The sequence below is a fragment of the Mycobacterium attenuatum genome (assembly GCF_900566085.1).
GTDB lineage: Bacteria > Actinomycetota > Actinomycetes > Mycobacteriales > Mycobacteriaceae > Mycobacterium > Mycobacterium attenuatum.
The window spans coordinates 1-57,010 of record NZ_UPHT01000047.1; the positions used below are offsets into that span (position 1 = coordinate 1).

The 57,010-nt window shown below is 66.0% G+C and carries 53 protein-coding genes, 1 tRNA gene and 4 pseudogenes (1 of these 58 cut by a window edge); 40 read left to right on the forward strand and 18 right to left on the reverse strand.

What is annotated here, in order from left to right:
* Positions 1-198 precede the first annotated feature (198 nt).
* Entirely contained in the window at positions 199-801 is a 603-nt protein-coding gene (locus tag EET13_RS07880) for a TetR/AcrR family transcriptional regulator (protein WP_122441755.1), read from the forward strand.
* 87 nt (positions 802-888) lie between these two features.
* Positions 889-1,806 carry an HpcH/HpaI aldolase/citrate lyase family protein gene (locus tag EET13_RS07885; RefSeq protein WP_425293648.1) on the forward strand — a complete coding sequence of 306 codons (918 nt, stop codon included), beginning with the start codon at positions 889-891 and terminating at the stop codon, positions 1,804-1,806.
* Here EET13_RS07885 and EET13_RS07890 read toward each other — a convergent pair.
* A pseudogene (locus EET13_RS07890) lies at positions 1,803-1,979 on the reverse strand (HNH endonuclease); the annotation flags it as partial. The gene EET13_RS07885 and the pseudogene EET13_RS07890 sit on opposite strands and share 4 nt — an antisense overlap.
* A 234-nt stretch (positions 1,980-2,213) precedes the next feature.
* Between EET13_RS07890 and EET13_RS07895 the strand changes: the two are divergent.
* Genes EET13_RS07895 through EET13_RS07910 form a run of 4 tightly spaced genes read left to right on the forward strand, consistent with a single transcriptional unit; the run spans position 2,214 to position 4,423 of the window.
* Positions 2,214-2,522: a DUF732 domain-containing protein gene (locus EET13_RS07895; protein ID WP_168991248.1), complete on the forward strand. Its 309-nt coding sequence runs from the start codon at positions 2,214-2,216 to the stop codon at positions 2,520-2,522.
* 4 nt (positions 2,523-2,526) lie between these two features.
* Entirely contained in the window at positions 2,527-2,883 is a 357-nt protein-coding gene (locus EET13_RS07900; RefSeq protein ID WP_122441757.1) for a DUF488 domain-containing protein, read from the forward strand.
* A gap of 21 nt (positions 2,884-2,904) precedes the next feature.
* Entirely contained in the window at positions 2,905-3,798 is an 894-nt protein-coding gene (locus tag EET13_RS07905; protein WP_122441758.1) for an LLM class F420-dependent oxidoreductase, read from the forward strand.
* A gap of 1 nt (position 3,799) precedes the next feature.
* Positions 3,800-4,423 (forward strand): GNAT family N-acetyltransferase, encoded by a 624-nt coding sequence (locus EET13_RS07910; protein ID WP_122441759.1) that lies wholly within the window; start codon positions 3,800-3,802, stop codon positions 4,421-4,423.
* Between the two features lie 5 nt (positions 4,424-4,428).
* On the opposite strand, the gene EET13_RS07915 is transcribed toward EET13_RS07910, so the two are convergent.
* Genes EET13_RS07915 through crcB (EET13_RS07925) form a run of 3 tightly spaced genes read right to left on the reverse strand, consistent with a single transcriptional unit; the run spans position 4,429 to position 6,283 of the window.
* The gene (locus EET13_RS07915; RefSeq protein ID WP_122441760.1) at positions 4,429-5,523 is read right to left on the reverse strand and encodes a DUF190 domain-containing protein; all 1,095 of its coding nucleotides are present in this window, start codon (positions 5,521-5,523) and stop codon (positions 4,429-4,431) included.
* Positions 5,520-5,888 carry a fluoride efflux transporter CrcB gene (gene crcB, locus EET13_RS07920; protein ID WP_122441761.1) on the reverse strand — a complete coding sequence of 123 codons (369 nt, stop codon included), beginning with the start codon at positions 5,886-5,888 and terminating at the stop codon, positions 5,520-5,522. The genes EET13_RS07915 and crcB (EET13_RS07920) overlap by 4 nt, the downstream gene beginning before the upstream one ends.
* On the reverse strand, positions 5,885-6,283 hold the full coding sequence (gene crcB / locus EET13_RS07925; protein ID WP_122441762.1) for a fluoride efflux transporter CrcB: 399 nt from the start codon (positions 6,281-6,283) through the stop codon (positions 5,885-5,887). The genes crcB (EET13_RS07920) and crcB (EET13_RS07925) overlap by 4 nt, the downstream gene beginning before the upstream one ends.
* Positions 6,284-6,374: 91 nt before the next feature.
* Here crcB (EET13_RS07925) and pgm point away from each other — a divergent pair, with 91 nt between their 5' ends.
* The 6 genes and pseudogenes from pgm (at position 6,375) to EET13_RS07955 (ending at position 12,297) form a co-directional block, all read left to right on the forward strand.
* Positions 6,375-8,021 (forward strand): phosphoglucomutase (alpha-D-glucose-1,6-bisphosphate-dependent), encoded by a 1,647-nt coding sequence (gene pgm, locus EET13_RS07930; protein ID WP_122441763.1) that lies wholly within the window; start codon positions 6,375-6,377, stop codon positions 8,019-8,021.
* 65 nt (positions 8,022-8,086) lie between these two features.
* Positions 8,087-8,159 (forward strand) — tRNA-Ala (locus tag EET13_RS07935).
* Positions 8,160-8,602: 443 nt separating this feature from the next.
* Positions 8,603-9,532, forward strand: coding sequence for a beta-propeller fold lactonase family protein (locus EET13_RS07940; RefSeq protein WP_168991249.1), 930 nt, complete (start codon positions 8,603-8,605; stop codon positions 9,530-9,532).
* A 57-nt stretch (positions 9,533-9,589) separates the two neighbouring features.
* Positions 9,590-9,942: pseudogene (locus EET13_RS07945) on the forward strand (IS110 family transposase); the annotation flags it as partial.
* Positions 9,943-10,332: 390 nt separating this feature from the next.
* Positions 10,333-10,752: a hypothetical protein gene (locus tag EET13_RS30860; RefSeq protein ID WP_122441765.1), complete on the forward strand. Its 420-nt coding sequence runs from the start codon at positions 10,333-10,335 to the stop codon at positions 10,750-10,752.
* Positions 10,753-11,439: 687 nt separating this feature from the next.
* Positions 11,440-12,297: a beta-propeller fold lactonase family protein gene (locus tag EET13_RS07955; RefSeq protein ID WP_244603817.1), complete on the forward strand. Its 858-nt coding sequence runs from the start codon at positions 11,440-11,442 to the stop codon at positions 12,295-12,297.
* A gap of 75 nt (positions 12,298-12,372) precedes the next feature.
* On the opposite strand, the gene EET13_RS07960 is transcribed toward EET13_RS07955, so the two are convergent.
* Positions 12,373-13,305 (reverse strand): 3-hydroxyacyl-CoA dehydrogenase family protein, encoded by a 933-nt coding sequence (locus EET13_RS07960; RefSeq protein ID WP_122441767.1) that lies wholly within the window; start codon positions 13,303-13,305, stop codon positions 12,373-12,375.
* 502 nt (positions 13,306-13,807) lie between these two features.
* On the opposite strand from EET13_RS07960, the gene EET13_RS07970 reads away from it, so the two are divergent.
* The gene (locus tag EET13_RS07970) at positions 13,808-14,239 is read left to right on the forward strand and encodes a DoxX family protein (RefSeq protein WP_122441769.1); all 432 of its coding nucleotides are present in this window, start codon (positions 13,808-13,810) and stop codon (positions 14,237-14,239) included.
* Between the two features lie 61 nt (positions 14,240-14,300).
* On the opposite strand, the gene EET13_RS07975 is transcribed toward EET13_RS07970, so the two are convergent.
* The gene (locus tag EET13_RS07975; protein ID WP_122441770.1) at positions 14,301-14,858 is read right to left on the reverse strand and encodes a TetR/AcrR family transcriptional regulator; all 558 of its coding nucleotides are present in this window, start codon (positions 14,856-14,858) and stop codon (positions 14,301-14,303) included.
* The gene (locus EET13_RS07980) at positions 14,855-15,178 is read right to left on the reverse strand and encodes a DMT family transporter (RefSeq protein WP_122441771.1); all 324 of its coding nucleotides are present in this window, start codon (positions 15,176-15,178) and stop codon (positions 14,855-14,857) included. Before EET13_RS07980 ends, EET13_RS07975 begins: the two co-directional genes overlap by 4 nt.
* 89 nt (positions 15,179-15,267) lie before the next feature.
* Here EET13_RS07980 and EET13_RS07985 point away from each other — a divergent pair, with 89 nt between their 5' ends.
* Positions 15,268-16,536, forward strand: coding sequence for an MFS transporter (locus EET13_RS07985; RefSeq protein WP_122441772.1), 1,269 nt, complete (start codon positions 15,268-15,270; stop codon positions 16,534-16,536).
* Between the two features lie 16 nt (positions 16,537-16,552).
* Here the strand turns inward: EET13_RS07985 and EET13_RS07990 are convergent, their stop codons facing one another.
* The gene (locus EET13_RS07990; RefSeq protein WP_122495436.1) at positions 16,553-17,299 is read right to left on the reverse strand and encodes an LppU/SCO3897 family protein; all 747 of its coding nucleotides are present in this window, start codon (positions 17,297-17,299) and stop codon (positions 16,553-16,555) included.
* Between the two features lie 85 nt (positions 17,300-17,384).
* Entirely contained in the window at positions 17,385-20,018 is a 2,634-nt protein-coding gene (gene adhE, locus EET13_RS07995; RefSeq protein WP_122441774.1) for a bifunctional acetaldehyde-CoA/alcohol dehydrogenase, read from the reverse strand.
* A gap of 117 nt (positions 20,019-20,135) precedes the next feature.
* Here adhE and EET13_RS08000 point away from each other — a divergent pair, with 117 nt between their 5' ends.
* A complete protein-coding gene (locus tag EET13_RS08000; protein ID WP_122441775.1) occupies positions 20,136-21,254 on the forward strand; it encodes an adenylate/guanylate cyclase domain-containing protein in 1,119 nt (372 codons plus the stop codon).
* Positions 21,255-21,266: 12 nt separating this feature from the next.
* On the opposite strand, the gene EET13_RS08005 is transcribed toward EET13_RS08000, so the two are convergent.
* Positions 21,267-22,097: an oxidoreductase gene (locus tag EET13_RS08005; protein ID WP_122441776.1), complete on the reverse strand. Its 831-nt coding sequence runs from the start codon at positions 22,095-22,097 to the stop codon at positions 21,267-21,269.
* 308 nt (positions 22,098-22,405) lie between these two features.
* Here EET13_RS08005 and EET13_RS08010 point away from each other — a divergent pair, with 308 nt between their 5' ends.
* Both EET13_RS08010 and EET13_RS08015 read left to right on the forward strand, forming a co-directional pair.
* On the forward strand, positions 22,406-23,788 hold the full coding sequence (locus EET13_RS08010; protein ID WP_122441809.1) for a WS/DGAT/MGAT family O-acyltransferase: 1,383 nt from the start codon (positions 22,406-22,408) through the stop codon (positions 23,786-23,788).
* Positions 23,789-23,814: 26 nt separating this feature from the next.
* Entirely contained in the window at positions 23,815-24,279 is a 465-nt protein-coding gene (locus EET13_RS08015) for a cyclic nucleotide-binding domain-containing protein (RefSeq protein ID WP_122441777.1), read from the forward strand.
* A 123-nt stretch (positions 24,280-24,402) separates the two neighbouring features.
* Here EET13_RS08015 and EET13_RS08020 read toward each other — a convergent pair whose 3' ends face one another.
* Both EET13_RS08020 and EET13_RS08025 read right to left on the reverse strand, forming a co-directional pair.
* On the reverse strand, positions 24,403-25,068 hold the full coding sequence (locus EET13_RS08020; RefSeq protein WP_122441778.1) for a nitroreductase family protein: 666 nt from the start codon (positions 25,066-25,068) through the stop codon (positions 24,403-24,405).
* A 2-nt stretch (positions 25,069-25,070) separates the two neighbouring features.
* The gene (locus tag EET13_RS08025) at positions 25,071-26,597 is read right to left on the reverse strand and encodes an Hsp70 family protein (RefSeq protein ID WP_122441779.1); all 1,527 of its coding nucleotides are present in this window, start codon (positions 26,595-26,597) and stop codon (positions 25,071-25,073) included.
* Between the two features lie 166 nt (positions 26,598-26,763).
* Here EET13_RS08025 and EET13_RS08030 point away from each other — a divergent pair, with 166 nt between their 5' ends.
* The 13 genes and pseudogenes from EET13_RS08030 to EET13_RS08090 all read left to right on the forward strand — a co-directional run bounded on the left by EET13_RS08030 (position 26,764) and on the right by EET13_RS08090 (position 38,624).
* Positions 26,764-27,147: a SpoIIAA family protein gene (locus EET13_RS08030; RefSeq protein WP_244603818.1), complete on the forward strand. Its 384-nt coding sequence runs from the start codon at positions 26,764-26,766 to the stop codon at positions 27,145-27,147.
* A 46-nt stretch (positions 27,148-27,193) separates the two neighbouring features.
* A pseudogene (locus EET13_RS08035) lies at positions 27,194-27,664 on the forward strand (CAP domain-containing protein); the annotation flags it as partial.
* Between the two features lie 14 nt (positions 27,665-27,678).
* Complete coding sequence (locus EET13_RS08040) at positions 27,679-28,068, forward strand: DUF732 domain-containing protein (RefSeq protein WP_244603819.1); 390 nt, start codon at positions 27,679-27,681, stop codon at positions 28,066-28,068.
* A gap of 154 nt (positions 28,069-28,222) precedes the next feature.
* Complete coding sequence (locus EET13_RS08045; protein WP_122441781.1) at positions 28,223-28,990, forward strand: MlaE family ABC transporter permease; 768 nt, start codon at positions 28,223-28,225, stop codon at positions 28,988-28,990.
* On the forward strand, positions 28,987-29,841 hold the full coding sequence (locus EET13_RS08050) for an ABC transporter permease (RefSeq protein ID WP_122441782.1): 855 nt from the start codon (positions 28,987-28,989) through the stop codon (positions 29,839-29,841). The genes EET13_RS08045 and EET13_RS08050 overlap by 4 nt, the downstream gene beginning before the upstream one ends.
* Positions 29,842-29,864: 23 nt before the next feature.
* Complete coding sequence (locus EET13_RS08055; protein WP_122441783.1) at positions 29,865-31,316, forward strand: MCE family protein; 1,452 nt, start codon at positions 29,865-29,867, stop codon at positions 31,314-31,316.
* Positions 31,317-31,338: 22 nt separating this feature from the next.
* A complete protein-coding gene (locus tag EET13_RS08060; protein ID WP_122441784.1) occupies positions 31,339-32,364 on the forward strand; it encodes an MCE family protein in 1,026 nt (341 codons plus the stop codon).
* A complete protein-coding gene (locus tag EET13_RS08065; RefSeq protein ID WP_122441812.1) occupies positions 32,361-33,686 on the forward strand; it encodes an MCE family protein in 1,326 nt (441 codons plus the stop codon). Before EET13_RS08060 ends, EET13_RS08065 begins: the two co-directional genes overlap by 4 nt.
* The gene (locus EET13_RS08070; RefSeq protein WP_122441785.1) at positions 33,683-34,969 is read left to right on the forward strand and encodes an MCE family protein; all 1,287 of its coding nucleotides are present in this window, start codon (positions 33,683-33,685) and stop codon (positions 34,967-34,969) included. The genes EET13_RS08065 and EET13_RS08070 overlap by 4 nt, the downstream gene beginning before the upstream one ends.
* The gene (locus tag EET13_RS08075) at positions 34,969-36,105 is read left to right on the forward strand and encodes an MCE family protein (protein WP_122441786.1); all 1,137 of its coding nucleotides are present in this window, start codon (positions 34,969-34,971) and stop codon (positions 36,103-36,105) included. Before EET13_RS08070 ends, EET13_RS08075 begins: the two co-directional genes overlap by 1 nt.
* A gap of 1 nt (position 36,106) precedes the next feature.
* A complete protein-coding gene (locus tag EET13_RS08080) occupies positions 36,107-37,579 on the forward strand; it encodes an MCE family protein (RefSeq protein WP_122441787.1) in 1,473 nt (490 codons plus the stop codon).
* Positions 37,549-38,091, forward strand: a complete 543-nt coding sequence (locus EET13_RS08085) for a mammalian cell entry protein (RefSeq protein WP_122441788.1) — start codon at positions 37,549-37,551, stop codon at positions 38,089-38,091. The genes EET13_RS08080 and EET13_RS08085 overlap by 31 nt, the downstream gene beginning before the upstream one ends.
* Positions 38,088-38,624: a hypothetical protein gene (locus tag EET13_RS08090; RefSeq protein WP_168990718.1), complete on the forward strand. Its 537-nt coding sequence runs from the start codon at positions 38,088-38,090 to the stop codon at positions 38,622-38,624. The genes EET13_RS08085 and EET13_RS08090 overlap by 4 nt, the downstream gene beginning before the upstream one ends.
* Before the next feature lie 2 nt (positions 38,625-38,626).
* On the opposite strand, the gene EET13_RS08095 is transcribed toward EET13_RS08090, so the two are convergent.
* Together EET13_RS08095 and EET13_RS29870 are read right to left on the reverse strand one after the other, a co-directional pair.
* A complete protein-coding gene (locus EET13_RS08095) occupies positions 38,627-40,879 on the reverse strand; it encodes a carbon starvation CstA family protein (protein WP_244603820.1) in 2,253 nt (750 codons plus the stop codon).
* Between the two features lie 270 nt (positions 40,880-41,149).
* Positions 41,150-41,800: a hypothetical protein gene (locus tag EET13_RS29870; protein WP_136623134.1), complete on the reverse strand. Its 651-nt coding sequence runs from the start codon at positions 41,798-41,800 to the stop codon at positions 41,150-41,152.
* A gap of 497 nt (positions 41,801-42,297) precedes the next feature.
* Here EET13_RS29870 and EET13_RS08100 point away from each other — a divergent pair.
* Together EET13_RS08100 and EET13_RS08105 are read left to right on the forward strand one after the other, a co-directional pair.
* Positions 42,298-42,458 (forward strand): annotated as a pseudogene (locus EET13_RS08100) (NAD(P)/FAD-dependent oxidoreductase); the annotation flags it as partial.
* Between the two features lie 55 nt (positions 42,459-42,513).
* A complete protein-coding gene (locus tag EET13_RS08105; RefSeq protein WP_122441791.1) occupies positions 42,514-43,791 on the forward strand; it encodes an ATP-binding protein in 1,278 nt (425 codons plus the stop codon).
* A gap of 81 nt (positions 43,792-43,872) precedes the next feature.
* Here the strand turns inward: EET13_RS08105 and EET13_RS08110 are convergent, their stop codons facing one another.
* Entirely contained in the window at positions 43,873-45,396 is a 1,524-nt protein-coding gene (locus EET13_RS08110) for an ATP-dependent DNA ligase (RefSeq protein WP_122441792.1), read from the reverse strand.
* Positions 45,397-45,517: 121 nt separating this feature from the next.
* On the opposite strand from EET13_RS08110, the gene EET13_RS08115 reads away from it, so the two are divergent.
* Positions 45,518-46,285: an SDR family NAD(P)-dependent oxidoreductase gene (locus EET13_RS08115; protein WP_122441793.1), complete on the forward strand. Its 768-nt coding sequence runs from the start codon at positions 45,518-45,520 to the stop codon at positions 46,283-46,285.
* Between the two features lie 100 nt (positions 46,286-46,385).
* Positions 46,386-48,551 (forward strand): acyl-CoA dehydrogenase family protein, encoded by a 2,166-nt coding sequence (locus tag EET13_RS08120; RefSeq protein WP_122441794.1) that lies wholly within the window; start codon positions 46,386-46,388, stop codon positions 48,549-48,551.
* 108 nt (positions 48,552-48,659) lie between these two features.
* Here EET13_RS08120 and EET13_RS08125 read toward each other — a convergent pair whose 3' ends face one another.
* Complete coding sequence (locus EET13_RS08125; RefSeq protein ID WP_244603821.1) at positions 48,660-49,007, reverse strand: Zn-ribbon domain-containing OB-fold protein; 348 nt, start codon at positions 49,005-49,007, stop codon at positions 48,660-48,662.
* A gap of 62 nt (positions 49,008-49,069) precedes the next feature.
* On the opposite strand from EET13_RS08125, the gene EET13_RS08130 reads away from it, so the two are divergent.
* From EET13_RS08130 to EET13_RS08140, 3 genes are all read left to right on the forward strand, one after another.
* Entirely contained in the window at positions 49,070-50,263 is a 1,194-nt protein-coding gene (locus tag EET13_RS08130; RefSeq protein WP_122441796.1) for a thiolase family protein, read from the forward strand.
* A 22-nt stretch (positions 50,264-50,285) separates the two neighbouring features.
* The gene (locus EET13_RS08135; protein ID WP_122441797.1) at positions 50,286-51,749 is read left to right on the forward strand and encodes a FadR/GntR family transcriptional regulator; all 1,464 of its coding nucleotides are present in this window, start codon (positions 50,286-50,288) and stop codon (positions 51,747-51,749) included.
* A 108-nt stretch (positions 51,750-51,857) separates the two neighbouring features.
* Positions 51,858-52,826: a sensor histidine kinase gene (locus tag EET13_RS08140; RefSeq protein WP_122441813.1), complete on the forward strand. Its 969-nt coding sequence runs from the start codon at positions 51,858-51,860 to the stop codon at positions 52,824-52,826.
* Positions 52,827-53,343: 517 nt separating this feature from the next.
* On the opposite strand, the gene EET13_RS30260 is transcribed toward EET13_RS08140, so the two are convergent.
* Positions 53,344-53,490: a hypothetical protein gene (locus tag EET13_RS30260; RefSeq protein ID WP_168990719.1), complete on the reverse strand. Its 147-nt coding sequence runs from the start codon at positions 53,488-53,490 to the stop codon at positions 53,344-53,346.
* 357 nt (positions 53,491-53,847) lie between these two features.
* Between EET13_RS30260 and EET13_RS08145 the strand changes: the two genes are divergently transcribed.
* A complete protein-coding gene (locus EET13_RS08145; RefSeq protein ID WP_244603822.1) occupies positions 53,848-54,420 on the forward strand; it encodes a 2-isopropylmalate synthase in 573 nt (190 codons plus the stop codon).
* On the opposite strand, the gene EET13_RS08150 is transcribed toward EET13_RS08145, so the two are convergent.
* Positions 54,363-55,853, reverse strand: coding sequence for a cytochrome P450 (locus EET13_RS08150; RefSeq protein WP_122441798.1), 1,491 nt, complete (start codon positions 55,851-55,853; stop codon positions 54,363-54,365). The genes EET13_RS08145 and EET13_RS08150 overlap by 58 nt on opposite strands.
* Positions 55,854-55,960: 107 nt before the next feature.
* Here EET13_RS08150 and EET13_RS08155 point away from each other — a divergent pair, with 107 nt between their 5' ends.
* Positions 55,961-56,608, forward strand: coding sequence for a TetR/AcrR family transcriptional regulator (locus tag EET13_RS08155; RefSeq protein WP_425293649.1), 648 nt, complete (start codon positions 55,961-55,963; stop codon positions 56,606-56,608).
* A 21-nt stretch (positions 56,609-56,629) separates the two neighbouring features.
* Positions 56,630-57,010, forward strand: the start of a protein-coding gene (locus EET13_RS08160; protein WP_122441800.1) for an SDR family oxidoreductase. 471 nt of this gene lie beyond the right edge of the window; 381 of the gene's 852 nt are visible here — the first part of the coding sequence; its start codon is at positions 56,630-56,632; its stop codon lies off the right edge, out of view.

Sequence of the window (57,010 nt, forward strand, 5' to 3'; positions counted from 1 at the left end):
CCCACACCCAAGCCGTCCCCGCCGTGGCCCGCCCACGCCCCCACATCCTGTAGGCCATGCTGCGCGACCACCGGGCCTACCAACCCACCGCGCCTAACGCCGCGGCGGCTTGACAACTTCATTGAGAATCTCCTCGTTGAGTAACGCTGTTACAGCCGGTACGGTAACCTTGTTACCGGGCGAGGGCAAGGGTTGCGGATGGCTAGTGCCGAAGTGGTGGCCGGCGTCGCGGAGCGCCGGCCCGACCGCATTCTCGATCCCATCCTGGAAGTGGTCGTCGACATCCTCGAGACCGGGGGTTATGAAGCCGTGCAGCTGCGGGAGGTCGCCCGGCGCGCGCGGACCTCGCTGGCCACCATCTACAAGCGGTATCCCACCCGAGACGCGCTGATCCTGACGGCGCTCGAGCGCTGGATGGACGAGAACCGCTACGCCGGTTTGGCCACGCAGCAACCCGGACCGGACGAATCCATCTACGACGGCCTGATGCGCGTGTTCCGGACAATCTTCGAACCCTGGGAGCATCACCCGGACATGCTGCGGGCCTATTACCGCGCGCGGTCCGCCCCCGGTGGTCAGCGGCTGGTGAGCCGGGGAGTCGACGCCGTCGTGCCCGCCGCGATGGCCGTGCTCGAAGGTGCCGACCCCAACCTCGTCGAAGACCTGCCCTCGATCGTGTCCAACCTGGCCTACGGCCTGGTGGCGCGGTTCACCGCCGGCGAGATCGCGATCACCGAGATCTTGCCGACCCTGGACCGCGCATTGTTCCGTTTGACTGCGGGCCGCGAGCGTCGGCGCTGACGCCGGTCGACAAAGCCGGTGCCGATGCCGCTACGGTTTAGGGAACACGAGCGAACTCACGGAATGAAGATGACGACAGATCACCAAATGTATGACCATGTGGACGGCGCCGAGACCGATCCCGATGACATCGGTTCCCGCATCGATCCCGTTCTAGCCCGAAGCTGGCTGTTGGTCAACGGCGCGCACGTCGAGCGATTCCAGTCCGCGGCGCACTCTCGCGCCGACATCGTCGTCCTCGACATCGAGGATGCCGTGGCGCCCAAAGACAAGCCGACCGCCCGCGACAATGTCGTACGCTGGCTGGGCGCCGGAAACGGCGACTGGGTTCGCATCAACGGCTTCGGCACCCCGTGGTGGGCGGACGACATCGCGGCTTTGGCCGCAACCTCGGTTGGCGGCGTCATGCTGGCGATGGTGGAATCGGTGGACCATGTCACCGAGACGGCGCTGCGACTGCCGAACGTGCCGATCGTGGCGCTGGTCGAAACGGCCCGGGGCCTGGAGCGCATCACCGAAATCGCGGCGGCCAAAGGCGCTTTCAGGCTGGCCTTCGGCATCGGTGATTTTCGCCGCGACACCGGTTTTGGCGAAGAGCCGACCACCCTGGCCTACGCGCGGTCCCGATTCACCATCGCCGCCAAGGCGGCCAACCTGCCCAGCGCCATCGACGGACCGACCATCGGCACCAACCCACTCAAGCTCATCGAGGCCACCGCCGTCTCCGTCGAATTCGGCATGACCGGCAAGATCTGCCTGTCGCCCGAACAATGTGCCGTGGTGAACGAGGGATTGTCCCCGTCGCAGGACGAAATCGGCTGGGCCAAAGAGTTTTTCGTCGAATTCCAGCGCGACGGGGGAGAGATCCGCAACGGCTCCGACCTGCCGCGCATTGCTCGGGCCACCAAGATCCTCGATTTGGCCCGCGCCTACGGCATCGAAGTGTCGGAGTTCGAGGACGAACGGGTGCACATGCCCGCCCCGACAGACACTTATCACTATTAGGCTGCGTGCCGCGCGAGCGCTATTCCGATGCGGACCTCGACGTCGCTGACCGTGATCGGCGCTCTGCGCGGTGGGGCGCCGGACCGGTATCGCTTGCCCGTCGGGGTGGTGAATTCGGCTGTGTGCGTGTGGTTTCCGTCGCTTGTTGTGACCTGCCAAGCGGCCGCCGATTTGACTTTCTCCAGCTCGGCGATGCGCTCGGTCAAGGCCGTTTGGTCGGCACTGGAATCGATTCTCACTACATCGAACATATGTGCGATACCAGCATGGCCGCCCCAACCGTGAGGTTCCGGCGTAGCGTTGGTCCTGCTGACACCGGTGCTGATGACGCTCATAGAGAGGCTGATCATGAGGCTTGCACTCACGGTCGCGGTATCGCTGGCGGCCCTGCCGCTGCTGACCGCCCGGTGGCCAGCCCAGTGGTCGTCTCGATTTCCCATGCCGACCCGCTGAGCACCGAGGATTCCTACTTCACAAAGTGGCTCTCGGAGAACGGGGTCAACTATCAGGGCCGGGTGTCATTGCAGACGATGATCGCCGATGCCCACACCACCTGCGCGATGCTGGACCAAAGCCCCACCCCGCAGACGTACCAGGCCGCAGTCAGCAGACTCGTCGGCGGACCCGGAAACTTCACCCAGCAGGAGGCGAAGTCGACGGTGCTCGCCGCCGTCAACAGCTACTGCAGCCAGCACGGCAATCTGCTCTATCACTGAGTCCATGGTCGCCAAGCGCCAGGTGCGAGTAACGCGGATCTATGACGACCCCGGTCCCGACGACGGCCAACGCATCCTGGTCGACGGCATCTGGCCGCGGGGTATCCGCAAAGACGACCCGCGGGTGGGTATGTGGCGCAAGGACGTCGCTCCGTCGAAGGAATTGCGTGAGTGGTACCACCACCGGCGCGAGCGGTTCGACGAGTTCGAGGCGCGCTACCAAGCGGAGCTGTCGGGCAGCCCGGCACTCGCGGAACTGCGGAAGCTCGCCAAGAGCGGGCACATTACTTTGGTCACCGCGACTCGCGAAGTCGACGGCAGTCACGCAGCTGTCTTGGCGAAGCTGCTCAAGGGCAGCTGAGCCGCATGAGACGATCGTCGGATGCGGCTGGGATTGCACGCGCTGGGAATCGGTTCCGGCGCTGACCGCACGGTGATCGACGCCGTCGCATCGGCGGCCGACAACGCCGGTTTCGCTACCTTGTGGGCCGGCGAACATGTGGTGATGGTGGACCGGCCGCAGTCCCGGTATCCCTACTCCGACGACGGCGTCATCGCGGTTTCGGCCCAGGCCGATTGGCTGGACCCGATGATCGGTCTGTCGTTTGCGGCCGCCGCCTCGTCGCGGATCGCGATCGCGACCGGGGTATTGCTGCTGCCTGAACACAACCCGGTCGTGGTGGCAAAACAGGGGGCGAGCCTGGATCGGCTGAGCGGCGGCCGACTGACACTGGGCGTCGGCGTCGGATGGTTGAAAGAGGAGTTTGAAGCGCTCGGGGTGCCCTTCGAGCGTCGCGCGGCGCGCACCGCCGAATATGTCGCCGCCATCCGCGCGTTGTGGCGCGACGATGTCGCGTCGTTCGACGGAGACTTCGTTGCGTTCGACTGCGTCCGGGTCAACCCCAAGCCGGTGCGCGATCGCCGCATCCCGATAGTGGTCGGAGGCAACAGCGACGCCGCGATGCGGCGAGTCGCGGCCTGGGCGGACGGCTGGTACGGGTTCAATCTTGACGGCATTGACGCGGTGCGCGAACGGGTCGCCGCGCTCGAGCAGTTGTGTGGCGAATCGGGCCGCGACCGCGATGGGCTGTCCCTGGCCGTTGCCCTGCGCTGCCCCCACGTCGACGACGTCGAGGCCCTGGCCGAGCTGGGCGTCGACGAGCTGGTGCTGGTCCAGGCGCCGCCGGCGGATGCAGGTGCGGTAGCCGACTGGGTTTCGGCGCTGGCCGACAAATGGCTGTCCGCAACCGATGCGGTAGGTAGGCTGACACGTTGACATGAGCGAAGCCGACGCGCTTTTCCCGCGCCAACTGAACGATCTCACCGATGAGGTCCGCGACGTCCCACCGCCGCCCACCCCGGCGGTGCCCTCACCCTACGCTTTTCGGCTCGCCGACCCGGATACCGACGCCGAAATGATCGCTGAGTGGATGAGCCGGCCGCACCTGGCCAGAGCGTGGGAATGCGTGTGGCCGGCCTCGAAGTGGCAGCGTTACCTGCGGGCCCAACTCGAAGGCAACTACTCGCGGCCGTTCGTCGGAAGCTTGGATGGGCAATATCATGGGTACCTCGAATTATACCGGGCCGCAAAGGATTTGATCTCGACGCTGTACGAATCAGATCCCTTCGATCTGGGTATCCACGCAGCCACGGCCGATCCGAACATCATCACCCTCGGGGTGGCCCAGCTCTTGCTGCCACACTTCGTGGCCAGCGTGCTCAATGCCGAACCGCAATGTCGCCGAATCATTTTCGACCCAGACTATCGAAGCAAAGGGATACGCCATTTCTGTCACAATGGTGGGTGCGTCTTCCTCGGCGAACACGAGCTGGCGGATCGGCGCGTGGCCCTCTATGTGCTGCCGCGCACGCTCGACGACGTGCCGGCCCTGCGGCAGTGACGACGTCAGTAGTCGTATTGTGCGAGCGGCGTTTCGGCCGGGCGTGCTGACCCGGTCAAAGACATTGCCGCGGGAACCATCTCGCTGGTGACCAGCCCGTGGCGGGCGGTCAGTTCGTCGACGATATCGAAGCCGCGGGCGATGGCCTCCGGAGTATCGACGATTATGGTAGTCGCCGGTACCTTGCGTGTGAGCTGAAAAAGCTTGTCCCCGTGCGGTTTATGGTCTCCGTGAAAACCCCAGACACCACGCAGCGCGGTCGCGCCTCGCGCGGTCTGCGACTGCATCAATCGGTGCACCAGCGCGCGGTGGATCGGCAGGCCCTCATGGTGGGTCGCCTCGGCGGTGTGCACCATCAGCTTCTGCCACAGGTTGCGTCCCTGGTAGTCGGTCGGCGGCAGCTGTTGCGGGCGGGCCAACTGCTCGCCGTCGCGTTTGCACAGCCGTACCCGTTCGACGGTCAGCAGCGGGTTGGGCACGAGGCCGGCGAGGTCGACAGCGGCGGCCGACACCTGTGGAACCGAACCGATGGCGATGATCATCAACGGAACGTTGACGTTGCGGCCGAAGAAGCGCGCCCGGAAACGTTCGCCGTATGCCGTGCCGTCGACACCGAGAAGCACTGTGGCGCCTGCGAATCCGTGCCGATACAGCAGTTCGCAAACGGCGTAGCCGGCAGCGGTTCCGCCGACCCGCACCTGACGGCCTACGTAGACGGTGAGCTTGGCGGCATCGCCGTTGTGGTTTGCCAGCTCACCCAGCGCGTCGGCGCCGCTGTGTCGGGTGACCAACCGGGCGCGTTCCAGCGTCACCAAGCCGCGGTCGGTTATCGCCGTCACCTCGTCGACCACACTGCGGATCTTTGAAGCGATGTCGACGGCGACGATGGTGACCGGAGGATCCTCGGACAGGCTCAGTGTTCGATCGCAGCGCAGCTCGTGCTTGGGTCCAAAGCCCGTGGTACCACGCATCATCACGCTCGTCGCGACGCCGTGCTCGCCGAACAGATCCAGCATCGCGTCGGCCAGAAACCGCTTGGTGCCGACCGCGCGCTGCCGCTCGCCGAAATAAGCGGTCAACTTCAGGCTTTGCGCACTCATATCTGCTCCGCAATCCATTGGCCCAGCAGCGCTGCGGTCAGGCCGAGTATGACGCTGACGGCGATATTGGCCAATGCCGCCCGCAGCTGGCGGTCCTCACTGAGCCGTTGAGTTTCCAGCATCCAGGTGGAGAAGGTGGTGTAGGCGCCGACGAACGCCGTTCCGGCAAGCAGCGCAACGTCTTTGGGTAACGTCAGGCCGCCGAGAAACCCCAGCAACGCGGCACCGCTGATGTTCACCGCCAGCGTGCCGTAGGGAAATGCCCGCGCCGTCCGGCGGGCGACGGCGCGGTCCACCAAGAAACGCGACACCGACCCGATGCCCCCGATGACCATCACGCCCAGCCAGACGGCTACCGAGATCATCCGCGCACCCGCACCCGGCGCACCACGACCGTCGCCAGCTGCACCGCCACCAACCCGAGCACGATGCTGACGACGGTGTAGACGACGGCCAGCACCCAATGGCCGTGTTCGAGCATCCTGATGGTCTCGACCTGCATCGTTGAAAACGTGGTGAGGCCACCGCATAAACCGGTGCCCAGCAGCGGCCGCCGATAGCTGGACAATGGCAGCCGTTCCAGCAGCCGGGTGGTGAAGTAACCCACCAGGAATGCCCCGACGATGTTGACGGTGAAGGTCGGCCACGGCCACTGGGCCGGGTCGGGGGCCGTAAGCGTGGCCAACGCCGCACGTGCCAGTGCGCCGAGTGCTCCGCCGGCGAAAATCGCGGCCAATTCCCGGTAGTCGTGGCGTGCCACTGGTCGAGTCCTTCCGGTGTGCCCATGGTGCGCTTCGCAGCGTAAAGCCTGGCAGTCCGCGGGCAATGGCGCTATGGGCAGAATTGGTGGCATGGTGGCCCACCCGCGAGCCGGACAGCCGGCCCAGCCCGAAGACCTCGTTGATCTGCCGCACCTGGTGACGGCGTATTACGCAGTCGAACCCGATCCCGACGACGTCGCGCAGCAGGTGGTCTTCGGCACCTCCGGGCACCGCGGCTCGGCGCTGGACGGAGCCTTCAACCAGAACCATATTCTGGCGATCACCCAGGCCATCGTGGAGTTCCGCGCGCAGCAGGGCACCACCGGACCGTTGTTCATCGGCCGTGACACCCATGGACTTTCGGAGCCGGCCTGGGTGTCGGCGCTGGAGGTGCTGGCCGGCAATGACGTTGTGGCCGTCGTCGACAGCCGCGACCGCTACACGCCGACGCCGGCCATCAGTCATGCCATCGTGACCTACAACCGGGGGCGCACCGAGGCGCTGGCCGACGGCATTGTCGTCACACCGTCGCACAACCCGCCGCCTGACGGCGGCTTCAAGTACAACCCGCCCCACGGCGGCCCGGCCGACACCGCCGTCACCAACGCAATAGCCAAGCGCGCCAACGAGATTCTGTGTGACGGCGGCTCCGCGGTGCAGCGGGTGCCGTTCGCGCGGGCGCTGCGCGCAGCCCAGCGCCACGACTATCTGGGCGCCTATGTGGACGATCTGCCCAACGTGGTCGATATCGCCGCGATCCGCGAGGCCGGAGTCCGGATCGGCGCCGACCCGCTGGGCGGGGCCAGTGTGGATTATTGGGCCGAAATCGCCGAGCGCCACCGGCTGGAGCTGACCGTGGTCAATCCGCTGGTCGATGCGACCTGGCGGTTCATGACGCTCGATCACGACGGCAAGATCCGGATGGACTGCAGCTCACCGGACGCGATGGCTGGGCTCATCGCAACGATGATCGCCGACCCGGACCGCTACCAGATCGCCACCGGCAATGACGCCGACGCCGACCGGCACGGCATCGTCACCCCCGATGAGGGCCTGCTCAACCCGAACCACTATCTGGCCGTGGCGATCGAGTACCTCTGCACGCACCGGCCGTCCTGGCCGGCGGGCATCGCCATCGGCAAGACGGTGGTCAGCTCGTCGATCATCGACAGGGTGGTCGCCGGGCTGGGCCGTCGGCTCGTCGAGGTGCCCGTCGGGTTCAAATGGTTCGTCGACGGCCTAAGCGGCGAAACCATCGGGTTCGGTGGCGAGGAATCGGCCGGAGCGTCGTTTCTGCGTCGCGACGGCTCGGTGTGGACCACCGACAAAGACGGGATCATCATGGCTTTGCTGGCCGCCGAGATCCTGGCCGTCACCGGCGCCACGCCGTCGCAGCGGTACCAGGCGCTGGCTGCCGAATACGGTGCGCCGACGTACGCGCGGGTCGACGCGCCCGCCGACCGGGATCAGAAAGCGCGCCTGGCCAAGCTGTCGGCCGACCAGGTGAGCGCCACCGAGATGGCGGGCGAGCCGATCACCGCCAAGCTGACCGAGGCACCCGGCAACGGCGCCGCGCTGGGCGGGCTCAAGGTGACGACGGCCAACGCATGGTTTGCCGCGCGGCCCTCGGGCACCGAGGACGTCTACAAGATCTACGCGGAGTCGTTCCGGGGGCCCGAGCATCTGGCCGAGGTGCAGCAGACCGCGCGGGAGGTCGTCAACCAGGTCATCGGGTAGCTGTCGTGGCCTGGGACTTTGAACGGTTCCCGGCGGTGGTGTAGCTTCGATGGGCACGACATCTCGGGGCTATGGCGCAGCTGGTAGCGCACCACACTGGCAGTGTGGGGGTCAGGGGTTCGAGTCCCCTTAGCTCCACCGGAGAAACCCGAGGCCATTAGCCTCGGGTTCTTTCTGCCGGGTCGGGTCCGGCGCGTTTGCTCCTGAGTCTGTCCTCCCGCTGGCCCACGGCACGGCCGGCGCGGCGGTCGTCAGATCGCGCGCCCAGGCAACCGCCTGAGTCATAGGCAAGAATGTCCGTGCTGGTCGGCTGCGCAAGCACGTGGTTAGGCTGCAACCCGGTAGTACCGGACTGGCAGGCGAGGGGGTCACCCCGCATGACGAAGCGCGAGCCCAGCCGAACGCGCCAACATTCGCGACTGATGCGGATAGCGGTGGTCACCGGCACGCGTGTGGTGATCGGAAGCGTCGTGCTGGCGGTGGCCCTATCTGGCTGCCGGGGTCAGACTTCGACAGCGCGTTCTACGCCGGCCGCGCCGTCGACGAGCGGGCGGGGTCCCGCCGGGCAAGGCCCGTACACGGTGGCTGCCACCGTGGCCGTCGAAGGCGGCGCGTTCGGCCTGGCGGTGGACCCGGGTACCCACACCGTCTATGTCGCCAGTGCCGGCAACACTGTGTCGGTGATCGATGGGGCCACGCGCACCGTGACCGCCACCGTGCCCGTCGGCAAGGGGCCGGTCGACCTGGCGGTGGACCCGAGCACCCATACCGTCTACGTTGCCAGCGCCGACAACACTGTGTCGGTGATCGATGGGGCCACGCGCACCGTGACCGCCACCGTGCCCGTCGGCGAAGGCCCGGTCGACCTGGCGGTGGACCCGAGCACACACACGGTCTACGTCACCACCGGACGCGGCTGCGCCAACGCCGGGTTCTGTTACGGCGACGGCACGATTTCGGTGATCGACGGGACGACCCGCGCCGTCGCCGGCACCGTATCCCTGAGAAGCGACACAACCGGCTTGGAGGTGGACCCGGACACCCATACCGTCTACGTCAGCACGCTCGGCGGTGTGTCGGTGATCGACGGGGCGACGCGCACCGTGACCGCCACCGTGCCTGTCGAAGGCCCCCACCCGGGCAACCTGGCGGTGGACCCGGCGTCGCACACCATCTACGTCACCGCGGGCGACGGCGTGTCGGTGATCGACGGGGCGACGCGCACCGTCATCGCCACCGTGCCCTTGCACGTCGCGAGCGCCCATCCTTACGACCTGGCGGTGGACCCGAGCACCCACACCGTTTATGTCACGTACGACTACAACGACACGATGTCGGTGATCGACGGCGCCGCACGCACGGTCACCGCCACCGTGCCCTTCCCCAGCGGCAGGGAAACAACGCACCTGCTGGCGGTGGACCCGGGCAACCACACCGTCTACGTCACCAGCCCCGTCTACGGCACGAACCAAGGCAACGGCACGGTGTTGGTCATCGAACGCCGATCGTAGTTTGTCGCGCGTCCGAGCACGGCGTGGTCGACCGACCGAAACGAGCCGACCGAGACGCTTGGGCAGGCAGGGGACGACCCGAACGGATACACCAGCGCCAAGTCTCGCAGAAGCTACGCCGGCACCTCGGCCCTGACCATCGTGTCGGGCCAGGAACACGCCGCGTGGCCCGCCATGTGCGCAACCGCCGCCTCTACGACGCGGTTGACCCATGGGCCATTTGCGCACTCACCAACAGCCCCGGCGGACGAACCTTCTACGACCAACACCGCGATGCCGAACAAACCCACCACCAAGCTCTACGCGCCCTGGGCAACCGCCTCGTGGGCATACTGCACGGCCGCCTCCGCCAGCAGCAGCCCTACAACGAGCACACCGCCTGGGCCCACCGCACAACCGCTGCGGCTTGACAGCCTACGAACCTGGGATGTCTAAAGCGGGTCGGATACGCACGTGGTCCGAAGGCATTTGCATGAGCCGCAAAATCTCGTGGTGAGATCGCACCTGGTTTGCGGTCTAATTCGCACGCCGTCACTGCTTATCGTGGCAGACCAGGCCGTGATGATCCCGGGCAACGACGAAGTCTCAACCGTGGTAACGCTCACGTCATCACTTGAGCGTTCGAAATAGACCAAACCCGCTTCTTTGACTTCGAGGCTGCGGGGCAAAACGGTGAGACCAATGACGTCATGCAGGCGGTACGACTCGAGCAACTGCCCAACCCTGCTGAGAAAGTCGGTATGCTGAGCGAGTTTGTGGGCCGATGAAACAGCTACGGGGTCGGTGCAATACTCCAATGGATGGAATTGAGCCGTTTCGGGTTGCCACTTCCACCGAACCGCAACTGCCTCAGGGGTCACGGCCTCGGGCCGTGCTACCAGCGCGGGACGACCATCATCGAGCAACTCTGGCCGCTCAACGATCGCGGTGTCGTCGTTGACCGAGAAATGGCTGTGCAGCAGCAGCGGGCCAGCTATTTTATCGAGCCCAGCTTTATGGAGCTCAGCCTCGACCAATATCTCGGCGAAATCGTCCAGGAACTTGTCGAATTCTGTTCTGGACTGCCGATCTTGGTCGGCTTCTTCGACATTGGGAAGCGCATTATATATTTCGGCATGTCCGAGGCTAAGCACGCTGGTCATTTTTGGTGCGCTCCTTTTTGCTTTGTTGTGTTGTGTGATCAACAGCTTGATGCGCCGTGCGCTGCGCGCATCAAGTGAACCCTCGATCCACGGGCGAAGTGGCCGAATCGGCACCCACAGGGGCGACTTCTCGCCGCTTACTCGTCATTGCCTCGTCCGTATTGGCGACCACCCCCCGATAGTCTTCTGAGGCGCAACTTCGACGGTCGCTTTTGAGGCTCCTCGCAGCGCAGTGCTTTGTCAATGGGCCATCCGTCGGTATGCAAAGCGTGACATCGTGTTACTCGCGTCCCGCTGGTTCCGGTCAAACCGTGGGTTTGCGATGGTATGCCCGGAGCGCCGTCCTCGCGCCGGCTATCTCCGTGCAAAAGCCCGGACGTGGTCTGCCCGTTGCAACGCCGCTGCTGATTCAGCGCGCTCACGACGCTGTGGTGGTTATGCTGCAAGCCAAACAAAACCGGGCACCAGCGGAGGTGGCTACGGCGTATGACGGTGTTTGTCAGCTGTGCGAGCCGGGGCGGGGGCGTGGTTGAGCCCGAGCGCGACCTGACGCCAACCAGAACGCGTCGACGCCTGGTGCCGAGACCGGCGGTCACCTGGGTGATCGCGGTCGTCGTGGTGGCCGCATTGCTATCTGGATGCCGGGGTCCGACAACGAGTCCGCCTTCGGCTGCGCCGTCGAGTGAGGGGCGAGGTCCCACCGGGCAGGGTTCGTACCGCGTTGCGGCCACAGTGTCCGTCGGCAAGGGGCCATACGCGGTGGCGGTGGACCCGAGTAGTCACACCGTTTACGTCACGAACCGGGATGACCAGGCGATGTCGGTGATCGACGGGTCAACGCGCACCGTCACGGCCACGGTGCCTGTCGGCGAGAATGAGGCGGGGGTGGCGGTGGACCCGGGCACCCACACTGTCTACGTCGTGCGCACCTTCGACAACCAGGTGTCGGTGATCGACGGGGCCACGCGCACCGTCGTGGCCACCGTGCCCGTCGGCAACCTTCCGGTCGACTTGGCGGTGAACCCGAACATCCACACCGTCTACGTCGCGAACAGCAACGACAACAACGTGTCGGTGATCGATGGTTCGACGCGCAGCGTCACGGCCACCGTGCCCGTCGGCGAGAACGAGGCGGGAGTGGCGGTGGACCCGGACCTCAACACCGTCTACGTCACCACCGAGAAGATCTGCGGCAACTTGCCGTGCACCGGCGACAACCTGGTATCGGTGATCGACGGAGCGACGCGCACGGTCACCGCCACCGTGCCGGCGGGCATGGGCCCGCGCGAGGTGGCGGTGGACCCCGACACCCACACCGTCTACGTCGCCAACTTCTGGGAAGGCACGCTATCGGTGATCGACGGGAAGACACGGACCGTCACCGCCACCGTGCCCGTCGGCCACAGCCCGGTCGATGTGGCGGTGGATCCGGGCAGCCACACCGTCTACAGCGCCAACAGCTACGACAACACGGTGTCGGTGATCGACGGGGCGACGCGCACGGTGACCGCCACCGTGCCCGTCGGCAAGAACCCGTACGGGGTGGCGGTGGACCCGACCACCCACACCGTCTACGTCGCCAACCGCGACGACGGAACCGTGGCGGTGGTCGAAGTTCGATAACAGTGTGCGGCGCGCGCAAGCTGTCGAGGCGCCAGGCAGTGTCGCCGGTTCGCAGTGATCATCCCGGCCCCTGCGTCACCTGCCGGCGTCATAATCGGCGTAAAACCCGCGGCCGCTCTTGACTCCGAGATGCCCACGCCCGAGGTATTCGCGCAGGAGCGTGCGGGGTCCTTCGGGTATGCCGTCGCGGATCTGCGCGTAGTGCTCCTCGACATCAAGCACTACGTCCAGACCGACCTGGTCCATCATGCGAAACGGTCCGGCCGGGGAGCGGAAGACGTCCTGAAAGATCCGGTCGACATCCTCGGGCGTCGCCGCCCCCTCCTGCACGACCATTAGCGCCTCGCGTTTGATGGCGGCCCAGATGCGGTTGAAGATGAAGCCGACGCTTTCTTGCCGTACCTCGAATGGCGTCAGCCGGTAGCGGGGCAGAAGCTTTGTCAGCGCATCGATGATGGCGCTGTCGGTCGCGCCGCAGGACATCAATTCGACGCTGTTGGCCAGCGGCGGCATCAGGAAATGCATGTTGAGCAGCCGCTCGGGGTGGTTGACCGCGCTGGCCATCTGGCTGCTCGGATAGGACGAGGAGTTCGTCGCCAGGATCGCGTCCGGGTCGGCGAGCCCGTCGATGGTGGCCAGTAACGGCCGCTTGATCGCAAGGTCTTCGGCGACCGACTCGATGATGAGCCAGGACCCGGGAACGGCATCCTCGAGCGGTGTGACCACCTCGACGGCACCCGGTGCTATGTCGGACACGGCGAGCATGTCGCGAACCTGCGGCAACTGGTCGGCTACGAAGCGCTTGGCGGATTCGGCGCGGTCCCGCGTGCGGTTGGAGATGCGTACGCGGCTGCCGCCCAGGGCGAACATCAGGGCGATGCGCGCGCCCAGGGTGCCTGCTCCGACGATCACAACGGGCCGTTGTTCGAGGTCGGCGGGAATCGCGTAGGACTTCGAATGCTCGGGTGCCGAACCGGCAGTGCCATCGCCGACGCTGTTGATGTCCATGCCTCGAATCCCGCCTTGTTCACCCCTGCAGAGCGCGGCCCAGTCGACCAAAGCCAGCCTGTCGATCTTGCCGGACGTGCGTCTGCTCGCGCAGCTGTTTTCGCTACGACTTAGCCGCGAGGACGCGGCGAGGGCGTTACTTACAACTCGCAGTGGTCGTGCGGCGCGGGGTCGTAACACGTCGGCGTCCCATGAGGGCACCGAGGAAGGCAGTAGTCAGCCGTTTTGCGCCAGCCGCGGCGGATCAGCTTTCTCGCCAGGTACCTTGCCGCCTGCATTCCCTGCCCTCTGCTGTATTGAGGTCCGCGATATTCGATGCCGTAGTAGGCGTCGTAGATATCGTCGGCGAGGGCGTCGATGAGTCTCCTAACCTCCGGTGGGGTGCTCATGCGATAGTGAGTTCCCAATTACGCGGGAGCGAAAAACTACCAAGCCGCTCCCCGCGGGTGGCCTGATCGCTTGTTGCGGCCGTGTCGCCGGCCGCAGACCGTAACGTTGGGTTGTGGCGCATGATGTCGAACACCGCCTCTCCCGTTATTCGCCGGGCGTGCTGAGCCTGTTCCGATTCGTCTATGGCCTGCTTTTCGCCGGTTTCGGCTCGATGAGCCTGTTCAGCTGGCCGGTTCCGCCCAAATACGCCGTTGAGTTCGCAGCCTGGCCCATATGGTATGCCGGCGTGATCCAATTGGTCGCGGGCGTGTTGCTGGCAGCCGGGTTGTTCACCCGTGCCGTCGCGTTCATCGCCTCGGGCGAAATGGCGGTGGCCTATTTTTGGATGCACCAACCGCGCTCGCTCTGGCCGATCGGCGATCCGCCGGCGGGCAACGGCGGAGTGCTGGCGATACTCTTCTGCTTCGGCTTTTTCCTGCTGGTCTTCACCGGGCCGGGAGCCTACTCGATCGACACATTGCGAGCCGGGCGGCCATCAACGTGACGCCACGGTCACGTTCGGCTCCGAACGTGACCGTGGCGTCACGTTCGACGAGGCATTGCGATCAACTATCGGCCACCAGCCTAGCCAGGGCATCCGCGAGGGCCTCGGTGCTCATCGGTGTGCCGCTGATCAGCGAGTGCACCGTGGCGCCGTCGAGAAAAACTGTGACCGCTTCGGCGGCGCGTCGGCCGATGCGCGGTTCGAGCAGCGCGACCAGGCCCTGCGGCCACAGCCGCGCCAGGGACTGCAACTCCGGCCGGTGACTTGCCGCGACGTACAACTCGCTGAGTGTGCGGTGCCGGTCCAGGTCGGTCAGATATTCGGCGGCGAGGCGAGCCAGGGTATCGGGGAGATCGGCGGCCTGATCGAGATCACGCCGCCACTGCTCCAGCCAATCGGCGGCGCTCCTCGCGACGTGCGCAAGCGCGGCTTCGCGGAGCTTTCCCAGGTCGCTGAAGTAGTAGGTCGTCGACCCGACCGGAACATCGGCCTCCGCGGCCACCCGGCGGTGCGTCAGCTCACCGAGGCCGTGACGGGCGATCACCCGCCCCGCCGCCTCGATGATCGCCTGGCGGCGGCCGGCCGGGTCACGGGGGCGACGGTGGGGCTCCGCGGTCAATGCGCACCGGCAATGTTCAGCGTGACCACCCCGCCGATGATCAGCCCGACCCCAAGGACCTTGGGCAGCGACAGCGGCGAGCCGAGGAAGAGCACGGCGATCAGCACGATGGCGGCCGTGCCGATCGCCGACCACAATGCATAGGCGACATCGGTCTGCATGCCCCGCGAGATCGATAACGCCAGCAGAGCGAACGCCACGGCGTAACCGGCCAGGCAGGCGACGGTCGGCCACAGCCGGGTGAACCCTTCGGTGTTCTTGAGCAGTGTGGTGGCGACCACCTCGGCGAAGATCGCGCACATCAGAAACAGATAAGCCAAGACTCCTCCTCGTGTACGAACGTACATGTACAAATGTACATTACATATCTGATTTTGATGTATCGGGCCGGATACGCGACACTGGGGCCGTGCGTTCCTGGATCGTCTGGGCCGTCGGGCTGGCGGCATACATTGTCGCCGTCTTGGACCGCACGACGCTCGGTGTCTCCGGTATGCAAGCGGCGCAACGCTTTTCCGCCGGCCCAGGAGTGCTGTCGACTTTCGTCGTGCTGCAGGTCATCGTCTATTCGGGCTGCCAGATTCCCGCCGGGGTGTTGCTTGACCGCTTCGGTTCACGGGCGCTGATCGTCAGCGGCGCTTCGCTGATGGCCGCCGGCCAATTCGTCCTGGCGTTCACCGGGTCGTTGCCGATGGCAATTGCCGCGCGTGCGGTTGTCGGGCTGGGCGACTCCGTGATGTTCATCTCGGTGCTGCGCCTGGTCTCGTACTGGTTCGCGCCCAGGCGGGTCCCGCTCGTGACCCAGCTGACCTACATGTGCGGTCAGCTGGGCCAGGTGCTGTCGGCGGTGCCGTTTTTGGCGATACTGCTCGGTGCCGGGTGGACCGCCGCATACACCTCTGCTGCGGCCGTGGGTGTGCTGTCGGCGGCGCTCGGCTTGGCGCTGGTGCGCAACGCGCCGAAGGGACACCCGATAGCCACCGAAGGCACGACGCTGCGTGGCACGGTGGTTGGCATCAAGGCGGTGTGGTCGCGTCCGGGCACCCGGCTGGGGTTCTTCACTCACCTGAGCACCCCGTTCTCGCTCGCGGTGTTCGCATTGATGTGGGGTGTGCCGTATCTGACTAAGGCCCAAGGGCTTTCGATCCAGCTCGCCGGTGCGCTGCTGACCGTATCGGTGGTCGCGGCGATCGCCTCGGGCCTCATCCTGGGCATCCTGACCGGCCACCATCCGCACCGGCGGTCCACCATGGCGCTGGGCATCGTGGCCGCCAACATCGTGGCCTGGACCATCGTGCTGGCGTTACCGGGGCGTGCTCCACTGTGGTTGCTGGTCGTGTTGATCATCGTCATCTCCGTCGGCGGTCCGGCGTCGATGATCGGCCTGGACTTCGCGCGGACGTTCAATACCAGTGCGACGCTGGGCACCGCAAAGGGCATTGTCAACATGGCCGGCTCCTTGGCTGGCCTGTTGGTCATGCAGGCGATGGGAATGATCCTCGAGATCACCGACGACTACTCGTTCGACTGGTTCCGGCTGGCGTGGACGGTGCAGTACCCAGTCTGGGCGCTGGGCATCGTCGGCATCGTGGTCACGCGTCGAAAAGCACTCCTGTTCAACGTAATTGAAGAGGATATCGGGTCCGGCGACCGACGCCCGACGGTGGTGCCCGGCTAACGCTAACGGCGCGGGTTCAACTGGTCCCGGCGCGTTCGGTGCAGTAGGTCCGTTTCGGTTGCGGATATGTCAGGGCGCGGGTGTGTTTGGGGCAAGCCGACGCGTCGGTGCTGCCGTCGATTCGTTTGACGACCCTGACGGTGCCCGTTCTGGAGCAGCTTGCCGCGCGGACCGTCTTGTCGTTGTGCTCGGAGGCGTAACACTGGCCCTGTAACAGGTTGGCCGCAAAGCACATCCGTACGCCGTTGTGCTCGGCCGACAGGTAGCTGCTGTCGTTGCGCTTGCCGTCCGGACAGTTTCCGTTCGAGTCCGCGTTGGCGGCGTATTGGAGCACCGCGTCAGAATTCGAGCAACTGCTCGGGTGCCAATCGGGCGGGTCGGTCAGGATCGAATTGGTCAGGCAGTCGCCGATTGCCAGGCGGCTGCTGTGCAGTACGGCATTGGCCAGTGTCCCCACCACCGCCAGCGCGCCGACGACCAGCAGCACGATACCGGTGACGATCAACCCGGTGCCGGCGGGCTTCGGCGGCACCGGCTGCGGCGGCATGGGATAACCGGCTGCGGGCGGGTAGCCGGGAGGCGGCGGATAGCCCGGCTGAGCGCCCGGATAGCCCGTCGCCGGCGGATAGCCCGGCGGGTACCCGATCGACGCCTGCCTGCGCGACGTCGAACGCTTCCGTATTCCGACGATCAGCAGGATCAGACCTGCGACCGGCAACACGAGCGAACCGACAATCGTGCCCGCCAGCGCCGCAACGTTCATGGTGCTCCTCCCCGCCGGAAACGACCGCTGGCCATGATCATCATCCTCGCCGGTGGTCGATACGGACGAGAATCGCGGCAGTCGCTCAGCTTCCGGTTGACTGCTCGGGGCCGCCGTCATCGTAGTAGCCCAGCCGCAGCAATGTGGTGATCTCGCTGACCAACGGCATCCGCGGGTTGGTGCGGTTGCTCAAATCCTCGAACGCCGTCATCGCCAACGCCGGCAGTGCCTCGAGAAACGCCTGCTCGTCGACGCCGAAGTCGCGCAGCGACCGTGGCATATGCAGCCGGCCCAGCAGGTCGTCGACCCCCGCGAACAACCGGCGGCGACCCTCGTCGGGCTCATGTCCGCCGAAGATCAGCTGACCCAGCTGCGCGTACTTGTCCGGGGCAACATAGGCCGAATATCCGGGCGCGGGCATGAATTTAGTTGGCAGGCTTGCGTTGTAGCGCAGTACATGCGGCAGGAAGATGCCGTTGGCCCGGCCGTGGGAGATGCCGAACGCGGCGCCGACGGCATGAGCCAGCGCATGATTCGTGCCGACGAACGCATTCGAGAACGCCAGCCCCGCAAGGGTTGCCGCGTTGGACATGGCGGTGCGCGCCGCCAGGTCTTCGGGATCTTGGTAGGCCCTGGGCAGCGCGTCGAAGATCAGCCGTGCCGCCTGAGCGCACAGCGCGTCGGTGTACGGCGAGGCGAAGATCGACACGGCCGCCTCCAGCGCGTGGGTCAGCGCGTCGATGCCGGTGTCGGCGGTCAAGGCCGGCGGCATCGACGAGGTCAGCACCGGGTCGACGATGGCCAGGTCGGGCACCAGGCTGTAGTCGACCAGTGTCTCCTTCTTGCCGCGCACCGTCAGCACCGCCGCCGGCGAAACCTCCGATCCGGTGCCCGATGTCGTGGGGACGGCGACCAATTGGACCCGATGACGGTCGACTGGATAGTCGGCTACCCGCTTGCGGGGGTCTAGGAACGGCATCGTCAACTCGTCGAGGCTCTTGTCCGGGTGCTCGTAGAACAGCCTGATCGCCTTGCCGGCGTCCAGCACCGAGCCGCCGCCGACGGCGACCAACAGGTCCGGCTGTACTCGCTGCAGCAGCGCTACACCGCGGCGGATCGTGGACTCGTCGGGCTCCGGGGTCACCTCGCTGAACACCTGCACATGTGTGGTGCGCAACTTGGCGCGCAGCGCCTCGACCACGCCGCGCTCCTCGGTCAGCACATCGGTGATCACCACGACCGTTTCGCAGTCGAGTTCCCGCAAATTGTCCAGGGCACCTTCGTTGAAGTAGGTGTTGGACGGCACCCGGAACCACTGCGGCGGGGTGCGCCGGCGCGAGACGGTCTTGATGTTGAGCAGTTGCCGGTAGTTGACGTTCTCGGTGGTGCTCGACCCGCCCCAGGTGCCGCACCCCAGCGAGAACGTCGGGGTCAAATTGTTGTAGACCCCGCCGAGCGCCCCGACCGACGTGGGTGCGTTGACCAGGACGCGGCCGGTGCGAACCGCCAAAGCGTATGCATCGATGACGTTTTCGTCGTTGGCGTACACCGCAGAGGTGTGTCCGAGGCCGCCGTGCTCGGTGACCAGCACGGCGACGTCGATGGCGTGCTGCACGCTGCGCGCGCGCACCACCCCCAGCACCGGCATCAGCTTTTCCTGCACCAACGGGTGCGCGGCGAGTTCGTCCAGGTCGGCGGGCAGCTCCGCCAACAACACCTTTACCGTCGGCGATACGGCGAAACCGGCCCGCTCGGCCAATTCCGCCGCCTTCTGCCCGACGGCCGCCAGCGAGATCTTGTCGCCGCAGCCGAAGGCGAACTCGGCCACCGCCCCGGCCTGGTCCGGGGTGAGCAGCTGCGCGCCCATCCGCTCGAACTCGGCGATCGCCTCGTCGTAGATCTCGTCGTCGATGACGCAGGTTTGCTCGGCGGGGCAAATAACCGAGGAGTCAAAGGTTTTCGAAATCAAGATGTCAACAACGGCACCCTTGAGGTCCGCGGTCTTGTGAATGTAGATCGGTGCGTTGCCGGGACCGACGGACAGCCCCGGCTTTCCGGCCGCATTCGCCAGCGCGACGATCTTCGGCCCGCCGGTCACCCAGATAAAATCCACTTGCGGGTGCTTGAACAGGTAGTGGGTCACTTCGTGGGCGGCGTCGGGGATGACCTGCAGCGCCCCCGGCGGCATGCCGGCCGCTTCGGCTGCCGTGCGCAGGATTTCGAGGCTGCGTTCACACGAGCGCACCGCATACGGCGACGGCCGGAACAGAATCGCGTTGCGGGTCTTGGCGGCCACGATCGCCTTGAACAACACCGTCGAGGTCGGGTTGGTCACCGGGGTGATGGCCAGCACGACCCCGATGGGCTCGGCCAGGTAGGCGATGTTGTGCTCGACGTCCTCGTCGATGACCCCCACCGATTTCTTGCCGCGCAGATAGTCGTGCAGGAACTCGGTGGCCACGTAGTTCTTGACGACCTTGTCCTCGAAGACGCCGAAGCCGGTCTCCTCGATGGCCACACTGGCCAGTTCGCCGGCCGCGCGCACCCCGGCGCGCACCATCGCCTCGACGATCGCGTCGACTTGCTGCTGGTCAAGCCGGCGGAACGCGCGGGCGGCTGCGGCCGCCTCGGCGACCAGCGCGTCGATTTCCCGCCGGCGGCCATCGATGAGCGCGGATGCCTCGACGGGAGCGGGTTTTTCGGTGTGGATAGTGGTCATGATCGAGTCCTCGACTCAGGGAAGGGTCGCTGTCGGTCTCCCGAATGAGCCGATGCTAGGGCGTCGGCGTGCCCGTAACGAGGGTCCGAAGGCCCTAGGTTGTTATACGTTGACGCGGTGTCAGTGGAGCCGGACAACAAGGACGTCGAGTCGCTGGGGTTGCTCGATGACCTCCACGGCAAGGCGCGCCAGGAGCGTGCCGAGCTCGTCACCTGGCTGCTCGACCGCGGGTTTGACGCCGACCAGATCCGCGGCGCGTTCATTCCGATGCTGTTGCCCGCCAATCGCGCCATCGGCGACGACGGAACCTCGGTGTCGGCGCGCGAGATTTCCCAGGCCAGCGGCGTCAGCCTGGAATTGCTGCAGCGCCTGCACCGGGCAGCTGGGCTGGTGCGGGTTTATGATCCCGATTCGCCGCTGCGGTCCCGCGCCGACGCGGAAGCGGTGCTCAACGCCGCGCGTCTGATCGACCTCGGCTTGGACCCGGCGCGGGTGGTACTGGTCGTAAGGCTGCTCGTCGAGGGCCTGACCGGCCCGGCGGTGGCAATGCGCCGCGCGGCCCTGCAGGCGTCGCTGCGACCGGGTGCCACCGAGCTCGACCTGGCCAAGGCCTTCGAACACCTGGCCCAGCAGGCTGCGCCGCTGCTTGGTCCGATGGTCCACGACTTGTTGCGCCTGGCACTGCGACATTCCTTCGAGACCGAGGCGATCAGTGTGGCCGAGCGCGCCGCCGGCGCCTTGCCGGGCGCACGAGAGGTGGCGGTCGCCTTCGCCGACCTGGTCGGATTCACCCACCTGGGCGAGAAATTGCCACCGGAGGAGTTGGGACTGATCGCCGGACGGCTGTCCGATCTGGCTCATGACGTGGTGATGAGTCCGGTCCAGTTCGTCAAGACGATCGGCGACGCGGTGATGCTGGTCTGCGCCGAACCGCTGCAGTTGCTGACCACGGTGCTCAACCTGGTTGAGGCCGCGGTCCTCGAAAACGTCCCCAGGCTCCGCGCGGGGTTCGCGTTCGGGCGCGCCATCAGCCGTTCCGGGGACTGGTACGGCAACCCGGTCAACCTGGCCAACCGGGTCACCCACGCGGCGCCTTCGGGTGCGGTGTGGGTGACCGAGTCCGCACGCGAGGTGATCGGCGACGCGGCGGGCATCGAGTGGTCGGGCGTCGGCGCACGTCATCTGCGCGGCGTGCACGGCGAGGTCCGGCTGTATGCCGTGCAACGGACTGGGTGATCCGTCCCGGTGTCAGGAGTCGAAGTTGGTACCGGCGCTGAGCTGTTCCCAGGTGCCGATTTCGTTGGCCCGTTGCTCGGCGATGTAGCGGTAGATCATCAGCGCGTCGGGGCCCAGCAGCAGAAATCCCGGCGGCTCGGGTGATTCGACCGCCGCGACGATCGCGGTGGCCGCCTTGACGGGGTCGCCCTGCTGGTTGCCGTCCATGGTGTCGTTCTCGATGCGGCGTTGCCCGGCCGTGGCGGCGTAGTCGTCGATGACCGTGGCAGACTGGGTGAGCGAGCGGCCGGCGAAGTCGGTGCGAAACGCCCCGGGTTCGACGACCATGACCGAAATGCCAAGGGGCGCAACCTCACCGCGCAACGCCCCGCTCATGCCCTCCACCGCAGCCTTGGCCGCCGAATAGTAGCCGGAGGCCACCGGGGTCAGCTGAACGGTGATCGAGGAGATGTTGACGATCGAGCCGGAGCGGCGCGCCCGCATGCCCGGAAGCACGGCCTTGATCATTGCGACGGTTCCGAAGAAGTGGGTCTCGAACAGGGCGCGGATGTCGGCGTCGTCGCCCTCTTCGACGGCGGCGCGGTAACCGTAGCCGGCGTTGTTGACCAGGACGTCGATGCCGCCGAACCGCTGCTCGCCCGCGCGCACCGCAGAGCCGACCTGCTCGGCGTTGGTGACGTCGAGAGCCATGGCCAGTGCCCGGTCCGGCGCTGCGTCGGCCAGTTCGGCGACCTTGGTGACGTCACGCGCGGTGACGACGGCGTTGTGGCCGGCGCCGATCACGGCCTCGGACAGGGCGCGGCCGAGCCCGGTCGAACAACCGGTGATGAGCCAGGTGGACATGGCGGATGTCTCCTTCCGATCCAAGGCACGCGTTGGCGCCACGCGGCGGGTCGCCGACGTCGGCAAGTCCCCGTACCGGCTTGCCTGACCTGGCTCAATCTAGTGTTCAAAGTTCGGCCGCCGATTTCGGGCAGGGTGCCGCAGAGGTCGATGGCGCGCCGAGCGTGTCGCTGCTGCGAACTTTCGCGCGAAATCTCACAGCCGTTGCACGTTCGATGGTGCCTGGGCTTGCCGTCACACCGGGAAACTATCCCGGCGGATGCCGCGTTTTCGTGGCTGCCCCGCCCGCGACGCTCTACGCTGTCGTCGTGATGCGGTTGTCCGCACTGGACGCGGCGTTCTGGTTCGCCGAGACCCATACCTGCCCAATGCACATCGGCGGCCTCGCGATCTGTGACCCCTCGGATACGCTCAATTTCGGTTTCGATGCGCTCAAGGACCTCATGGCTTCTCGTCTCCCGGAGCTGCCGTTGCTGCGGTGCCGAGTCGCCGGCGCGCCCCTGGGCCTCGACCGGCCGTGGTGGGTCGAGGACACCAAGCTCGACATCGACTATCACATCCGGCGCGTTGCGGTGCCCTCGCCGGGCGGGCGCCCTGAGCTGGAAGAACTTGTCGGTCGGCTGATGTCCTATCCGCTGGAGCGCAGCAGACCCCTCTGGGAGCTGTGGTTCATCGAGGGTCTCGAGCGCGGCCGGGTCGCGACCCTGACCAAGATTCATCACGCCCTCGTCGATGGGGTGTCGGGCGCCGGGCTGAGCGAGATCATGTTGGACGTCACGCCGCAGCCCCGGCCAGCGGCCGTCGGTGTCGCGCAGCCGTCAGCAGTCGGCATGCCCCGGTTGGAGCGGCGCGCGTTCGGCGCCATGTTCAACGTCGCCGTCGCGACCCCATACCGGCTGGCGCGGATTTTGCAGCAGACACTGGTTCAGCAGCTGGCGGTACGGGGCCTGGCCAACAAGCCGCCGCACTTCTTCCGGGCGCCGATCACCCGGTTCAACGCCGACCTCACGCCCGAGCGGCGGATCGCGTTCGCCCGGGTGCCGCTCGAGCGGGTGAAAGCCGTCAAACAGAGCTTCGGTGTCAAGCTCAATGATGTTGTGTTGGCAATGGTTTCGGGTGCTCTTCGCGGATATCTCGAGGACCGCGGCGAGCTGCCGGAGCGGCCCCTGATCGCCCAGATCCCGGTCTCGACCCACCGCGAGGACTCCAAGTCCGCCAACCAGATCTCGTCGATGACGATGAGCCTGGCCACCGATGTCGCCGACGTCGCGGCGCGGTTGGGCACCATCTACCGCAATTCCCAAGGGGCCAAGGAGATGGCCAAGGCGCTCACCGCCCATCAGATCATGGGCCTGACCGACACGACGCCGCCTGGCTTGCTGGCGCTGGCCGTGCGGGCGTACACCGCCAGCCATCTCGGCGGTCACGTGGCTCCGATAAACCTCGTCGTCTCCAACGTCCCCGGGCCCGACTTCCCGATCTACCTCGCCGGCGCAAAGGTGGAAAGCTTGGTGCCGATCGGACCGCTGACCATGCAGGTGGGCTTGAACGTCACCTGCTTCAGCTACCGCGGGTTCATCGACTTCGGCTTCGTCACCACTCCGGAGGTCGCCGACGATATCGACGAACTCGCCGGCGCGATCGAGCCCGCGTTGACGCAACTGGAGCAAGCCGCCGGGCTCGTGGCCTGAATTAGCTTCCTAGGAAAGGAATTACAGTGCAGACGCTCGAACGCGTGCTGGCCGGGCACCGGTTCTTCAGCGGGATGGACCCTCGCCACCTGCGGTTGGCCGTCGGGTGCGCGGCGAATGTGCGCTTCAACGCCGGCGAGTTGATCTGCCGTGAAGGTGAGCAGGCCGATCAGTTCTATCTCATTCGGGCCGGCAAGATCGCGCTCGAAACTTCTGCTCCCGGCCATGGCAGCCTGGTCGTGCAGACACTCGGTGACGGCGACATCCTCGGATGGTCGTGGTTGGTTCCGCCCTACCACTGGCGGTTCGATGCTCGCGCGGCCGAAATGACGCGGGCGATCGGCTTCGACGGCAAGTGCCTGCGCCAGAAATGCGAAGAGGATCACGAACTCGGGTACGAGCTGCAAAAGCGTGTCATTGCCGTGCTCGGACAGTACCTTGATGCAACTAGGTTTCGGCTCTTGGACATCTACCGCGACGCCATCGAATGAGGTGACCTCGCCGAAACCCGGGGCGGGGCTCGGCATCCGCGCAGCTTGCCAGTGCGGCCACAGTCGGCGGGTCGGGTGCGAGCGCCGCGATGTCGCGGCCGGCTTGAACACTCAAGCCTCGGCTTAACCGTCGAATGCCTGGCCGCCGAAGCGCTCCCGGGTGACGAACCCGGCAACCGGGCGGCGACGCAACTTGGTCAGCTGGCGGGTGGGTTTTCCCAGCGGCATGATCGCCGCGACAGCGTGGGTGGCGGGGATGTCCAGTACGGCGCGGACCTGCTCCTCCCGGGCGATCGCCATGGTGGTGATGGTGCCGCCGTAGCCCTCGTTTCGAGCGGCCAGCAGGATGTTCCACACCAGGGGATACACCGACGCACCGGCGGCGATCCCGACCCGGTCCAGGTCCTGATCCAGCGCCGCGACCACCTCAAGGTCAACCGAAACAACCAGCACAACAGGCGCTTTGGCAACCGAGGTGATGAATGTCTCGGGGACTTCGGTGCTGTCGACAATTTCCTGCGCTACATCGCTGGGATGGACCGGGTTCCAAGGGTTTTCACCGGCCCGCAGCTGGGCGAGATAGCGGCGAGCGGCCGGCGTCCCCAGCACGGCAAGCCGGTGACGGACGCCGGCGTCGCGCACGACGATGATGTGGGCGCCCTGGCGGTTGCCGCCGCTGGGCGCGAACCGGGCATTGTCGAAGATGCGCCACAGCACCTCGTCGGGCAGCGGATCGTCGGTGAATTCGCGTGCGGCGAACGTCGTTCGCATCACGTCGTCGAGCTCCATGGTCACAGCCCCGCGGGGGCGTGTCGCTCCAGGCGGAAGGTGCGCCTGAAGCCGGTGGGCTGGGCTGTGAGCGTCACTTCCACGGCACCTCCGGGGGCGACCACGTAGCGTTCCTCGACATCGGGGCCGTCGTTCCACCGGCCCACGGGTTGCCGCCCCAAATCGTGGCGGTCATACAGGGCCGGGTCGAACGGAAAGTAGACCGGATCATAGGGCGTCACGTCCCCGTCGGGACGGCCGTTGACCAGGCGGCTGCACTCTACGAACCGGAAATGACCGATGTTGTGCGCCGCCCGATAGGTACGCCGAACGACCAGCGGCGAACGCCCGTCGGCGGGAAGCGCGGCATCCTTGGGCACGATCGGGTCGAATACCACGCCGGCGCCGTCCTCCGCCTCGCGGAAAACTCCGAAATGCCGCGAAAAGTGTTCGGACAAATGAAAATTCGCCTTCGTGTCGAGAAATACGGCCAGCCCGATAGCGGTTGCGGCAAACGGGTGCGGCGAGCGTTTGACGCGTTTCTCCCCGAAGGCGGTGCGCAGCATCCGCACGATGAGCGGAAGGCCGCCGGCCCCGCCCACCAGGTAGATGCCTGCTACCTCGGACCAGGCGACGCCGCTTCCGGCCGGCGCCGGATCGTGCAGTACCCGCGAGAGCACGTCGATGGTTTTGTCGACGAGCGGCGCGCAGGCCGAGTAGACGTCGTCGATGCCGCAAGCGAAGGGCGGCCGGTCGGTCCCATCGACCACCGTCAGATCCACCAGGAAGCGGCGGGTCTGCGCCCCAATAGCCTCCTTGCGGGCGGCGCATTCCTCCCGCAACGGGTCGGATGCTGCGGCGTCCGGTGGCAGCTTAGCCCCGGACATGACGAGCTTCACTATCGCCTCGTCGAAGTCGTCGCCACCCAGACGCTGGATGCCCTCGCTGATGACCACCTCGTTCACCTGGCCCGTCATTTTCAGCAGTGAGGCATCGAAGGTGCCGCCGCCGAGGTCGTAGATCAGGACGTATTCGCGCTTGGCGGTAATGGTGGAGCGGTACCGGTGGGCGTATTCGAGGCTGGCCGCAGACGGTTCGTTCAGCATCCCGACGACGTGAAAACCCGCCGCAAGAAAGGCATCCAGCGTCAGAAAGCGTTGGGCGCTGGACGCATTGGCGGGCACGCTGATCGCGGCCTCGATCGGCTCGCCCGGCCGAAGACCGGCGTTGGAGCGATGCCGAAGGTCGTCTTTGAATTGGGCAAGGTAGCCGGCGAGCAGTTCGGCCAGCGGATAATTGCGGCCGGCCAGGGTCGCTTCGGTGTGCGGTCCGGCGTCGTTGAGCAGGCGTTTGAACGAGGGCAGCACCGACCATCCCGGGGCGTGGCGCACCGCCGCGGCGTCCAGGCCGAACCGGAGCTGGCCGGCCGCGTTGGCGGCAATGAGCGACGGCCACGCCTCCACTGCGTCGAAAGACACGACAGGGTAGTTGCCTCTGTCGACGACTGCAGCGACGGTGTGCGTGGTGCCGAAGTCGATACCGACTCTCATCGTGCCCAATTTTAGGCGCCACACAGGGCGGTTCGGCACTACCTGCGTTGTCCGGCGCGCCGTCGGGGTCGGGTGTTTCGGTGACTTTGGCCTCTACGCCGAGCGCGCCCGGCGAGGAGACGATGACCGCAGCGCAATTGCATCGGGCGGACAAAGGCGAGGCGGCATGGTGATCGAGCGTCTGGAGGGCTTCCCCGACAACGTTGCCGCGTTCGCGTTTCACGGGCACGCCACGAAATCCGATGACGACGCCATACTCGCGCCCGATTTCGAAGACAAGCTCGCCCGCCACAAGAAAGTGCGGATCTACTGCGAGATACCGCTTGATTTCGAGAAATTTGATCCCGGGGCGGCCTGGGAGGATTCGAAGCTCGGTTTCGGCCACTTCTTCGACTGGGATCGCGCCGCGTTGGTCACCGACGTGGAATGGATGGCGCATGTGGCGAAATTCAGCCAATTCTTCGGCTTTCTGCGGCCCGGCGAGTACCGCGCTTTCGCCGACGCCGACGTCGACGAAGCTCGCAAATGGATCGCTGAATCGCGCGAGTGACTGCCACAGCGCGCGACGGCGGCGACATATTCGGGCGCGTATCGCGATGCTCGCGGCCGCGGTGCTTACCGCAACGCCGTCCGCGAACGCGGACAACAAGCGGCTCAACGACGGTGTCGTCGCCAATGTCTACACCGTGCAGCACAACGCCGGCTGCACCAACGACGTGCGGATCAACCTGCAGCTGCAACTCGCGGCGCAGTGGCACACCGTCGACGTGCTCAACAACCGCGACCTCGACGGCGACTTGGGCTCCGATGGCTCGACCGTGCAGGACCGCGCGAACGCCGCGGGCTATCGCGGCAGCGTCGCCGAGACGGTGGCCACCAACGCGGCCCTGGCGATCAGCGGTATCGAGGTGATCAACCAGTGGTACTACAACCCGGCTTACCTGACGATCATGCAGAACTGCGCCTATACGCAGATGGGCGTGTGGTCGGAGAACAGCCTGGACCGCAGCGTGGTGGTCGCCGTATACGGTGCGCCGGCCGAGCATACGCTGCCACGGGGCTCGGCCTGACACTGTCCGCGGTGATATGCACCGGCGTACCCGCTGCACACGCCGACGCGGTGGCCTACCTGATCACTGTGACGGGGCGCCCGGGCTACAACTTTCCCGACTTTCCCGACTTTCCCGACTTTCCCGACTTTCCCGACTTTCCCGACTTTCCTGACTTTCCCGACGCCGACGCCGCGGCCGACGCCGACGCCGCGCTGGCGTATGGGAACGGCATCTGTGACCGGGTGCGGGCCGGCGAGCGCTACGCACAGCTCATCAGTGAGGTCAAAAGCGACTTCGAGACCCGCGACGAGTATCAGGCCTCCTACCTGATCAGCCAGGCAGTCGGCGAATTGCGCCCCGCCCAGATCTGGCAGTTGCGGCAATCGGCCGCCGGATACGTTGCACCGGTGGGCTGGTGAGGGCGGCCGGTACTCGAGCTGCAGAGGACCTTCGTCTACACACTTCTGACAAACGACTCTTCCTCGAAGTACCAGGTGGCGACCATAGTCCCTTCAAGAATGCAGCAACACGCCCGAGCGCAATGGAGCGCAACCGGAAAGGGACACCGCGCTGATGGTTTCATCCGACACCGTCACCAAGCCGCTGCGTTCCGTCGGGGAATTCTTGGCGATGTCATTGGACACCTTTGTGGCGATGTTCAAGCTGCCCTTCCCGTGGCGGGAATTTCTGCTGCAAAGCTGGTTCGTGGCAAGGGTTTCCATCATTCCGACGCTGTTGCTGGCGATTCCCTTCACGGTGCTGGTGGTGTTCACCCTCAACATCTTGTTGGTGGAGTTCGGCGCCGCCGATTTCTCCGGTACGGGCGCGGCCACCGCTTCGGTCACCCAGATCGGGCCGATCGTGACGGTGCTCGTCGTCGCCGGCACCGGAGCCACCGCAATGTGCGCCGATCTGGGCGCCCGGACCATCCATGACGAACTCGACGCGTTGCGGGTGATGGGCGTCGACCCGATCCGCCGGCTGGCGGCGCCCCGCGTGCTGGCGGCCACCGTTGTCGCGGTGTCGTTGGTGTCGCTGGTGACCCTGGTCGGCCTCGCCGGCTCATTCGTGTTCTCGGTGTTCGTCCAGCACGTCACCCCGGGTGCCTTCGCGGCCGGCCTGACCCTGATCACTCACCTTCCGGAACTGATCCTGGGTCTGGTCAAGGGCGCGCTGTTCGGCATGGCAGCCGCTCTGATCGCCTGCTACAAGGGCATTTCCGTGGGCGGCGGCCCGCAGGGCGTGGGCAATGCCGTCAACGAGACGGTGGTCTATTCGTTCATCGCGTTGTTCGTGATCAACATCGTCGCCACGGCAGTCTTCTACGTAGGCCCGCAATGAGCGCCAACCCGCCGGTCGAGCGGCTCGCCTGGATCGGCCACCGGGCGGGCGGCTTGGTGGCCGGCTGGAATCGCATCGGTTCCCAAGTCGCGTTCTACGCCAGGACGATCGCCGAGATGCGAACGGCATTCGGCCGCTACGGCAGGGAAATCGTCCGCCTGATTGCCCAGATGAGCCTGGGCACCGGTGCCCTGGCGGTGATCGGCGGCACGGTGGTGATCGTGGGCTTTCTGACCTTGTCCACCGGTGCGGTCATCGCCGTGCAGGGCTACAACCAGCTGTCCGGCATCGGGGTGGAGGCCATGACCGGCTTCATCTCCGCTTATGTCAACGTGCGCATCATCTCACCGGCGGTGGCCGGGGTTGGGCTGGCCGCCACCATCGGCGCCGGCGCCACCGCGCAACTGGGGGCCATGCGCATCGCCGACGAAATCGATGCGCTGGAGGTGATGGCCGTCCGGTCGGTGGCCTACCTGGTTTCCACCCGGGTGGTGGCCGGTGTGGTCGTGGTCATCCCGCTGTATTGCATCGCGGTGGTATGTGCATTCCAGGCCGCCCGGTTCGGTACGACCGGGGTCTACGGGCAGTCCACCGGCGTCTACGACCACTACTTCCGCACCTTTCTCAATTCGACGGACCTGCTCTGGTCGTTCCTGACGGTGATCACCGCGGCCGTCGCCATCATGCTGGTGCACACCTATTACGGCTACACCGCCAAGGGCGGGCCCGCCGGGGTGGGCGAGGCGGTCGGTCATTCGGTGCGTACCTCGCTCATCGTGCTGACGTTGATCGTGCTGGCGATCTCGCTATCCGTGCACGGCCAGTCCGGCCATTTCAACCTGTCGGGATAGCCGAGCAGATAGGGGAGCGGGTCATGCCGGAATCACGTTCGCAGCGAATGCATCCCGGGTGGTGGACGCTCTTGCTGGTGGTCGTCGTCATCGGCGCCACCACGCTCACCGCGGCATTGTTCTCCGGGGCGTTCAAGTCATCCGTTGCGGTGACGGTGATATCCGACCGGGCCGGCCTGGTGATGGATCGCGGCGGCAAGGTCAAGCTGCGCGGAGTGCAGGTGGGCCGGGTCAGCGAGATCACCACCGGGAAAGATCACGTCACCTTGACGCTGGCCATCAAACCGGATCAGATCCAATACATCCCGGCGAACGTGGGCGCCCGCATCCGCGCCACCACGTTGTTCAGCGCCAAGTATGTCGACCTGGTGTATCCGCGCTACCCCAGCCCGCAGCGTCTAGGCGCCGGAACGGTGCTTTGGGCCGAGAACGTCGGCACCGAGGTCAACACGATGTTCGCCAACTTGGTCAAGGTGCTCAATCAGATCGACCCGGCGAAGCTGGCGGGGGTGCTGTCCGCGCTGGCCGAGGGTCTGCGCGGCCACGGTGCGACGGTCGGTCAGAGCATCACCGACGCCAACGAGGTGCTGCTGGCGATCAATCCACGTGCCGAAACGGTGCGGGCCGACACCCAGGCGGTCACGCGCTTGGGTGACACCTATGGCGCTGCGGCGCACGACATCCTGAAGGTACTAGATGCGGCCAGTGCCACCAGTGCCACCATTGCCGGTGAAGCGCCGGCGCTGGATTCGCTGCTCGCCGAGATGATCGGCCTGTCGCGCAGCGGTATTGCGATGCTGGGCCCGAACAAAGACCGGCTGATCACCGCCGTGAACCTGCTCGACCCGACCACCAGGCTGCTCACGAAGTACCACGGAGCGCTGACGTGCATGTTGGTCGGCGCCAAGATCGCCCTCGACACCGGCTATCTGGACGCCACCGGAGGGGCCAACGGCTATTCGCTGATCATCGACAGCACACCGCTGTTCGGTGCCGACCAATACCGTTTTCCGCAGAACCTTCCGATCGTCGGCGCCAAAGGCGGGCCCGGCGGTAAGCCGGGCTGCGGATCGCTGCCCGACGTCGCAGCCAATTGGCCACTGCGCCAACTGATTACCAACACCGGCTGGGGAACAGGACTCGATATCCGGCCCAACCCCGGAATCGCTTTCCCGGCATACGCCGACTACCTCCCGGTCACCCGGGGGCAGCCCGAACCGCCCAGCGTTCGCTATCCGGGTGGGCCGGGCCCCGGGCCCATCCCGTACCCGGGCGCGCCGCCCTACGGCGCTCCGCAGTACGCACCGGACGGCACCCCGCTGTACCCGGGCCTGCCGCCGGCGCCGCCGCCCGGCGCCCCGCGCGAACCGGGGCCCGCACCACCGGGATCTGAGCCGTTCGTCGTCCCGGCGCCGGCACAGCTGCAGCCGACACCGGCCCCGCCACTCCCTCGAGAAGCGACCCCGTCGCCGTAACGCCGCAGGAGAAGTCAGCGCTATGAGAGAGAACCTGCCCGCTGCCATCGTCCGGTTGACCGTCTTCATGGTCGTGTGCACGCTGGGCCTGGTCGCCATGTTGGCGATCTTCGCCGACCTGCGATTCGGGGACGAAAAGCCGTACCGGGCGCACTTCAGCAACGTGTCGGGCCTGGAGAGCGGCAACTTCGTGCGCATCGCCGGCGTGGAAGTCGGCCAGGTCCAACACATCTCGATTCAAGACGACGGGACGGCGATTGTCGAGTTCGGGGCCGACAGCTCGGTGGTCCTCACCGTGGGCACCACAGCGGTCATCCGTTACCAGAACCTGATCGGCGGCCGCTATCTGGCGCTCGAGGAAGGGACCGGCGGCAGACGACTCCAGCCAGGTGACACGATCCCGCTGGTCCAGACATCGCCGGCGTTGGACCTGGACGCGCTGATCGGCGGCTTCCGCCCGCTGTTCCACGCCCTGGACCCCGATCAGATCAATGCCTTGTCGACCGAGCTCATCAAGGCATTCCAGGGTGAAGGCGCGACGATCAGTTCGTTCTTGGCGCGCACGGCGGCGCTGACCAACATGCTGGCCGACCGCGGCCAGCTGATCGGGCAAGTCATCGTCAACCTGAATGCCGTGCTGGGCTCATTGGGTGACCAAAGTACCCAGTTCACCACGGCGGTCGATTCGTTGTCCCGATTACTGGCAACCCTTTCCGACAACAAGCAGGTGATCGGCACCGGCATCGCCTACGCCGACGCGGCCGCTGGATCGATCGCCGATCTGCTTGCGCAAGGCCGCGCGCCGCTGGCCAACATCCTGCACCAGTCGGAGCGCATCGCCGATCTCATCCAGGCCGATCACGACTACTTCGACAATCTGCTTAACACCCTGCCGGACGCCTACCAGATGCTGAATCGGCAAGGCCTCTACGGCGACTTCTTCAGCTTCTACATGTGCGACCTGCTGTTGAAGCTGAACGGCAAAGGCGGCCAACCGGTTTACGTGAAGGTGATCGGCCAGCCCTCGGGAAGGTGCACACCGCGATGAAATCGTTTTCCGAACGCAATCCCCTGGTTATCGGCATAGTCGGACTGATAGTTGTGGGCGGGGCGGTGCTGGCCGCGCTGACCTATGACAGGTTGCCGTTCATCAAGGCCGGCAAGGACTACGCGGCCTACTTCGCCGAGGCCGGCGGCCTGCAGACCGGCACCACGGTGCAGGTGTCGGGACTCAAGGCGGGCAAGGTCAACAGCATCGCGCTGGATGGACCCAAGGTGCTGGTCAGCTTCGAGGTCGACAAACATATCCGGCTCGGCGACCGTACCGAGGCCTCCATCAAGACGAAAAGCGTTCTGGGAGCTAGGATCCTGGAAATCACTCCCCGCGGCGAGGGCAGGTTGGCCGGGCCGATTCCGCTCGAGCGCACGACGTCGCCCTACCAGCTGCCCGACGCGCTGGGCGATCTGGGCGCCACCATCAGCGGCCTGGACACCACCAGGCTCTCGGAATCATTGGCCGTGCTGGCGGACACCTTCGCCGGCACCGCGCCCGAGCTGAAAATTGCGCTGGCTGGCGTCGCGCGGTTCTCCCAGACGCTCGACGACCGCGACGCGCAACTGCGAAATCTGTTGTCCAACGCCAATAAAGCCACCACGGTGCTCTCCGAGCGCAGCGACCAGATAGTCCGACTGATCACCGACAGCAATGCCCTGCTGGCGCAGCTGCAAAGCCAGAGCCGCGCGCTGGACCAGATCGGCGGCAACATCTCGGCGGTCAGCCGGCAAATCAAGAGCTTTATCGCCGATCACCGCCAGACCCTCAAGCCGGCACTGGACAAGCTCGACCAGGTGCTGACCATCGTCGACAACCGAAAACAGCGAATCCAGCTGGCAATCAAGAAGTTCAACGACTACGCGCTGTCGCTGGGCGAGTCGATGTCCACCGGCCCGTGGTTCAACTTCTACATCACCAACCTGATCCCCGGTCAGTTCATCCAGCCGTTCGTCGATGCCGCGTTCTCCGATCTTGGTCTGGACCCCAATGTGCTGCTGCCGTCGCAGCTGACCGATCCGCAGCTCGGTCAGCCAGGCACACCTGCGTTGCCCGTGCCCTTCCCACGCACCGGTCAGGGCGGCGAGCCGCACCTGAACCTTCCGGACGCGATCACTGGCAATCCCGGCGATCCCCGCTATCCCTACCGCGAGCCGCCGTCGGCGCCGCCGCCGGGCGGACCACCGCCGGGCCCGCCGGCACTGGCCCCCGGACAGACGGCCCCACCGCCGCCCCCGACGCCGACGCCGGTGTACGTGCCCGCGCCGGGCGAAGCCCCCCGGACTCCGAAACCCGATCAGCAAGCCGGCCCATCATGAACCGCCGCACTGCCCGTATCGGTGTGGCCGCCATGCTCGTGCTCGCTGTCATCGGCGCGGCATTGGTGGTGTGGCAGTCTGCCGCCGCGGCCCGCGCCATCACGGTGGTCGCCTACTTCACCAACAGCAACGGCATTTTCGTCGGCGACCAAGTGCGCATCCTGGGGGTGCCGGTCGGCAAGGTCGACGACATCGAACCGCAACCCGAGCGGGTCAAGATCACCTTCTCCTACGAGGCCAGGTACCACGTGCCGGCCGATGCCAAGGCGGTGATCCTGTCCCCGTCGCTGGTCACGGCGCGCGTCATTCAGCTGACACCGGCCTACACCGGCGGGCCGCAACTGCCCGACCACGCGGTGATCCCCCTGGAGCGCACCGCAGTTCCGGTGGAGTGGGACGACTTACGTCAGGACCTGGCAAAGCTCACCGAGATGCTGCAACCGAGCCATCCCGGCGGGGTGAGCGCGATGGGAGCGCTGCTCAACACCGCCGCCGACAACCTGCGCGGTCAGGGAGCCACCATCAGAGACACGATTATCAAACTCTCCCAAGCGGTTTCGGCTCTCGGCGACCACAGCAACGATATCTTCAGCACCGTCAAGAACCTGTCGATTCTGGTGTCGGCGCTGCAGAGCAGTACCGACCTGATGCGACAACTCAACCAGAACCTGGCTTCGGTGACCGGGCTGCTGACCGACGACCCGAATGAGGTTGCCGACGCGGTCGCGGCACTGGCCGACGTCGTCGGCGACGTCGGTAGCTTCGCGGCCGAAAACAGGGAAGCGCTGGGCCAAACGTCGGACAAACTGGCATCGGTGTCCACGGCGCTGAACGACAGCCTCGCCGACATCAAACAGGCATTACACATCGCCCCCGCCGAGCTGCAGAACTTCATGAACATCTACCAGCCCGCGCAGGGCACCCTCAGCGGTGCGCCGGCCTTCAACAACTTCGCGAACCCGATTGCCTTCTTGTGCGGCGCGATACAGGCGGCGTCGCGGCTGGGCTACGAACAGTCGGCGAAGCTGTGCGCCCAGTATCTGGCGCCGATCATCAAGAACCGGCAATACAACTTCCCGCCGCTGGGGGAGAACCTGATCGTCGGCGCGGTGGCACGCCCCAACGAGGTCACCTACAGCGAGGACTGGATGCGCCCGGACTACATCCCGCCTGTCAATGGTCCCGTGGCCGTGGATATTCCACCGTTGCCGGCCGAGGGTCATCCGAACGATTCCGGCGCCGGACTGCGCGACCTGCTGCTGCCCTTGCAAGGAGGCTCCTGATGGACAGCGGGTGGCGTCTGAGCAAGGTGTGCGTGCTCGCGGTGCTGGCGGTGACCGGCCTGGCCGGCTGCGGTTGGCGAGGCCTCAACTCGATCCCGTTGCCGGGGACCGCCGGTCGCGGCTCGGGCTCGTTCACCATTCAGGCGCAATTGCCCGACGTGGGCACCCTTGAGCAGAACTCCCGCGTGCAGGTCGGTGACGTCACCGTGGGCAACGTCACCAAAATCGAGCGGCAGGGATGGCATGCGCTGCTGACGATTCGGCTCGACGGCGACGTCGACCTGCCGGCCAACGCGACGGCCACCATCGGCCAAACCAGCCTGCTCGGTTCGTTGCACATCGAATTGGCCCCGCCCACCGACGTCGCACCCCAGGGCAAGTTGACGCAGGGGTCGCTGATCCCGCTGGCATCGGCCGGCAGTTACCCGTCAACCGAGCAGACCCTGGCCGCGGTCTCGCTGCTGCTCAATGGAGGTGGTATCGGTCAGATTCAGGACATCACCGAAGCGCTGAGCGTCGCGCTCGCCGGACGGGCCGCCGACCTGCGCAGCCTGATCGAACAGATGGACAGATATGTCGGTCTGGTCGGTGACCAGATCGGCGACATCATCGTCGCAGCCGAAAGCCTGAACAACGTGGTCGGACAACTGGCGAACGAGAAACCGGTGCTGGACCGGGCGCTGCGGACCATTCCCGATGCGCTTCAGACGATCGCCGACGAACGGCAACAGCTGGTCGATGCGCTCGATCAATTCGCCAAGTTCAGTGCGCTGGCCGCCGACTCGACCAACCAGACCAAGGACATTCTGGTCAGGGAGCTGAAAGATCTTGAGCCGGTGGTGGAATCGCTGGCCAATGCCGGTCCGGCCCTGACCCGCTCGCTGGGCCTGCTGACCACCTACCCGTTTCCCAAGGACACGATCAGCACCTGGGCACGTGGGGACTACGCCAATCTGACGGCCATCATCGACCTGACACTGAGCCGGCTCGACGCTTCCTTCCTCACCGGCACCCGGTGGGAGGGCAACCTGACGGAGCTGGAGTTGCAGTGGGGCCGCACCATCGGCCAGATGCCGAGTCCTTACACCGCCGGCAATCCGCTGGTCGCTCCGTACCATTGGGATCAGGGGCGTTGACATGCCGCCGTTGTCGAGACGAATCCTGCTCCAGCTGGCGATCTTCGTGATCGTCGCGTTGGTCGGCGGGGCGGTGATGATCTTCAACTACATTCAGCTGCCGGCCATGTTCGGGGTCGGGCGCTACCGGGTCACTGTGGAGCTGCCGCAGGCCGCAGGCCTGTACCCCAGCGGCAACGTCACCTACCGGGGAACCGAAGTCGGCCGGATCGAAAGCGTGCGGCTTACCGAAACCGGTGTGGCGGCGGTGCTTTCGCTCAAGTCGGGCATCGACATCCCCTCCGATGTCGATGCCCAGGTGCACAGCCAGTCGGCGGTGGGTGAGCAGTATGTCACGCTGCTGCCGCGCCGGGATTCTGCACCGCTCAAAGACGGGGATGTCATTCCGGCCGAACGTGTTTCGGTACCTCCGGATCTCGACACGTTGCTGGACACGGTGAACCGGGGCATGGAGTCGATCCCGCGCGACAGTCTGAAAACGACGGTCGACGAGGCCTATATCGCAGTCGGGGGCCTCGGACCGGATATCGCCCGGCTGGTCACCGGGGCCAGCTCGCTGTCCATCGAAGCGCGCAAGAACCTAGGCCCGTTGCTTACCCTGATCGACCAGTCCAAGCCGGTGCTGGATTCCCAGACCGATTCGGCCGACGAGATTCAACTGTGGGCCGCGCATCTGGCTGACATCAGCGGCGGACTGCAGCGCAGCGACCCCGCCGTGCGGAGCGTGTTGCAACAAGCCGGCCCGGCCGCCGCGGAGGTCCGGCAGCTGTTCGACCGGGTCAACCCGACGCTGCCGGTGCTGCTGTCCAACCTGATCGGCGTCGGCCAGGTCGCGGTCACCTATCACTCCGGCATCGAGCAGTTGCTGGTCCTGTTGCCCCAGGCGGTGGCCACCATCCAGGCGATCGATGTGCCCAACCGCAACACCAAACAGAGTTACAAGGGCGTGTTCCTCAGCTTCAACATGCGGCTCAACCTGCCGCCGCCGTGCACCACCGGCTATCTGCCGGCCCAGCAGCGGCGAGTGCCGTCCTGGGAGGACTATCCCGATCGCCCGGCCGGTGACCTGTACTGCCGGGTGCCCCAGGACTCGCCGAACAACGTTCGCGGCGTTCGTAATACGCCGTGTGTGGGCCGGCCCGGAAAACGAGCCCCGACGGTCGCGATGTGTGAAAGCGACGGCAGTTATGTTCCGCTCAACGACGGCTACAACTGGAAGGGAGACCCGAACGCCACCCTGTCGGGCCAGCCCGTTCCGCAGCTGCCACCCGGCACGGCTCCCGCCCCGGACGGCCCGGCGCCGCCGTTGCCACCGGGCGCCCCGGCGCCGCCGTTGCCGATAGCCGCCGCCGAGTACGACCCGGCGACGGGCACTTACCTGGGCCCGGATGGGCGCGTCTACACCCAGTCCGACCTGGCTGCGGCCGGGGGGAAGGAGCGCACATGGCAATCGATGTTGCTGCCTCCGAATTGAGCGAACCGACCGAGGCGCCGCCCGACCGGCGCTGCCCCGAACGGCCCGCGGTGCTGGTCGGGCTCGTCATGGTGGTTGCGTTGGCCGGGCTCGTGACCTTCCTGGGATTGCGGGCCCACCGGTCGGATCAAGCCGAGCAGCAGAGCAGGCTGTTTCTGCAAGCCGGTCGCCAAGGCGCGCTGAACCTGACCACGATCGACTTCCATGAGGCCGCGGCAGATGTGCAACGCATCCTGGACGGGGCAACGGGCCAGCTCTACGACAACTTTGCCAAGAGGTCGCAGCCGTATATCGACGTCGTGGTGCGGACGCAGTCGAAATCGGTTGGGACGGTGACGGAAGCGGCTGTGGAATCGCAATCCGTCGACCACGCGCAGGTGCTGGTTGCCGTGACCGTGAAAACCACGAACATCTATGCGGCCCAGGAGGAATCGCGATCGTGGCGGATGCGGCTGTGGGTGCAGCAGGTGGGCACGCAGGCCAAGGTCTCCAACGTCGAGTTCGTGCCGTGAGTGAGCCACCGTCGGTGAGCGCCGACACCGACACCGCCACCGCCGCCGAACCTGCGCGCCGGATCCCGTTTCCGCGGCTGCTGGCCTACGGTGTGCTGCCGGGCCTGGCGTTGTTGCTTGCGCTGGCGGCCGGGCTTCTGAAGTCGGTGCCCGACAACGGCCGCGGCGGCCCCGAGGTGATTCAGACGGCGCGGGCGGCGACGGTCGAGCTGCTGACCTACCGGCCCGAGACCGCCGAGCACGACCTGGGTGTCGCACGCGACCGGTTGACGGGGCACTTCAAGGAGGAATACACGTCGCTGACCCGCGATGTGGTTGTCCCCGGCGCGAAGCAGAAACAGATTTCGGCGGTTGCGACGGTCCCCGCCGCGGCCTCGGTCTCGGTCTCACCGAATCATGCGGTGGTTCTGCTGTTCGTCAACCAGACGACGATAGTGGGCACCGAAGCGCCCACCTACACCGCATCCAGCGTCCGGGTGACGCTGGACAAGGTCGACGGTCGCTGGCTGATCTCGCGGTTCGATCCGGTCTGAGGTTAAAGTCGGGAAACACCAGCAGATTTGGGTGCGGCCGTCGGCCATTCGCGCCACTTTCGCTGCAGCTCGCGTTCTGCGGCCGTCGGAATCAGGCCCGCGGGCGCGAACAACTTCGACGGCACCGGGTCATCCTCGGCCAGCGGTCGGCCGGTTCCACGAACGGCCTTGAGCGCCACGACAACCCCGGCCACAAACACCACGACAACAACCGTCGCGAAGACGATGGACAAGGTGCCCTGGACAAACGTGTTTCTGATGACGTCGTCGAGCTGATCGGCATTGGTCGCCGAACCGAACGTTGTCTTGCCCGCGCTTTTTGCCGCCACATACTGGGCGTGCTGCGTCCAGTAGCCGACCGCGGGGTCGGAGGAGAAGATCTTTTGCCATGATGCCGTGAGCGTGACCGAAAGATCCCACAGCAGCGGAACACCCGGAATCCAGGCCCATTTCAGGTATCCCTTTTTGATGACCACGACGGTGATCGCCGTCAACGAGATCCCGGCCAACAGCTGGTTGGCGATTCCGTAGAGGGGAAAGAGCGTGTTGATACCACCCAGCGGATCGGTGACACCGAGCAGCAGCGTGCTGCCCCACCCGGCAACAACCACGAGGCTGCACAGCCAGGCGCCCGGGCGCCAGCTGGGATTCTGTAGCTTGCGCAGTGGCCCGCCGAGGTCGCTCAGCGCGTCGGAGATCAAGAAGCGGGCGGCACGAGTGCCGGCGTCGACGGTGGTCAGGATGAACAGCGCCTCGAACATGATCGCGAAGTGGTACCAGAACGCCTTGAGCCCCACGCCGGCGAATGCCCGCTGCAACATGTCGGACATGCCGAAGGCCAGTGTCGGCGCGCCGCCGCTTCGCGACACGATCGAGCGTTCGCCCACGCCGGCAGCGGCCTGACTGATCTGATCGGCGGTCGCCGGGGTCCCGGCCACACCGAGCCCGTTGACGTAATTCGCGGCGCTGGCCGCGGTGCCGCCGGTCTGTGCGGCCGGGGCGTTGAGCACGAAGTACAGATGCTGATCGAGGATCGACGCAGTGACCAGCGCGATGACGGCCACGAACGACTCGGTGATCATGCCGCCGTAGCCGATCAGGCGCATCTGGCCTTCCTTCTCCAGCATTTTGGGCGTGGTCCCCGAGGAGATCAAGGCGTGGAATCCGGACAATGCGCCGCAGGCGATGGTGACGAACAAAAACGGGAACAGCGAACCCGCGAACACCGGCCCATTGCCGGCGCCGGCGAACCGTGAGACCGCGGGTGCCGCCATGATCGGCCGAACCAGCAACACCCCGATCGCGAGCAACGCGATGGTGCCCACCTTCATGAACGTCGACAGGTAGTCGCGCGGCGCGAGCAGCAACCACACCGGCAGGACCGACGCCGCGAAGCCGTAGAAAATGAGCAGCCAGGACAGGGTTACCGGCGAAAGAGTGAACCATTGTGCACCCCAAGATGTTTGGGCCACCCAATCACCGGAAACCACGGCGAGCAACAGCAGCCCGACTCCGATCACCGACACTTCCGCGACCCGCCCCGGGCGGATGAACCGCAGATAGCAGCCCATGAACAAGGCAATCGGGATGGTCATGGCGATCGAGAACACCCCCCAGGGGCTTTGGGCCAGTGCGCGCACCACCACCAGTGCCAGCACCGCGATGACCATGACGATGATGACCGGAATCCCGATCAGGGCGGCCACGCCCGCGGTGGGGCCGAGCTCGTCGCGGACCATCTGCCCCAGGGAACGTCCGCGGCGCCGGGTGGAGAGCCACAACACCAGGTAGTCGTGCACGCAGCCGCCGAACACCGCGCCGCCCACAATCCATAACGTGCACGGCAGATAGCCCATCTGGGTGGCCAGCACCGGCCCCACCAAGGGGCCGGCCCCGGCGATGGCGGCGAAATGGTGGCCGAACACCACCCGTCGATCGGTCGGCACGTAGTCCATACCGTCCTGCAAGTGCTCGGCCGGGGTGGCATGATCGTCGCGCGGCGCGACGATTCTCGCTTCGATGAACCGTGCATAGAAGCGGAACGCGACGATGTAGGTGCATCCCGCCGCGACCACCACCCAGACGGCGTTGACCGTTTCGCCGCGGACCAACGCGATAACCGTCCAGGCGACTGCGCCGATCACCGCGATAACGGCGAAAAAGACCTTGTGCTTTACGGTGATCGGCGAGCGGTCGATGATCGCGACGGGCGGCAGGTCGGGATCGGTGCGGATGTAGGTGACGTCGCTGGCCACCGGCCCCTCCCTCAATGGCTTGCTCGGGTGTTCCCGGTGATCCTTGCATTACGACGGTAATGTGCGTAGCCCGGCGACACCCATACCGTTAGGTGATGCCGGTATGGCGATTGCGTGACTACGCCCTGCACCCGGCGATCCAGGTGTGGGGCCAAAGCCGCACTCCGGGATCGCCGGAGCCGGGTTCAGGTCCCGCGGTGACCGTCGTCATCCCGGCCGCGAGATCAACTGAGATCGGTATCGTTTCACAACCTGCACTGGTCGCGGCGCTCACTCTTCATCTACTTCAACGTAAACTGTGGGGCCGGCTTCTTCGCCGGTAGGAAATGCTTTTGAGGTGTAGTAACCATGAGGGACGTCGTGTTTGACAAAATAACGGAACTCGTAGTCTCGCGGATCGTCCTGCTGCCAATTATTATCTTCGGAATCATACATGTCACCCTTATAAGCCTGACCCAGTGTGGGCGGATTATTACCCGGGCCTAGCTCAAAGTAAAGCCATTCAGGGTCGACTTCACCCTCGTATGTAGTCGCTCCGAAAGGGTTGGGCAGAGTCTCAAGCCTCATCTCGGGCGGAGAAAAACTCTGGCCCACATCACTATTGACATTATTTTCGATGATCAAGTCTGTCGGTCTGGTAATTGAGTGGTCGTAGTCATCAATAATGAATAATTGCTGACCGCCTAAGGTCGCAGATTGAGTTTCGGGCGTGGGGTCATGATAGGTAGTTGTGCTGCTGGCGCCGTCTTGAGCGTTTGCGGAGTTAGCTGAGCCGCCGCTCGAACCGGAGATATCGATGGAACCGGAACCGGACGTAGTACAGGTGTCGAGTTTGAATCCGTCATGGGCGCTCAGCGCGATCGTCAGCCTGCCGGCGCGGAGTTGAGCACCATTGCTGGTGGCGTCGATCGCGGCGGTCACCCCGCTCGTCAGCGCCAACGCCCCTAAAGCGACCGCAGCGCTTCGCCTGCCCCGCTTCGCCGTAGCTGCCCGGGTCGAGCAATGCCGCCGGTCGGATCCAGTTGCCTTGCCTTCGCCGGTAAATATGGGGTCTTGGGACGGTCGCGGCATGATACGTTCTTTCGTCGCAATCAATCAGAATACAATGTTGGGGCTCAGCCGCCTCCGCCATGAAGCAGAAGCACTACGCCAACGGACAAGGCGAGGCAAATCGGGATCCAACTTTGAACCTTGGCGCTGAGAAATTAGTCAGCACCAGGCGTTAAGCGTGACAGCCACAGGGGACCTTAGGACAGCACTTCGCATTCAGCAAATCCATGGTTTCGATAAGTCAATAAGTGAGAACTATCAACCGCTGAATCCCTCAAAGGCGCGCTATGGCCGCGGTGGGGCCAAGCCCGTCGGTGGCCACCGGACCCTCCTCAATCACGCGCGCCGGGGGCCAGAAATGGTTAACCTGCACCCCGGAAGAAGTGCAGCAGCAGTGGGAGGAGTGCCGTCGCGGAATCGCGCCGGCCGACCCACCGTCGTGCTGCAGATCCCGTCGTCGCACGATCCGCAGCCGGCGCCAGAGGGCAAGCATGCCGCGTCGGCGTTCGTCATGTGGTTCCCCATCGAGGTGTCCTTGCATGACGACGATATGCCTAACCGCGCCATGGCGTTACCGTTGGATGATGCCGCTATGGCGACTGCGTGACTATGACGACGACGACCTGGACCAGGCGATCCAGGTGTGGGACCAAAGTCGTACCCCCGGCTCACCGGAGCCGGTGTTCACCGTTGCCGAGGTGATGGCCGCCGCACGGGCCGGCCAGCCGGCGGTGGTGGCGGAGGTAGGCGAGGAAGTAGTCGGTATGGCCGTTGCCCGGACCGACGGCGAGCGGGCCTGGATCTTGCTGATCGCGTTGGCATTACGGTGGCGCCATCGCGGCATCGGTAGCGCGCTGCTGGCCGATCTGGAACGGCGACTCCGCTCGGTCGGGGTGCGCAAAATCTGCACCATCCTGCCCGAGGGAGCCACGGGCTCGGTGGCGTTGGAGAACTCGGGCTACACCCGCCGCGGCGGGTTGGCGTACTACGAGACGGTCGAACACCTGCGACCAGAGCAGGCCAATCTGCTTGCGGAGCTGGGCGGGCGACTGCTGCCGGCGGGGCTTTGGCAGGAGTTGGCTGGGATGGAGCAGGAAAAGCAGATCATCGAGCAGCGGATCATTGCTCCGCTGGCCCACCCGGAGATCGCCGACCGCTATGGCGTGCGCCCGCCCAAGGCGGTGATCCTCTTTGGGCCCCCCGGGACCGGGAAAACCAGCTTTGCCAAGGGGATTTCGTCGCGGTTGGGCTGGCCCTTCGTCGAGCTGTTCCCGTCGCGGCTGGCCGCAGCGACGCAAGGCGGTCTGGCGGCATCGCTTCGGGAAGTGTTCGCCGAACTCGACGAACTCGACGAGCTGGTGTTGTTCATCGATGAGGTTGAGGAGATCGCGGTGGCGCGGGCCGGCGCCAGCACGGTGGAAACCGGTGTCACCAACGAACTGCTGAAACTCATCCCGCCGTTTCGTGAGCACGAAGGGCGCCTCTTGGTCTGCGCCACCAATTCGGTGCACTCGCTGGACTCGGCGTTCTTGCGGCCCGGACGCTTCGACTACGTCATACCGGTCGGCCCGCCGGATCCGCCGGCGCGCCTGGCGGTGTGGAAACGCTATCTGGGCCAAGCCAACCCCGGAGTCGACATCGACCGACTGGTGGCGGCCACGGAATTGTTCACCCCCGCCGATATCGAGTTCGCGGCGCGCAAGGGAGCGCAGGTGGCCTTCGATCGTGAGATGTCCCATGGCCGAGGGGAGCCGGCGACCACCGAGGACTATCTCACCGCGATCGGCGAGGTTCGCCCGACGTTGACGACGGGGATGCTGGCCGAATTCACCGAGGACAGGACGCAATTCGCGCGACTGTAGCTCCCGTCTTCCGTCGAGTGCGATTCTGACGACGCGGCACCGGTGGGTCGCGTCGCCAGAACCGCTGTCGCGCAACCGGGATCAGTACAGCGCGCGCACGGTGTCGATGGTGTCGGCGTCGCCCGGGCTTTTGTCGTCGCGGTAGCGCACCACGCGCGCGAACCGTAACGCCAGCCCGCCGGGATAGCGCGTGGACGCCTGGACTCCGTCCAACGCGATCTCGACCACCTGCTCGGGCCGCAGCTGGACCACATACCCGTGCGTGCCTCCGATGGCGAGCTCGCTGAACCGGGCGGTCTGCCAGTCCAGCATGGCGTCGGTCATGCCCTTGAAAGTTTTTCCAACCATGACGAATTCACCGCTAGCCGGGTCCCGCGCACCCAGGTGGATGTTGGACAGCTTTCCGCGGCGCCGCCCGGAGCCCCACTCCACGGCGAGCACCACCAGATCCAGCGTGTGGACAGGTTTGACTTTGAGCCAACCCGCGCCGCGGCGCCCGGCTTGATACGGCGCCGCCGGCGCCTTGGCCATCACCCCTTCGTGACCGGCGGCCAGCGTCGCCTCCAAGAAGGCCGCCGCGGCCGCCGCATCGGAGGTCATCAGCCGGTCTACCCGGTGTTCGGCGGGAACTACGGCATCCAGTACGGCCAGCCGCTCGCTGGTCGGTGCGTCGAGTAGATCCTGGCCGTCGCGATGCAGGATATCGAAGAAGAACACCGAAAGCGGTTGGGTAGCAAGGGCGGCCTCGACATCGACCGACCGCCCGAACCGCGACGCGGTGAGCTGGAAGCGGTGCGGACGGTTGTCGGGGCGCAGTGCTATCGCCTCGCCGTCGGCGACGAGCTCGCGCACCGGCAGCGCCAGGGTTGCCGCCACCACCTCCGGCAGCCGGGCGGTGACGTCGTCGAGGCTTCGGGTGTAAATGGTGACGTCGTCTCCGGCGCGGTGAATCTGCACCCGTGCACCGTCCAGCTTTGCTTCGAATATCGTTGTACCATCGTGACGTTCGAGCGCATCGGCCACACTGCTTGCGGTCTGTGCCAGCATCGGACCCACCGGCCGGCCCACTCGTAGAGTAAACGTGTCCAGCGCCCCGCCTGATAGGCATACAGCCGCGACCGCCGGGAGGTCCCCGCCCAGCATGGCGGCGCGCTGCACCGCGCTGGCGGGAATCCCGGCCGCCTTGGCGACGGCGTCGGTCATGATCCCGGCCAGTGCGCCCTGGCGCAGCTCACCACTAAGCAGCCTGACCAGGAAGGTCTGCTCGGATTCGGTTGCGGCCGAGAATAACTCGGAGATCAGTTGTACGCGGCGGGCTTGCGATCCCTTGCCCGAGGTGGCGCCGATCTTCGCGAAAGCCGCATCGACGCCCGCAACGGTCAGCGTCGCAGACCTCGCCGGTGGCGGTAGTGACCGCAACGAAGCCCAGCCGACCCCGATTTGTCGTTGCGGCAGTTCACCCGAAAGCCACGCCACGATGATCGCTACCAGCGTAGGGTCGGGCGCGGCGTGCCGTAGCAGGTCAGCGATGCGGCCGACCTTGCTGAGCCGCGACGAGGTACCGCCGACATCGAGTGAGGTGGTGGCCACGTCGAGAAGGAGCACGGTTCACCTTGGCATGACTCGAGCCTGACTCGCCGACAACCGTTCGGAGCCGACACGCTAGCGTGCCTACATAACGTTACAGATCGCCAGGATTCTGACAAGCCAACAAAGGGAGGTCCGGATGGAGATCAGCGGCAAGAAGGTCGTTGTCATCGGCGGTGCGTCGGGCATGGGCCGTGCGACCGCCGAGTTGCTGGCCGAACGTGGCGCTCAAGTCGCCGTGCTCGACCGCGAGAACTCCGACGGCAGAGCCGTTGCCGACGGACTCGGCGGCGCGTTCTATCCCGTCGACGTCACCGATTTCACCGGTACCGAAGCTGCCTTGCAGAACGCGGTCGACAACCTCGGCGGCCTGCATGTCACCGTCACGACCGCCGGCGGCGGCATCGCCAAGCGGACCCTGACCAAATCCGGCCCTCACGACCTTGAATCCTTCCAGTCAGTGATCGATCTCAATCTCATCGCCACCTTCAACATCAGCCGCTTAGCCGCCGCACACATGGCCAGGAACGAACCCGAAGATCCCGAAACAGGGGAGCGCGGCGTCATCATCAACACCGCGTCCATCGCGGCTTTCGAGGGCCAGATCGGGCAGGTGGCCTATACCGCTGCCAAGGCCGCGATCGCCGGCATGTGCCTGACCATGGCGCGCGATCTGGGGTCGATGGGAATTCGGGTGCTGGCTATTGCGCCGAGCCTGTTCTTGACCGGGCTGACTGCGATGGTTCCCGAAGAGATGGCGGCTCAGTTGACCAAAGACGCCGCCTTCCCCAAGCGGATGGGCCGGCCCATCGAGTACGCCAAGCTGGCGGCGGCCATCGTGGACAACCCGATGCTCAACGGCCAGTGCATCCGCCTCGATGCCGGCCAGCGGTTCGCGCCCAAGTAAGCCACCGGGCTGGGTCCGCGCCGGGCATTGAGTACACTCTTTAGAAATTCTGCAGGACCCGCGACTCGCGGGCTGCGCAGCGCCCGCGAGGAGGACCCTGATGGGTATCGCACTCACCGACGATCATCGTGAACTCGCCGAGGTAGCGCGCGGGTTTCTGACGGCCCAGAAGGCGCGGTGGGCGGGACGGTCACTGCTCGATGCGGCCGAGGAACAGCGACCGCCCTTCTGGCAGCAGCTGGTCGAGCTCGGCTGGTTGGGCCTGCACGTCGACGAAGAGCACGGCGGATCCGGTTACGGGCTGCCCGAACTCGTGGTGGTGATCGAAGAACTCGGCCGCGCGGTGGCACCGGGACCGTTCGTGCCGACCGTCATCGCGTCGGCGGTGATCGCCAACGAGGGCACCGCCGAGCAGCAGGCGCGGCTGCTGCCCGGGCTGATCGGCGGCAGCGTCACCGCGGGTGTCGGTCTTGACGGCCGGGTACAGATCACTGACGGCGTCGCTGACGGCGAGGCCGGGGTGGTCCTGGGTGCCGGGCTGGCCGATCTGCTGCTGGTCACGGCCGGCGAGGACGTGCTGGTGCTCGATCGCGGCCGGGCGGGTGTGTCGATAAACGTGCCGGAAAACCTCGATCCCACGCGGCGTTCCGGGCGCGTTCGGCTGACCAAGGTGAGCGTCAGCGCCGACGACATCCTGGTGGGTGCACGCGAATCGGCGCTGGCGCGAGCACGGACTTTGCTGGCCGCCGAGGCGGTGGGCGGCGCGACCGACTGCGTCGACGCCGCCGTCGCTTACGCCAAGGTGCGCCAGCAATTCGGCCGCACCATCGCGACTTTCCAAGCGGTGAAACATCATTGCGCCAACATGCTGGTGGCCGTGGAGTCCGGCATTGCCGCGGTGTGGGATGCCGCCCGAGCGGCATCCGAAGATGAAGAACAGTTCCGTCTGATCGCCGCCGTGGCCGCGACCCTGGCGTTCCCGGCCTATGCGCGCAACGCCGAGCTCAACATCCAGGTGCACGGCGGCATCGGCTTCACCTGGGAGCATGACGCGCACCTGCACTTGCGCCGGGCGTTGGTGACTGCGGCATTGTTGGGCGGGGACGCACCGGCCCGCGACGTGTTCGATCGCACCGCTGCCGGGACCGTCCGCGCCAACAGCCTGGACCTGCCGCCCGAGGCCGAAGAGTTGCGCACCCGGATCCGCGCCGACGCCGCCGAGATCGCCGCCCTGGCCAAAACGGCGCAACTGGACAAGCTGATCGAGACCGGTTACGTGATGCCGCACTGGCCCAAACCGTGGGGCCGTGCCGCGGATGCGGTGGCGCAGTTGGTGATCGAAGAGGAGTTCGCCAAGGCCGGCATCAAACGGCCCGACTACTCGATCACCGGCTGGGTGATCCTGACCCTGATTCAGCATGGAACCCCTTGGCAAATCGAACGATTCGTGGAAAAGGCGCTGCGCCAGGAAGACGTCTGGTGCCAGCTGTTCTCCGAACCCGATGCCGGCTCGGACGCGGCGTCGGTCAAGACGCGTGCCACCCGGGTGGATGGTGGCTGGACGATCAACGGGCAGAAGGTGTGGACCAGCGGAGCCCAATATTGCGCCCGCGGCCTGGCCACGGTGCGCACCGATCCCGACGTCCCCAAACACGCCGGCATCACCACGGTGATCATCGACATGAAGTCGCCGGGTGTCGAGGTGCGCCCGCTGCGGCAGATCACCGGCGGCTCGGAATTCAACGAGGTGTTCTTCAACGACGTGTTCGTTCCCGACGAGGACGTCGTCGGAGCGCCCAACTCGGGGTGGACGGTTGCGCGCGCGACGCTGGGCAACGAGCGGGTGAGTATCGGCGGCAGTGGGTCGTTCTACGAAGGGCTGGCCGCCAAACTGGTGCAGCAGGCCCAACGGCGAGCAGATCGGTTGGCGGGAGCCGACGTTCGGGTCGGATACTTTTTGGCCGAAGACCACGCGCTGCGGCTGCTGAACCTGCGCCGCGCCGCACGCAGCGTCGAAGGTGCGGGCCCGGGGCCGGAAGGCAACGTCACCAAACTCAAGCTGGCCGAGCACATGATCGACGGCGCCGCCATCTCGGCGGCGCTGCTGGGACCCGAGATCGCACTGCTCGATGGCCCCGGTGCGGTGGTCGGCCGAATGGTCATGGGCGCGCGCGGCATGGCGATAGCGGGGGGAACCTCGGAGGTGACCCGCAACCAGATCGCCGAGCGGATTCTGGGCATGCCGCGCGACCCGTCGATCAACTAACGCCTGGGCTCGCGAGCAGACGCAAAATCGCGCCAAAATGCCAATTTTGGGCGATTTTGCGTCTGCTCGCGGGGCTCGCCGGGGCGCGCTCGCCGGGGCGCGCGGCCGCTAGGCGCGGGGCGCGAACTGCGGAGCCCCGCCGGAACCCTGCACCGGGCGGAGTTCGACGGGCATCCCGCAGGTCACCGAATCCGGTTCGCAGCCAACGATATTGGCTGCAACCCGCAGTCCCCGTTGTTCGCGCAGTTCCACCAGCGCAATCACATAGGGCGTCGGGATGTCCGGGTTGTACGGATGGTAGTTGACGGTGTAGGTGAACACCGTCCCGTGGCCGGACACCGGCCGTCCCGCCAGCGGCCCGCCGCAGTCGCGGCAGTCGCCGGTCGCCGGATGCACCCAGCATCCGCACTGGTCGCAGTGCGCGATGAGCAGCGGTGACGTCGGCTGGGCTGACACGACCAATACAGTACACTCTATTAGTTCAGGTATGCGGCACATGGGTCTGGCGGACGGTGTAGATGGAGTATTTCGAAAAGGACGCGATCATATCCGGCATCGGTATTTCGCGTATCGGCCGGCGCACCGGCATCCTCGGGCTGGAACTGACTATGCAGGCGGTCCGGGCCGCCATCGACGACGCCGGTCTGGTTGCCGCCGACGTCGACGGCATCGCGACCCTGGGTGACACGCCCGCTGCCGACGTCAACGCCGAGCTGCGGATCGACGCCGGGGATTGCGGATCCGGTTTCGGCACGGGCGGGCTACTGAGTCCGGTGATGTCGGCGTGCCGCGCAGTGGCGGAGCGGCGCGCCCGCCATGTGGTGGTCTACCGGACAATCCAGATGCTGGGCGGCACCGTTCCGGTGAAACCACAAGACGACGCGCCGGCCCCGCCGCTGGCGCGGATGCTGGACGTCCCCGAAGGCGCCCCGCGTCCCGTCGTCGGGCCGATGGACGACATCACTGATCTGATTGCCGCACATGCTTATTCAGCGGCAAACTGGTTGGCGTTGAATTGCCGCCGGCACATGGAGCGCTACGGAACCACCAAGGAGCAGCTGGGCTGGATCGCCCTCAACGGCCGGCGCAACGCCGCCTTGAATCCCCTCGCCGTCTACCGCGAACCGATGACGATGGCCGACTACCTGAGTGCGCGGCCGGTCTCGACGCCATTCGGGCTGCTGGATTGCGATGTGCCCGTCGACGGCTCCATCGCGGTGGTGGTTTCGCACGCGGAATACGCCCGTGACTGCCCGCACCGAGCGGTAGCAGTCGAGGCGATAGGTGGATCCGACGGCGCCGGCGGGTGGTTTCATCGCGACGACTACCCCAAGATGGCGATGTCGGACGCGGCTGCACAGATGTGGTCGCGGACCGAGTTGACACCGGCCGACCTGGACGTCGCCCAGTTGTACGACGGCTTTACGTTTCTGACGATCGCCTGGCTGGAGGCACTGGGCATCTGTGCCGACGGCGGGGCCGGCCCGTTCGTCGAGGGCGGGCTGCGGATCGCCCGTGCCGGGGAACTGCCGCTGAACACCTACGGAGGCCAACTTTCGGCCGGGCGCCTGCACGGCTACTGGGCGTTGCACGAGGGCTGTGTGCAGCTGCGTGGCGAGGCGGGGGAGCGCCAGGTGGCCCACCGCCCGGAGGTCGGCGTGGTATCCGTGGGCGGGGGTCCGGTGGCCGGATGCATGCTGCTGACATGCTGAATCTGGTTGTGGAGCAACTGCATTGAGTGTAGATCCACAGGCGGCGCGCACCGGCAAGCGAGCAGCGCAAATCGCCAGCTGCATCGAGGCCGAGATCGTGCGCCGCGGTTGGCCCGTCGGCGCGTCGCTGGGGTCGGAAGCGGCTCTGCAACAGCGATACGGGGCCAGCCGGTCGGTGCTGCGCGAAGCCGTCCGGCTCGTCGAGCACCATCAGGTGGCCCGGATGCGTCGCGGACCCAACGGCGGCCTGATCGTCTGCGCACCCGATGCGGGACCGGCGACCCGCGCCGTCGTCATCTATCTCGAATACCGCGGCACCACACTCGACGACCTGCTGGACGCACGGCTGGTGCTCGAGCCGCTGGCGGCCGCGCTTGCCGCCGAACAGATCGACGAAGCCGGAATCGAGCGGCTGCGGGCCGTGTTGGGTGCGCAGGAACAGCGGCCTGGGTTGCCCGCCGCGCGCGACGAGTTTCACGTGGCGCTCGCGCAGCAGTCGAAAAACCCTGTGCTGCAGCTGTTTATTGAAGTTTCGATGCGATTGACCCGGCGATACGCGATGTCCTCGCGGACCGGCTCGGCAACCGAGGCGCTCGAGGCGCTGGACCGGCTGCACCACGACCACTCGGGAATCGCCGCAGCAGTCACCGCCGGTGATTCCGCGCGTGCCAAGGCGCTCAGCGAGCGGCACGCGCAAGCGGTCACAGCCTGGCTTCGTGAGCATCAGCGCGGTGACGGGTCCACGCGGGCACGGCTGCGGCCGGTACGGCGGCTAGACGTCGAGGAGGCGCCCCGCGGCAAGCTCGCCGAAGTGCTGGCCGCCACGATCGCCGACGACATCGCAGCCAGCGGTTGGCGGGTCGACGCGGTTTTCGGAACCGAGGCCGGGCTGCTGGCGCGGTATCGCGTGAGCCGTGCGGTGCTGCGTGAAGCGGTGCGGCTGCTGGAATACCACACGATCGCCCACATGCGCCGGGGTCCCGGCGGCGGGCTGGTCGTCACCCAGCCCCAGGCGCAGGCCAGCATCGACACCATCGCGCTGTACCTGCAGTACCGCAAGCCGCGTCGCGAAGACCTGCGTTGCGTGGGGGACGCGATCGAGCTCGCCAACGTGGCCAAAGTCGTGCAGCTTCGCGACGAACCGGCGGTGGCGGGCGTGCTCGACACGCTGGCTCCGCCGCAGGATTTCGCTGTGGGACAGGTCGCGGGCGAGGTGCGCAAAGCCGCAGCCGAGGAATTTCGGTTCCATGTCGGCCTGGCACAACTGGCCGGTAATGCGCTGCTGGACCTGTTTCTGCGGATCATCGCCGAACTCTTTCGCCGGCACTGGTCCAGCACCGGGCCAAAGCCGGCGACCCCGGCCGACGTCGTCGCCGTCGAACATGCCCACCTGCGGATTCTGCAGGCCATTCGCGCGGGCGACGACAGCCTGGCCCGGTATCGCATCCGCCGGCACCTCGACGCGGCGGCGTCTTGGTGGTTGTAGAAGTGAGTCGGGTCAAAATCGCGCATAACCGACACCGACGGCGGGTACATGCTTACCCAAACGAAAAGCCGGTCCAGCAAGGGTGCCGGCGCACGGCGGGAGCGCTACATGACGATTGGCACGCAAACCGAGCGGCGAGGCTTCGTCCATTCCGCGTTGCTGTACCACTCCCAGCGGGAGTATCTGGATGCCGTCGGAGGCTTCGTGGCCGACGGGTTGGTGCTGGGCGAACCGGTCCTGGTCGCGGTACCGGCGGACCGGCTGGCATTGCTGCGCAGCGAACCGGGCGTCCGCAGCTGCGCTACCGCGGAGCTGCACCTGCTCGACATCGCCCGAGCCGCACGCAATCCGAGCCGATTCCTGACCATAGCCAGTTCCTTCGCAGCCAAGTACGCCGATCGGCGGGTGCGGATCGTCAGCCAACTTGTCTGGCCCGGCCGCAGCGCCGGGGAGTGCCTGGCCTGCCTGCAGGACGAGGCGCTGGCCAATCGGGCGCTGGCGCATCACAACGTGACGGGGCTGTGTCTCTACGACGCCGAACGGCTCGACGACGACGTGCTGGCCGACGCCCGGGCTACCCACCCGTGGCTGTGGAAGCGCGGCTCGGCCTACCACAGCGCCGATTACGCGCCCGATGAGGCGCTGGCGCGTTGCAATCAGCCGCTACCGCGCAACCCGGGCGCGGTGACTTACGTGGTGCGCCACGGCAGCGACCTGCGGTCGGCGCGTTCGTTCGCCGTCGACTACGCCGGGTGGGTCGGACTGTCACAAGACGGCCTGGAGGATTTGCGGTTGATCACCACCGAGTTGGCCAGCAACAGCCTGCAATACACCGGCGGGACATGCCAGCTTGCCTTCTGGCGCGATGCGGAGTATCTGGTCTGCGAGGCGCGTGACCGCGGACAGTTCGACCAGCCACTGGTCGGGCGCCAACCTCCGAGCAGCAGCGCAACCGCCAGCCGCGGGCTGTTTCTGGTCAACGCGATGGCGGATTTGGTGCGCACCCACACCACGGCGAACAGCACCACAATTCAGGCATACCTTCGGCTCAAGCCGTCGGCGGCTGTGGCGGGTTAGCAAGCTCTGTGCGCGGCGCCACGAGTGCAGCGCACGATGATTCGGAACCTACCCGAGCGACCCGCTCGGCGCCGGCACGGCTGGGATCGTGCATGTGGTGGTCTTGCAGTCATCGCTGCTGTTGCAGCTGACCGCCGCCGTGGCCGCGAACACGGCGATCAGCGCCCCGACAACTATCCGAACTGCCCGGGACCCTTTGCGTTTTGCATTCATCGGTGGTGCCTTTCGATTGCCATTGCGCAGGTGTGAATTCCGACGATGACTGTCTGCAGATGTTATGCCGTCACAACAGGGCGGCGCGGTGTTTTGCCGTATCCGAACGCGAGCCGGCGCCAATTTGGTCTGCGCTGGGCATTGCGCCGTCAAAATGTGTCAGCCTGCGGCCCGGCCACGGCCGCACAATGCTGCAGACGATTTGCGCACGGCTTACCAACCTAAGCCCTGATTCCCCGGCCGCGCGGCCACATCTGTTCCGGTGCGGGTGTGCCCCCGCCGCACGATAGCCGCGCCCTGGTGCCTACATGCTTTCCGGCACGGGTGAAAAAGTCGTGGTGGGTTCGTGTTCCGCGGCGCACCCGGCCGATAGCACCGCGAATGCCGCAGCCAGTACCACGACCACCGTCTTGATCGCCTGCACCACCCTGCTGGTCTCTTTTGCGCTCATCGACCGCGCCTTTCGTTTGCTGGACCGCACCCGCAGTTGGCGATTTCCGCCGCATCAGATGCTATCGCCGAAGCAGCGGCCAGCGCGGCGTTTTGGCATCATGAGTGCCCCGCAACGGGCGGGTGGAGTCCGTCCTCATTCCCGCCGGGAATAGGTGACGGTGTGCCTTTCGCTCCCGGGGGCAGAATCCCACTTGCGTGCGTCGGCGCAGTACGTCTACTGTCACCATTCGTGCGTCTTCTCGATCGTGCCGTAGTAGCCAGCACCCGCAGCGGGGTCTGATCCTGACCGACCTCCCGCTGTGGGTCGAAGGCTACTACCGTCGGTCGCTCCTACTGATCAGAGAAGACCGGCACCATGACTTTCCTCGTCCTCGACCGCGACCCGACCAGTAATCCGGCGCAGCCCACCGCCAGCGCCTGGTTTGCCGAGCACTTCGGCGCCGACGTGCCACGAGCTCTGCGAGAACCAGCCGCGGTCATGTGCTGGGAACGCTTCGCGGCGACCTATGGTCGCCCGGCGGGTCCGGTCCGGTTGGGCCACTGGGCGTGCACCGACCCGGATCGACCTGCCGGACGACTGGGCCCGCAGGCCCGCAATTTCCGGGCGGTGATCGCGGTGGGGGATCGCATCAGCACCTCGACCGCTGCTGCCGGCGGACCGATCGCGGCCCTTACCGCGATGCTGCACGAGCGCGGGATCACGGTGGAGACGTTGAAGTTTCACCAGATGCACGCCGGCGGATGCACTGCCACGTTCGTCTGCGGCGGCGACGGGATCGCCACCGAGTGGGCCATGGGTTGGTCGGAGGATCCGACTCTGTCCGCGTTGCGTGCGCTGATCGCATGCGCTAACCGGCTGCTCGCGCACCCTCACAGTGGACGCAGGACTATGGGCATGCCATCCTTCGGGACCGGCATGCCGCCGTAGTCCCAACACGCCCGGTAATCCGGTCGCGGTAGTTCCAGGCGGTAGCGGCGCAGCAGTCGGTGCAGGATCGTCTTGATCTCCAACTGACCGAACACCATCCCGAGGCACTTGTGCGCCCCGCCGCCGAATGGTGTCCAGCCGTAGCGGTGCCGCTTGTGTTCGTTGCGGGGCTCGGTGAATCGCTCCGGGTCGAATGTCGTTGGGTTCGTCCATAATTCGGGCAAACGATGATTCAGCCCGGGAAACGCGGTGACGTTGGTGCCCTTGGGCAGGTAGTAGCCCAGTAGTTCGGTATCGCGCACCGTCTGCCGCATCGCCCATTGGACGGGCGTCACCAACCGGATCGACTCGTTCATCACCAGATCGAGCGACTCCAGCTTCTCCAGCGAGTCGATGTCCAGCGGCCCGTCGCCCAGACGGTCGGATTCGTCGCGGCAGCGCTGCTGCCACTCCGGGTGGGCGGCCAGGTGATAGGCCATGGTCGTGGCCGTCGATGTCGATGTGTCATGGGCGGCCATCATCAAGAAGATCATGTGGTTGACGATGTCCTGGTCGGAGAACCGGTTTCCGTCCTCGTCCTCGGTCTCACACAACACCGTCAACAGGTCGTTGCCTTCCTTGCCGCGGCGTTCTTTAACCCGTTCGGCAAAGTAGTTCTCGAGCAGTTGGCGAGCCTTGAGCCCCCGCCACCAGGTGAACGGTGGCACGCTGGTGCGGATGATGGCGTTGCCAGCGCGGGTGGTGGTGGTGAACGCCTTGTTCACCTTGGTCACCAGTTCCCGGTCGGTGCCGGGCTCGTGGCCCATGAACACCATTGAGGCGATGTTGAGGGTGAGCTCTTTCATCGCCGGATAGAGAAGGAAGCGCGCGTCGTTGAGCACCCAGTCCTCGGCGATCACGTGCGTCACCACCTGGTCCATGTGCTCGACGTAGCCGGCGAGCCTGGACCGGACGAATGCCTCCTGCATGATCCGCCGGTGAAACATGTGCTCTTCGAAGTCGAGCAGCATCAACCCACGGCGGAAGAACGGCCCGATCACCGGAACCCAGCCCTTTTGCGAGTAGTCCTTGGTGCGGTTGGAATAGATCGCCTGAGCGGCGTCCGGACCCAGCGCCACAACGAACGGCAGAAAGGGCGAGTCGCCAAAGATGATCGGACCCTTGGTGTTGTACAGAAACATCAAATAGTCCGGTCCGCCGCGCAGCATCTCGATCATGTGTCCGACGATCGGCAGCCCGGCATCACCGACCACCGGCCTGAGCCCGCTGCCCGGGGGCGGGTCGGCGAGGGTCTTCTCCGGAAACTGCGTATTCAGCAGCCAGCGCTCCACCAGCCCCATCCCGGGGAAGTTGTTGAACGACGGGGTCAGCCGACGCTGGGCTTGATCCAGGAGGTATGCCGGGGTGCTGATCGTCGCCCTGCTCGTGGACATGACGCTCCTTAGCGGGTTGTGGCGGCCATCACTATGTAAATCATCCTTCGAATGAACTTGACGGCTGTCAAGTTTTCTTTTCGCGCGGCTTGGTGCATGGTCAGGATGTGAGTGAGTACGCCACCGACCAGCAAACCGTGCCGGCATTGCGGCGGCGAGGTGACAAGCACCGGCAAGCGATCCTGCAGGCGGTGCGGGAATTACTGCAGGAGCGGCCGTTCGCGGAGTTGTCGGTCAGCACCATCAGCAACCGAGCCGGCGTGGCGCGCTCCGGGTTCTACTTCTACTTCGACTCCAAGTACGCAGTGCTCGCCCAGATACTGGCGGAGGCAGCCGAGGAACTCGAAGAACTCACGCAGTATTTCGCACCCCGCCAGCCGGGCGAATCGCCCGAGCAATTCGCCAAGCGGATGGTAGGCAGTGCCGCCATTGTCTACGCACACAACGACCCGGTGATGATGGCCTGCAATGCCGCCCGCCACACCGACATCGAGATCCGCGAGATCCTCGGGCAACAGTTCGAGGTGGTGCTGCGTGAGATCGTCGACGTCATCGATGCCGAAATGAGAGCCGGCACCGCCCACCCGATCAGCGACGACCTGCCCACGCTGATTCGCACCCTGGCCGGCACCACCGCCCTTGTTTTGACCGGCGACCCCCTGCTGGTCGGCCGCGACGGCGACTCCGACCGCCGGGTGCGGGTGCTCGAACAAATGTGGCTCAATGCGCTGTGGGGCGGCGCATCCAAGGCCTGAGTCGGCGGTATCGTCACCGCCATGGCGCGACGGCGGTATTACGCAGGTAAGCGGTGTCTGGTCACCGGCGCGGCCAGCGGCATCGGCCGCGCCACCGCTCTGCGGCTCGCCGCACAGGGCGCCGAACTGTATCTGACCGATCGCGACGCGGACGGCTTGGAGAAGACCGTCTCCGACGCGCGTGAGCTCGGGGCGCAAGTGCCCGAGCATCGCGCTCTCGATATCTCCGACTACACCCAGGTGTCCGCATTTGCGGCGGACATCCACGCCGGCCAACCCAGCATGGACATCGTGCTCAACATCGCCGGCGTCTCGGCGTGGGGAACTGTCGACCGGCTGACCCACGATCAGTGGAGGCGGATGGTCGCGATCAACCTGATGGGTCCCATCCACGTGATCGAG

Coding starts and splice junctions, on each gene's coding strand:
- EET13_RS07880 (WP_122441755.1), top strand. CDS start 199: ATGGCTAGTGCCGAAGTGGTGGCCGGCGTCGCGGAGCGCCGGCCCGAC.
- EET13_RS07885 (WP_425293648.1), top strand. CDS start 889: ATGTATGACCATGTGGACGGCGCCGAGACCGATCCCGATGACATCGGT.
- EET13_RS07900 (WP_122441757.1), top strand. CDS start 2,527: ATGGTCGCCAAGCGCCAGGTGCGAGTAACGCGGATCTATGACGACCCC.
- EET13_RS07905 (WP_122441758.1), top strand. CDS start 2,905: ATGCGGCTGGGATTGCACGCGCTGGGAATCGGTTCCGGCGCTGACCGC.
- EET13_RS07910 (WP_122441759.1), top strand. CDS start 3,800: ATGAGCGAAGCCGACGCGCTTTTCCCGCGCCAACTGAACGATCTCACC.
- EET13_RS07915 (WP_122441760.1), bottom strand. CDS start 5,523: ATGAGTGCGCAAAGCCTGAAGTTGACCGCTTATTTCGGCGAGCGGCAG.
- crcB (WP_122441761.1), bottom strand. CDS start 5,888: ATGATCTCGGTAGCCGTCTGGCTGGGCGTGATGGTCATCGGGGGCATC.
- pgm (WP_122441763.1), top strand. CDS start 6,375: ATGGTGGCCCACCCGCGAGCCGGACAGCCGGCCCAGCCCGAAGACCTC.
- EET13_RS30860 (WP_122441765.1), top strand. CDS start 10,333: ATGGAATTGAGCCGTTTCGGGTTGCCACTTCCACCGAACCGCAACTGC.
- EET13_RS07960 (WP_122441767.1), bottom strand. CDS start 13,305: ATGGACATCAACAGCGTCGGCGATGGCACTGCCGGTTCGGCACCCGAG.
- EET13_RS07990 (WP_122495436.1), bottom strand. CDS start 17,299: ATGAACGTTGCGGCGCTGGCGGGCACGATTGTCGGTTCGCTCGTGTTG.
- adhE (WP_122441774.1), bottom strand. CDS start 20,018: ATGACCACTATCCACACCGAAAAACCCGCTCCCGTCGAGGCATCCGCG.
- EET13_RS08005 (WP_122441776.1), bottom strand. CDS start 22,097: ATGTCCACCTGGCTCATCACCGGTTGTTCGACCGGGCTCGGCCGCGCC.
- EET13_RS08020 (WP_122441778.1), bottom strand. CDS start 25,068: ATGGAGCTCGACGACGTGATGCGAACGACGTTCGCCGCACGCGAATTC.
- EET13_RS08025 (WP_122441779.1), bottom strand. CDS start 26,597: ATGAGAGTCGGTATCGACTTCGGCACCACGCACACCGTCGCTGCAGTC.
- EET13_RS08030 (WP_244603818.1), top strand. CDS start 26,764: ATGGTGATCGAGCGTCTGGAGGGCTTCCCCGACAACGTTGCCGCGTTC.
- EET13_RS08045 (WP_122441781.1), top strand. CDS start 28,223: ATGGTTTCATCCGACACCGTCACCAAGCCGCTGCGTTCCGTCGGGGAA.
- EET13_RS08050 (WP_122441782.1), top strand. CDS start 28,987: ATGAGCGCCAACCCGCCGGTCGAGCGGCTCGCCTGGATCGGCCACCGG.
- EET13_RS08055 (WP_122441783.1), top strand. CDS start 29,865: ATGCCGGAATCACGTTCGCAGCGAATGCATCCCGGGTGGTGGACGCTC.
- EET13_RS08060 (WP_122441784.1), top strand. CDS start 31,339: ATGAGAGAGAACCTGCCCGCTGCCATCGTCCGGTTGACCGTCTTCATG.
- EET13_RS08065 (WP_122441812.1), top strand. CDS start 32,361: ATGAAATCGTTTTCCGAACGCAATCCCCTGGTTATCGGCATAGTCGGA.
- EET13_RS08070 (WP_122441785.1), top strand. CDS start 33,683: ATGAACCGCCGCACTGCCCGTATCGGTGTGGCCGCCATGCTCGTGCTC.
- EET13_RS08075 (WP_122441786.1), top strand. CDS start 34,969: ATGGACAGCGGGTGGCGTCTGAGCAAGGTGTGCGTGCTCGCGGTGCTG.
- EET13_RS08080 (WP_122441787.1), top strand. CDS start 36,107: ATGCCGCCGTTGTCGAGACGAATCCTGCTCCAGCTGGCGATCTTCGTG.
- EET13_RS08085 (WP_122441788.1), top strand. CDS start 37,549: ATGGCAATCGATGTTGCTGCCTCCGAATTGAGCGAACCGACCGAGGCG.
- EET13_RS08105 (WP_122441791.1), top strand. CDS start 42,514: ATGCCGCTATGGCGACTGCGTGACTATGACGACGACGACCTGGACCAG.
- EET13_RS08115 (WP_122441793.1), top strand. CDS start 45,518: ATGGAGATCAGCGGCAAGAAGGTCGTTGTCATCGGCGGTGCGTCGGGC.
- EET13_RS08120 (WP_122441794.1), top strand. CDS start 46,386: ATGGGTATCGCACTCACCGACGATCATCGTGAACTCGCCGAGGTAGCG.
- EET13_RS08130 (WP_122441796.1), top strand. CDS start 49,070: ATGGAGTATTTCGAAAAGGACGCGATCATATCCGGCATCGGTATTTCG.
- EET13_RS08140 (WP_122441813.1), top strand. CDS start 51,858: ATGACGATTGGCACGCAAACCGAGCGGCGAGGCTTCGTCCATTCCGCG.
- EET13_RS30260 (WP_168990719.1), bottom strand. CDS start 53,490: ATGAGCGCAAAAGAGACCAGCAGGGTGGTGCAGGCGATCAAGACGGTG.
- EET13_RS08145 (WP_244603822.1), top strand. CDS start 53,848: ATGACTTTCCTCGTCCTCGACCGCGACCCGACCAGTAATCCGGCGCAG.
- EET13_RS08150 (WP_122441798.1), bottom strand. CDS start 55,853: ATGTCCACGAGCAGGGCGACGATCAGCACCCCGGCATACCTCCTGGAT.